This is a genomic window from Paenibacillus sp. 1182 (genome assembly GCF_017833915.1).
GTDB classification, from domain to species: domain Bacteria; phylum Bacillota; class Bacilli; order Paenibacillales; family Paenibacillaceae; genus Paenibacillus; species Paenibacillus polymyxa_D.
This window is the reverse complement of sequence record NZ_JAFICR010000016.1, coordinates 1-57,671: the sequence shown is the minus strand read 5'-3', so window position 1 is coordinate 57,671 and position 57,671 is coordinate 1. Positions and strand designations below refer to the sequence as shown.

Annotated in this window: 50 protein-coding genes and 1 pseudogene (1 of these 51 running past the window's edge); 7 read left to right on the top strand and 44 right to left on the bottom strand. The window is 41.2% G+C overall.

What is annotated here, in order from left to right:
* From JOD82_RS24960 to JOD82_RS24920, 10 genes are all read right to left on the bottom strand, one after another.
* Window positions 1-263 carry the 5' portion of a hypothetical protein gene (locus JOD82_RS24960; protein WP_040103232.1) on the bottom strand. Its footprint begins 109 nt before the window's first position, so 263 of the gene's 372 nt are visible here — the first part of the coding sequence; it begins with the start codon at window positions 261-263; its stop codon lies off the left edge, out of view.
* 170 nt (window positions 264-433) lie between these two features.
* Window positions 434-2,212, bottom strand: coding sequence for an ATP-dependent nuclease (locus JOD82_RS24955; protein ID WP_137078961.1), 1,779 nt, complete (start codon window positions 2,210-2,212; stop codon window positions 434-436).
* Between the two features lie 361 nt (window positions 2,213-2,573).
* Window positions 2,574-3,575 (bottom strand): hypothetical protein, encoded by a 1,002-nt coding sequence (locus JOD82_RS24950; RefSeq protein WP_137078962.1) that lies wholly within the window; start codon window positions 3,573-3,575, stop codon window positions 2,574-2,576.
* 226 nt (window positions 3,576-3,801) lie between these two features.
* Window positions 3,802-4,881 (bottom strand): hypothetical protein, encoded by a 1,080-nt coding sequence (locus JOD82_RS24945; protein WP_209950153.1) that lies wholly within the window; start codon window positions 4,879-4,881, stop codon window positions 3,802-3,804.
* Window positions 4,882-5,079: 198 nt separating this feature from the next.
* A complete protein-coding gene (locus tag JOD82_RS29390) occupies window positions 5,080-5,274 on the bottom strand; it encodes a tyrosine-type recombinase/integrase (RefSeq protein WP_245249139.1) in 195 nt (64 codons plus the stop codon).
* On the bottom strand, window positions 5,271-5,417 hold the full coding sequence (locus JOD82_RS29385) for a hypothetical protein (RefSeq protein WP_230585172.1): 147 nt from the start codon (window positions 5,415-5,417) through the stop codon (window positions 5,271-5,273). The genes JOD82_RS29390 and JOD82_RS29385 overlap by 4 nt, the downstream gene beginning before the upstream one ends.
* A gap of 194 nt (window positions 5,418-5,611) precedes the next feature.
* On the bottom strand, window positions 5,612-5,992 hold the full coding sequence (locus JOD82_RS24935; protein WP_209950152.1) for an immunity 22 family protein: 381 nt from the start codon (window positions 5,990-5,992) through the stop codon (window positions 5,612-5,614).
* A gap of 152 nt (window positions 5,993-6,144) precedes the next feature.
* Window positions 6,145-8,208 (bottom strand): methyl-accepting chemotaxis protein, encoded by a 2,064-nt coding sequence (locus tag JOD82_RS24930; protein WP_209950151.1) that lies wholly within the window; start codon window positions 8,206-8,208, stop codon window positions 6,145-6,147.
* A gap of 284 nt (window positions 8,209-8,492) precedes the next feature.
* Window positions 8,493-9,032 carry a CueP family metal-binding protein gene (locus JOD82_RS24925; RefSeq protein WP_165149793.1) on the bottom strand — a complete coding sequence of 180 codons (540 nt, stop codon included), beginning with the start codon at window positions 9,030-9,032 and terminating at the stop codon, window positions 8,493-8,495.
* A gap of 228 nt (window positions 9,033-9,260) precedes the next feature.
* Window positions 9,261-11,648 carry a polyprenyl synthetase family protein gene (locus JOD82_RS24920; RefSeq protein WP_209950150.1) on the bottom strand — a complete coding sequence of 796 codons (2,388 nt, stop codon included), beginning with the start codon at window positions 11,646-11,648 and terminating at the stop codon, window positions 9,261-9,263.
* A 177-nt stretch (window positions 11,649-11,825) separates the two neighbouring features.
* Between JOD82_RS24920 and JOD82_RS24915 the strand changes: the two genes are divergently transcribed.
* A complete protein-coding gene (locus tag JOD82_RS24915) occupies window positions 11,826-12,395 on the top strand; it encodes a TerD family protein (protein WP_069010531.1) in 570 nt (189 codons plus the stop codon).
* A 43-nt stretch (window positions 12,396-12,438) separates the two neighbouring features.
* Here the strand turns inward: JOD82_RS24915 and JOD82_RS24910 are convergent, their stop codons facing one another.
* The 4 genes from JOD82_RS24910 to JOD82_RS24895 all read right to left on the bottom strand — a co-directional run bounded on the left by JOD82_RS24910 (window position 12,439) and on the right by JOD82_RS24895 (window position 16,678).
* Entirely contained in the window at window positions 12,439-13,359 is a 921-nt protein-coding gene (locus JOD82_RS24910) for a hypothetical protein (RefSeq protein WP_209950149.1), read from the bottom strand.
* A gap of 212 nt (window positions 13,360-13,571) precedes the next feature.
* Window positions 13,572-14,513 carry an ADP-ribosylglycohydrolase family protein gene (locus tag JOD82_RS24905; RefSeq protein WP_029515476.1) on the bottom strand — a complete coding sequence of 314 codons (942 nt, stop codon included), beginning with the start codon at window positions 14,511-14,513 and terminating at the stop codon, window positions 13,572-13,574.
* 84 nt (window positions 14,514-14,597) lie between these two features.
* Window positions 14,598-15,683: a hypothetical protein gene (locus JOD82_RS24900; RefSeq protein ID WP_209950148.1), complete on the bottom strand. Its 1,086-nt coding sequence runs from the start codon at window positions 15,681-15,683 to the stop codon at window positions 14,598-14,600.
* On the bottom strand, window positions 15,683-16,678 hold the full coding sequence (locus JOD82_RS24895) for a hypothetical protein (protein WP_209950147.1): 996 nt from the start codon (window positions 16,676-16,678) through the stop codon (window positions 15,683-15,685). Before JOD82_RS24895 ends, JOD82_RS24900 begins: the two co-directional genes overlap by 1 nt.
* A gap of 182 nt (window positions 16,679-16,860) precedes the next feature.
* Here JOD82_RS24895 and JOD82_RS24890 point away from each other — a divergent pair, with 182 nt between their 5' ends.
* Together JOD82_RS24890 and JOD82_RS24885 are read left to right on the top strand one after the other, a co-directional pair.
* On the top strand, window positions 16,861-17,511 hold the full coding sequence (locus tag JOD82_RS24890; RefSeq protein WP_209950146.1) for a hypothetical protein: 651 nt from the start codon (window positions 16,861-16,863) through the stop codon (window positions 17,509-17,511).
* A 35-nt stretch (window positions 17,512-17,546) separates the two neighbouring features.
* Window positions 17,547-18,116, top strand: coding sequence for a DUF1697 domain-containing protein (locus JOD82_RS24885; RefSeq protein ID WP_069010525.1), 570 nt, complete (start codon window positions 17,547-17,549; stop codon window positions 18,114-18,116).
* A gap of 94 nt (window positions 18,117-18,210) precedes the next feature.
* On the opposite strand, the gene JOD82_RS24880 is transcribed toward JOD82_RS24885, so the two are convergent.
* The 3 genes from JOD82_RS24880 to JOD82_RS24870 all read right to left on the bottom strand — a co-directional run bounded on the left by JOD82_RS24880 (window position 18,211) and on the right by JOD82_RS24870 (window position 25,163).
* On the bottom strand, window positions 18,211-21,618 hold the full coding sequence (locus JOD82_RS24880) for an nSTAND3 domain-containing NTPase (protein WP_209950145.1): 3,408 nt from the start codon (window positions 21,616-21,618) through the stop codon (window positions 18,211-18,213).
* Window positions 21,619-21,691: 73 nt separating this feature from the next.
* Window positions 21,692-23,371, bottom strand: a complete 1,680-nt coding sequence (locus JOD82_RS24875; protein ID WP_069010523.1) for a hypothetical protein — start codon at window positions 23,369-23,371, stop codon at window positions 21,692-21,694.
* Between the two features lie 46 nt (window positions 23,372-23,417).
* Window positions 23,418-25,163, bottom strand: a complete 1,746-nt coding sequence (locus JOD82_RS24870) for a methyl-accepting chemotaxis protein (protein WP_209950144.1) — start codon at window positions 25,161-25,163, stop codon at window positions 23,418-23,420.
* Between the two features lie 348 nt (window positions 25,164-25,511).
* Between JOD82_RS24870 and JOD82_RS24865 the strand changes: the two genes are divergently transcribed.
* The gene (locus tag JOD82_RS24865) at window positions 25,512-26,099 is read left to right on the top strand and encodes an RBBP9/YdeN family alpha/beta hydrolase (RefSeq protein WP_245249137.1); all 588 of its coding nucleotides are present in this window, start codon (window positions 25,512-25,514) and stop codon (window positions 26,097-26,099) included.
* Window positions 26,100-26,205: 106 nt separating this feature from the next.
* Here the strand turns inward: JOD82_RS24865 and JOD82_RS24860 are convergent, their stop codons facing one another.
* The 9 genes from JOD82_RS24860 to JOD82_RS24820 form a co-directional block, all read right to left on the bottom strand.
* Window positions 26,206-26,742, bottom strand: a complete 537-nt coding sequence (locus JOD82_RS24860) for an SMI1/KNR4 family protein (protein WP_209950143.1) — start codon at window positions 26,740-26,742, stop codon at window positions 26,206-26,208.
* A gap of 52 nt (window positions 26,743-26,794) precedes the next feature.
* Window positions 26,795-27,229: a hypothetical protein gene (locus JOD82_RS24855; protein ID WP_209950142.1), complete on the bottom strand. Its 435-nt coding sequence runs from the start codon at window positions 27,227-27,229 to the stop codon at window positions 26,795-26,797.
* Between the two features lie 28 nt (window positions 27,230-27,257).
* On the bottom strand, window positions 27,258-27,917 hold the full coding sequence (locus JOD82_RS24850; protein WP_209950141.1) for a DUF2625 domain-containing protein: 660 nt from the start codon (window positions 27,915-27,917) through the stop codon (window positions 27,258-27,260).
* A gap of 35 nt (window positions 27,918-27,952) precedes the next feature.
* Window positions 27,953-28,471 (bottom strand): hypothetical protein, encoded by a 519-nt coding sequence (locus JOD82_RS24845; RefSeq protein WP_209950140.1) that lies wholly within the window; start codon window positions 28,469-28,471, stop codon window positions 27,953-27,955.
* Window positions 28,472-28,501: 30 nt separating this feature from the next.
* Window positions 28,502-29,662, bottom strand: coding sequence for an immunity 26/phosphotriesterase HocA family protein (locus JOD82_RS24840; RefSeq protein WP_209950139.1), 1,161 nt, complete (start codon window positions 29,660-29,662; stop codon window positions 28,502-28,504).
* A gap of 84 nt (window positions 29,663-29,746) precedes the next feature.
* Window positions 29,747-30,754: a phosphotransferase gene (locus tag JOD82_RS24835; protein ID WP_029515486.1), complete on the bottom strand. Its 1,008-nt coding sequence runs from the start codon at window positions 30,752-30,754 to the stop codon at window positions 29,747-29,749.
* Window positions 30,755-30,847: 93 nt separating this feature from the next.
* The gene (locus JOD82_RS24830; protein WP_029515487.1) at window positions 30,848-31,846 is read right to left on the bottom strand and encodes an AraC family transcriptional regulator; all 999 of its coding nucleotides are present in this window, start codon (window positions 31,844-31,846) and stop codon (window positions 30,848-30,850) included.
* 28 nt (window positions 31,847-31,874) lie between these two features.
* On the bottom strand, window positions 31,875-33,068 hold the full coding sequence (locus tag JOD82_RS24825; RefSeq protein WP_165149771.1) for an MFS transporter: 1,194 nt from the start codon (window positions 33,066-33,068) through the stop codon (window positions 31,875-31,877).
* A 14-nt stretch (window positions 33,069-33,082) separates the two neighbouring features.
* Window positions 33,083-35,845, bottom strand: a complete 2,763-nt coding sequence (locus JOD82_RS24820; protein WP_209950138.1) for an alpha-L-rhamnosidase — start codon at window positions 35,843-35,845, stop codon at window positions 33,083-33,085.
* A 260-nt stretch (window positions 35,846-36,105) separates the two neighbouring features.
* Here JOD82_RS24820 and JOD82_RS24815 point away from each other — a divergent pair, with 260 nt between their 5' ends.
* Complete coding sequence (locus JOD82_RS24815; RefSeq protein ID WP_209950137.1) at window positions 36,106-37,110, top strand: hypothetical protein; 1,005 nt, start codon at window positions 36,106-36,108, stop codon at window positions 37,108-37,110.
* A gap of 128 nt (window positions 37,111-37,238) precedes the next feature.
* Here JOD82_RS24815 and JOD82_RS24810 read toward each other — a convergent pair whose 3' ends face one another.
* From JOD82_RS24810 to JOD82_RS24795, 4 genes are all read right to left on the bottom strand, one after another.
* Window positions 37,239-37,640, bottom strand: coding sequence for a hypothetical protein (locus JOD82_RS24810; protein WP_029515491.1), 402 nt, complete (start codon window positions 37,638-37,640; stop codon window positions 37,239-37,241).
* A 22-nt stretch (window positions 37,641-37,662) separates the two neighbouring features.
* Entirely contained in the window at window positions 37,663-37,989 is a 327-nt protein-coding gene (locus JOD82_RS24805; RefSeq protein ID WP_029515492.1) for a hypothetical protein, read from the bottom strand.
* 94 nt (window positions 37,990-38,083) lie between these two features.
* Entirely contained in the window at window positions 38,084-38,938 is an 855-nt protein-coding gene (locus JOD82_RS29380) for a CbrC family protein (RefSeq protein WP_245249136.1), read from the bottom strand.
* Between the two features lie 115 nt (window positions 38,939-39,053).
* A complete protein-coding gene (locus JOD82_RS24795; RefSeq protein ID WP_029515494.1) occupies window positions 39,054-40,256 on the bottom strand; it encodes an MFS transporter in 1,203 nt (400 codons plus the stop codon).
* A 360-nt stretch (window positions 40,257-40,616) separates the two neighbouring features.
* Here JOD82_RS24795 and JOD82_RS24790 point away from each other — a divergent pair, with 360 nt between their 5' ends.
* Window positions 40,617-42,377, top strand: a complete 1,761-nt coding sequence (locus JOD82_RS24790; protein WP_029515495.1) for a methyl-accepting chemotaxis protein — start codon at window positions 40,617-40,619, stop codon at window positions 42,375-42,377.
* A gap of 301 nt (window positions 42,378-42,678) precedes the next feature.
* Window positions 42,679-44,247 (top strand): S-layer homology domain-containing protein, encoded by a 1,569-nt coding sequence (locus JOD82_RS24785; RefSeq protein WP_209950136.1) that lies wholly within the window; start codon window positions 42,679-42,681, stop codon window positions 44,245-44,247.
* 90 nt (window positions 44,248-44,337) lie between these two features.
* Here JOD82_RS24785 and JOD82_RS24780 read toward each other — a convergent pair whose 3' ends face one another.
* The 14 genes and pseudogenes from JOD82_RS24780 to JOD82_RS24715 all read right to left on the bottom strand — a co-directional run bounded on the left by JOD82_RS24780 (window position 44,338) and on the right by JOD82_RS24715 (window position 57,338).
* A complete protein-coding gene (locus JOD82_RS24780) occupies window positions 44,338-45,300 on the bottom strand; it encodes a helix-turn-helix domain-containing protein (RefSeq protein WP_165149763.1) in 963 nt (320 codons plus the stop codon).
* Between the two features lie 130 nt (window positions 45,301-45,430).
* A complete protein-coding gene (locus tag JOD82_RS24775) occupies window positions 45,431-45,826 on the bottom strand; it encodes a hypothetical protein (RefSeq protein ID WP_209950135.1) in 396 nt (131 codons plus the stop codon).
* A gap of 34 nt (window positions 45,827-45,860) precedes the next feature.
* On the bottom strand, window positions 45,861-46,844 hold the full coding sequence (locus JOD82_RS24770) for a sensor domain-containing diguanylate cyclase (protein WP_069010508.1): 984 nt from the start codon (window positions 46,842-46,844) through the stop codon (window positions 45,861-45,863).
* A gap of 24 nt (window positions 46,845-46,868) precedes the next feature.
* Complete coding sequence (locus tag JOD82_RS24765) at window positions 46,869-47,675, bottom strand: alpha/beta fold hydrolase (protein ID WP_069010507.1); 807 nt, start codon at window positions 47,673-47,675, stop codon at window positions 46,869-46,871.
* A gap of 86 nt (window positions 47,676-47,761) precedes the next feature.
* Window positions 47,762-48,112, bottom strand: coding sequence for a hypothetical protein (locus JOD82_RS24760; RefSeq protein ID WP_029515501.1), 351 nt, complete (start codon window positions 48,110-48,112; stop codon window positions 47,762-47,764).
* A 13-nt stretch (window positions 48,113-48,125) separates the two neighbouring features.
* Window positions 48,126-48,289, bottom strand: a pseudogene (locus tag JOD82_RS24755) (methyl-accepting chemotaxis protein); the annotation flags it as partial.
* Window positions 48,290-48,435: 146 nt separating this feature from the next.
* Entirely contained in the window at window positions 48,436-49,893 is a 1,458-nt protein-coding gene (locus JOD82_RS24750; RefSeq protein WP_069010506.1) for a glycoside hydrolase family 1 protein, read from the bottom strand.
* A gap of 30 nt (window positions 49,894-49,923) precedes the next feature.
* On the bottom strand, window positions 49,924-51,837 hold the full coding sequence (locus JOD82_RS24745; RefSeq protein ID WP_209950134.1) for a beta-glucoside-specific PTS transporter subunit IIABC: 1,914 nt from the start codon (window positions 51,835-51,837) through the stop codon (window positions 49,924-49,926).
* A 107-nt stretch (window positions 51,838-51,944) separates the two neighbouring features.
* Window positions 51,945-52,778, bottom strand: coding sequence for a BglG family transcription antiterminator LicT (gene licT / locus JOD82_RS24740; protein WP_029515504.1), 834 nt, complete (start codon window positions 52,776-52,778; stop codon window positions 51,945-51,947).
* Window positions 52,779-53,363: 585 nt separating this feature from the next.
* A complete protein-coding gene (gene moaA / locus JOD82_RS24735; protein ID WP_029515505.1) occupies window positions 53,364-54,380 on the bottom strand; it encodes a GTP 3',8-cyclase MoaA in 1,017 nt (338 codons plus the stop codon).
* A gap of 37 nt (window positions 54,381-54,417) precedes the next feature.
* The gene (locus tag JOD82_RS24730; RefSeq protein ID WP_029515506.1) at window positions 54,418-54,651 is read right to left on the bottom strand and encodes a MoaD/ThiS family protein; all 234 of its coding nucleotides are present in this window, start codon (window positions 54,649-54,651) and stop codon (window positions 54,418-54,420) included.
* On the bottom strand, window positions 54,644-55,087 hold the full coding sequence (locus tag JOD82_RS24725; RefSeq protein WP_209950133.1) for a molybdenum cofactor biosynthesis protein MoaE: 444 nt from the start codon (window positions 55,085-55,087) through the stop codon (window positions 54,644-54,646). Before JOD82_RS24725 ends, JOD82_RS24730 begins: the two co-directional genes overlap by 8 nt.
* Before the next feature lie 84 nt (window positions 55,088-55,171).
* Window positions 55,172-56,191 (bottom strand): ThiF family adenylyltransferase, encoded by a 1,020-nt coding sequence (locus tag JOD82_RS24720; protein ID WP_069010503.1) that lies wholly within the window; start codon window positions 56,189-56,191, stop codon window positions 55,172-55,174.
* Window positions 56,184-57,338 (bottom strand): nitrate/nitrite transporter, encoded by a 1,155-nt coding sequence (locus tag JOD82_RS24715; RefSeq protein WP_029515509.1) that lies wholly within the window; start codon window positions 57,336-57,338, stop codon window positions 56,184-56,186. The genes JOD82_RS24720 and JOD82_RS24715 overlap by 8 nt, the downstream gene beginning before the upstream one ends.
* Between the last annotated feature and the right edge of the window lie 333 nt (window positions 57,339-57,671).

Genomic DNA, 57,671 nt, shown 5'->3' with positions numbered 1-57,671 from the left:
AAAATTTGTTCAATGCTCCCGTAACTACGTTTAAATCCTTTGGCCAACTTCAGTATGTTTTCTTTAGTTGCGGCAAATGATAATACTACTCTTAACTCTTCATCTGTCCAAGGTCTCCCCTTATTTTCTGTACTATACGCTTGTTTTTTCTCATATTCAAAAATCAATAATTTCGTTTTGTGGATTACTTGGTCTGTTGTTAGTTCTTCAATTCCTTCATTAAGTAATTCAATTAATCTATCTTTATATTCTTTCTTTTTCATAGATTTCCCCTCCATGATCTTTTCAATAATTACACATAACGTTTCTGTATTCACGACCCAGCGCACGCTGGGTGTCCGGCGAATGCCGGACCAAGAGCGAATGCTCGCAGCGTGAATATTATGTTATACGACGGAACATTACTTGAATTTACATGAAGTATTTGATTCGATTAATGTTTGGAACATGCTTGTTCTAAAGTTTCAATTCCAACGAATTTCTTTAGAGATGTTGGAAAAATTTCTTCTCCGAATTCTGATGTTTCTTGGAGTTTAGTCCATATGCCTAAACTGCTTTTATCATTTGATTCGTAACCTATCACAGCTTCTAACTTAGGAATGTTGAAATGTATTTTTTCCAAAGAAGCTTCTTTAATTAATCCCCAATTTGTAGTAACCATTTGTCGTTTTGTACTGTCACTTAGAAGTTTGCCTTTAGAATTAAATTCTTCTAAATCCAATATCCTTTTTGTGTATAATTCACTTTTCTTTAAATCTTCAAGTGAATCAAATAAAAGTTCTGAAATGAAATTGTTTTTGAAGTCAAAATCATTTATACAAAAAAAGTCCACTCCAAGATGTTTACATAACTTAACCAAGATTCTGGCTGTAATCTTACCATGATGAGGAATTATAGAAATGTTTTTAAAGTTTAAGTATGTCTCTGAATACATAGAATCTTTAGTTAACAGATATACCTTTTTCTTTATAATTTCTTTGTAGGTCAGTAAATCATTTGGCCCCTCTACTAAAACCACCTTTTGACTGAACACAATTTTATTCAAATTTGGCTCTATCATTTTAATGTAATTATTAAAGTCTGCTACTTGATCCAAAGAGAAACCTTCTAAATCAGCTTCTGAAATATTCTCATCTGGTTTGTTATATTTCAAAATTGTTTCGTGTGCTTCATCATCAAATTCAAAACGAATAAGTCCTCGTGTATCAAAAGCATCTATCATTTTGTCCGAGTGAGTACTATAGATAACTTGATGCCCTTTTTCTGCCAAGTTACAGAGGACAGTTTTGTAAAAGTACTCTTGATGATTTTCATGCAAGAAACTTTCAGGCTCTTCAAATAAAAATAAACATTTATCACTCTTGTTGCTCTCAGCAATTGCTTGAATGATAGCCATAACAAACATAGAAATATATCCATCACCGAAATGATCTATAGAAATAAGGTTTTCGGTATCACCATTTAAACCGATTTTAAAAATCATATCCAAAAAAATATCTTCATAATCAGGCAATTCAAAACCTATAAAAAAATTACTGTCTCTTAGATTTGTTGAATAATTTGACCTTATATCCTCAAGAAAACTGTGTAACTTCGAATCTGCTAGAACCCTATCAGTTGAATCCTTCACTTCTCCTTCAAAAGTTTTCCTTTTTCCTTTCATATTCGCATCTGCTTCAACAATTTTTTTAATATGTTTCGCTAAAAACGAAGTAAGATTTCCCCAGGTAGTCTTCTTTGTTGATAACTCTTTTTTTACATCATGAAAATTCACATAGAAAATCCTAAAATACTTTGCTGCTCCCGAAGCATCAGGATTTTTTGTTAATTGTTCCTTGTCACGAAAAGATCGGACTCCAGCGTGCTCAATTTCATTATCCACTACGCTTATTCTTAATGAATGAAATCCTTTAAGCTCTGCTTGGTTTCCGTCTCCTTTAACTTCTATGCTGCTTTCAATTTCAGTTTCAATAAAAGGACGATTATTGTAATCACGGTTGTGAAAATCGTTAATTGTGAATGTATCCTTATTAACATTTTTCTCTTTTATCCCATATAGAATTGCGTTGAGAAAATTTGTTTTCCCTGAATTGTTATACCCAACGATAGCTACAGGTTTCTTATGATTCTGATCAGGAAAATGTATTGTCTGTCTTGTTCCAAATGATCTATAGTTTTCAACACTAATGCTTTTTATTCTAATATAGCTCATAAATATCCTTCTCCTTATTTATTTGTTCTGTCGTATAACGTTCCTGTATTCATGAACCCCGAAGGGTTGTCTGCTAAAATGCTTCCCTGAAATCCTTCTCGCAGACCAAGGCTCCAAAGGAGCTGCTGCTTGAACACTATGTTAGGCGAGGCTAACGGCATCTTCGAATAAATTCACCAGTTCTTCGTAAGTCTTTTTACTCTTTCTTTGACAAAATTCACTAGTACCTTGATGCAAATCCGATGATAATTTCAATTAGCTTGCGGAGAATACTTTTTATTTGTTTTTTGATCGTTTCTATAAAAACTTCAAAAATTTCTCCTAACGCTCTTTAACAACACGAACTCGAGCGAGTGCGGTTCTAATAATGCCATTCTGACGCCCCATAATGTTCCATGGACATTCTAATTAATTCATTCCAAAAATCTTCCAAATCACTAAATAGACGGTTTGGGTTTACTAATTCAATCAATTGTGAAATATAACTACTAAAGCTCAGTTCATCTGCATTGAAGGACTTCATAAATCTCAATTCATCTATTTCGCTATCAGTAATACCGAGTTTTTTGACTTCTTCTACCGTTTCGAAAACATGACTAACCCAAAGCAGGGAATAGAACGATTTATACATACTCCTCCCTTTGATATTGGATTTTATTAATATTTCCCTGTAAATTTTCCTGATTACGTCGAATATATATGCCGAATCAGGTAATTCATCTATTTCTTTTCTGACATACTTCGAGGTTTGAATATATCCACCCTCTACATCAATTACATTAGAAGGTCGGTATATAGCTCTGTCTCTTACATAACAAAGCTTTTCATAAAGCCCTTTAATACTTTCATTTGGTTTATTTTCATCAGCAAATATAAAGTTGTTATAAAGTATTCTAAATACCTCATCCAATTTTTCACTTTCTTCTCTTAAACAATCACAATATTCTTTAACGTCAGTATGTGTTATCAGTGTTGAAAGGTCTTGTTCAAGTAATTTAAACTCATTCCATACATTTGGTAATTCGGAGGGATCTGATAAATCATTAAAATTGACTCCAAGATTTACAATACCGTTCGAGCATAACCTTTTGGGAACTTTTAAGTTAAAACGCTCATCTAATAACATTAACGAAATAAATAAATGATACACCGAGTAGTAAGTCAAAACTGCCCTACTAATTCTTAATCCCCCAGCACTCTCTACATCTTTAACTGATTCAAGGGCCCTTAATTCTGATAAACCAATAAGACTTTTATGAAATGAAAGTGCAGAACATGAGCACAAATAAACCATATTGGTGATATTAGTTCTATCCAAATAATTGTATTTCCCACTTTGTATATATGTAAGTTCTTCTTTCATTACCTGTCTCCTTATATAACGTTTTGGTCTTCTAAAATCTATCTAACAAATCTTATACCAGCCATCTTCTCATTTTTATAGTTTTTCAAGAGTTTCACCTAACGTTCCTGTATTCACGACCCAGCGTATGCTGGGTGTCCGGCGAGCGCCGGATCCAGGGCGTATGCCCGCAGCGTGAATATTATGTTATAGGATGTTAACGCCTTCTTCGATTCTACTGAAAATTTCATCTTACTTTATAAGATTTATCCAATAAATTAGGAATCGAATTTCTATTCTGTAGATCGAATACTCTTTTAGCTTCTTCAAGTGAATTAGCAAATGGAGTAGTTGCTTCAGCCACATTTGTCTGTTGCGCTACCTTCCTTAATTCTTGGTTCTCTAAAATTTCTTTATCTAATCCTTTATAAATAAAGACATCTTCCGAATAGCTAAAAATTATATAATTAATCACTTTTAATTTTTCCTGAATTGTGAGCTTTTTAAACTGCCTAAAGAAAGTTCTGTATCTCTTCTCTTCATTTTTTATAAAAATCAATACAACGCTATGATCCTTAAATGGCAATACACTTATGTGCATTTCACTTAATAGATACTCTTGAGAACCGCTATAGATATCATTTATAGTGTTACCTTCAAAATCAGCTATTAATGATGCACAATTCTGAAAAGCTATTGGAACAACATAGTCAAGAGATTCGAAATAAGCCAAGTAAAAATGATCATTCCATTTTGATACCGTAGCCTTTTTAGAGTATTCAAATCCCATAACATACTCTTTTAAATCAAGCTCATTAATAGAGTGAATGTATTCCACAAATTCGCCCGGTAACTGCTCAATATTAGGATATAGTGCATTTTCAAGTTCTCTTTTACTAATGTTCTTCAAATAGTTTTTCATAGCCATTTGTGAAAGCATTTTATCATTCGGCTCTTTAAAGTAGTTTTCAGGGTTTTCGTAATTTTTAAAAACTTTGCTATCGCAATCGTTACATATTATTTTAAATGTCCCTGCTTCATTGATCCCTTTAGGTTTATCAAACATAACTGAGTCAATTAAATTGCCTGAATAAAGTAGGCGGCCATCTATTGCAATATTGTCCAAACAAAATCTTGGAACTGAATGGGAATTACAAAAACTACTGCACTCAGTATTACAGATATAACATCTCAATCTTTTAGAATCCGCCCGGCTCTTTTTCATTATTGTTCCTGTTAATTTGTTGAATTCAACTTTTATATTTTTGAATGATTTTATTTCAGATTGTGAGAGTCCTAAAGATCTCATTCTTACTTCTTCATTCATAAGTATTCCTCCATCATTCGAAGTTGCGTTAATTTCCGATAACTACTTATTTACGAACCTCAGAAAAAATGTTCTCTTTGTCATATTCACGAACTTCGTGAATCCTGCACTTTGTTCCTGATTCCCGCACTTTCTGCGTTTCAATCCTTCACCCTGCCCAGCCGATCCAACAAACTTTGAATCCGCCCAATGTCCTGTCTACTCACATGTGTACCGCTCCGTAATTCGTACACTCTGAGGCTCCAGCAGTTCCTGAATATAGCGAAGATCAATCCTATTCTCCAGCAAGTGGGTCGCAAAGGAATGCGTCAGCGAATGAATACTCACCTGTTTGCGAATATCCGCTTCAACCAGCGCTTTTTCAAACACTTTCTGCGCTGATCGTTCTGTCAGGTGGCGGCCTTCCCTCTGCCCTGGAAACAGCCAGTCTTCTGGCTCTCCACCCCTATGTACTGCTCGACCACCGCAAAAGCCGCTTTTGAGAGCAACGCTTGACGATCCTTCTTGCTTCTTCCGATAAAGTAGGTAATCTTCATGCTCGCTTGTCTCCTTAGTATATCAGCCGTTCAAAAAATTGGAAATCTATTTTCACACAAAAAAAGGGACTTAAGATGTAAATTCACCTTAAGGCCCTGATTCTTTCGGATCAAATTATTGATCCTTTAAGTTCAATTTTCATTATCATAATTACTTGGAATGAGACTCCGAAGACAAAAGAATAGTGTAACCGTTAATCTTTTGAATAAGGATATGCGGCTAAAAAGCGTAGTTCCTCGCCATTTTTTTCAGATAAACCGCTTGTATTACAATCATATATAAAGAACAACGAATTATATTTACCATCTACTTTACTCAAATCATGTAATAGTGGAGATAAAAAAGAATCAACATAGGAAACATCTTTTATACCATCATCGGTCCCGTCAACCAGAAAGACTCCTTCAGCAAAATCTTCGTCAAAATCATCTATTTCATGGTCATTTAAAAAACCGCTAAAAACATCCTCATTCTCATCCTCCGGGTATTTGATCTCAAAATATTCAAACAACTCATCTTCTGAGGCAAAGTGACCGTACCAGACGGACACCATATTTTTTTCAAAGCAATTCATATCTTCCCCCCGCTAATATTTCAGTTTATACGTATGGTCTCTGTATCCCGCACCAGCTACCATGCCCTCTACCCCACAACAGCTGTTGAAGCTAAAAAGCCCGCTGAACGCGGGCTTTGCTGTATATTTAGTCAAAATCATGCCTAGCCTTGTTACTCGACCTTGAACTGTTTTAATTCGTCTTGCAGCTTATTGGACAATTGATTCAATTGTTTGGATAGTTCAGCAACCTGTTCGAAGCTCTCCAATTGTTCCTGCGTGCTAGCGCTGACCTCTTCGGTTGAAGCGGAATTCTCTTCGGTGGTGGAAGAGATGATCTCCAGCGCCTGCAAAATCTCATCTTTGTGCTTGTGGACTTTGGAGGTGTTGGTGCTGATCTGGATCATTCGAAATTTCAAATCTTCCAAATCCTTGTTAATGCTAAAGAATACTTGCTTCGTGTCCTCCACCGATCTCGCATTTTCTTCTGCAATTTTCAGACCGTGAACCGTATGCTCAACTGATACGCTGGTTTTTTCTTCAATCACACGGACCTTCTTGTAGATTTCCTGTGTCGCTAGTGCCGTCTGCTCAGCCAGCTTGCGAACCTCCCCGGCAACCACAGCAAACCCTTTACCCTGTTCTCCCGCACGTGCAGCTTCAATGGAAGCATTGAGCGCCAGCAGGTTGGTCTGTGTTGCAATTTGGTTGACCGTATCCACAATGCCTGAAATCTCGTGACGGCTCAGATCGATATCCTGAATAATAGCCGACATCGCCTGTGTGGAATTATGATTTTCTTCCGCCCATCTGGATAGCTGATCTACTACTGCAAGCCCTTGTCCGCTTTGCTCAGCAGAGATTTGCACCATCGATTCGATGGCTTTGGCATCATTGGCAATTTCGTCAATTTGGCCGGATAAGGCTCCGGTTTTTTGTAAAATGTTATCCGTTTCGATGGATTGGTAGTTCGTTGCATTGGCAATCTCATTAATTGCTGTCGCCGTATCGTTCATGGTGATCGCGGTTCTGGAAGAAATGGATTGCAAATCATTTGAAGACTGATTCAAGACTTGAGCTGAGCCACCCACCATTTGGAGCATGCCTTGAATTTTTTGAACCATATTGTAAATTCCTTGAGAAATTTGCCCGATTTCGTTGTTGGAATGCGTATCAAACGGAACGGTCAAATCTCCATTTTCAATCAGCTTGATTTTGGCAAGCAATTTCGGGATTGATCTCAACAGATAGCGGAGCGTTATATAACAAATCACAACCAGCAGAATGGTGGCTGCAGCAAAACCGCCAATCGTAATCCAGGTAAAGGCTTTTAATTCTGCGAGCGCTTCTTGTTCAGAAATAGTTACACCTACGGACCACCCCGTGTCTTTACTGGTTGCATACCCGATATAACGACGTTCCCCATTATCATTAATGAGCTGTACTCCGGACTCACCAGCAATCATCTTCTTTCCGATCTCCCCAAGATCACCTGTGCTTTCGTTAATCTTTTCTTTCAGCACTTTATTTTGATCGGGGTGATACAAAATATCACCTGTTTTGGATGCAAGAATTGAATAGCCTGTGCTTCCAAGCGAATAGCTTTGCATAACGGCAGGGATGTCTTTGAAAGCAATATCGACAGCAGCAAATCCGATTAATTGGTTACTGCTATCTTTGATCGGATAGAAAATGCCCATGAGCACATTACCCGAATTGACGTCCTTATAGGGTTCTGAGTAGTATAAACCGTTTGCTTCAACTGCCGGTTTAAAGTACGGGCGTGTATGGATATCGAAATCCGGTTTGGAAGCAACACCATCATTCTGAAGAAAGAAGCCTTTACCAGATATTCCTGCAATCCAGGCGTCGGCAAAAGATGGCTCTGCCTTTACAATGGCTGCCAAAGTCGCTACTGTTTCCGCAGCATAAGGAGAAGTTTTCACCATTTCTGCCGATGGGGTGGTTTCTAAATATTGCTTAAAAGTGTTGTTCGTTGACATTTGCTGGACAAGTGAGCCCTTTTCCTTAAACAACGCATCGAATTGACTAACGATGGCCTGCGTCTTGGTCTGGAGCATGGCCTCTTGCTGCTTGACAAGTATGCTTCGCGTGCTTGCAAACATGAACGTCCCCAAGATTGCAAAGACGACAACGATAATAACTAACAAGACCATGGCCAATGTGTTCGCGATGCTGGATGATCTGGATACGCGCTTCTTCATATTTTGTGACATGCTGCCATCTCCCCGAGGAATATTGAGCGAAAAGCTCTTAGATAATATGTCGGAAGTTTGCAGCTATTTCAATAGGTTTTTAGTATATACAATTTAAAGTTTCGCTATCTGATTCCTCATAGATTCCCACCTAACCTGTTCCGCAACTCCAGCAAAAGATTAGGGCAGCACAAAGAGCCTCCGTCAGACGTAGGCTCTTTACTAAAAGCTATGTATGAACGCAGGGTTATGTGGACTTAAAGTGTACGAGCGATCAGTAAGCTCAACCCCATTATTCTCTATCATTAGCCTAGCTGCATCGTTGTGATACACGTATCGTTTTTCTCATATGTAGAGAATTCAGTTTCAGCCGTTTTACCTTCATGATTGACGCTAATGCGGTAGGTTTTATCCCTCGGCAGCCATAGATCAATAAAACCATTGGGTTGTGATTTCATGGCAGCATTCTCCATGATGACATTCCCTTCGGAGTCGTGAACGGTCACATTGAATTCTCCGTTTTTTATTTCGCCTTGGCAGCCGGTTAGACTATGAGTTGCACAAGGGTGGGTCTCTTCTACATATGGCGCAATCGAAACAAAAAACTCGTTGTCAGGCAAATTATAAGTTATGGGTTGGGCATTGTCTCCATTAACAATTAACTGACTGGAATTAATGGAAGCGGATTGACCTGTTCCCTTGCCTGCGCTGAAATCATGCACCAATTGCTTGATATCTGTTGTCCCGAGCTTGTCCGCTCCTTCTTTCTGCATATTTCCTGCAATCAGGTACGTGCCCAATGCCGCAACAACCAACCCTGAAGCGACCAAGATTCCTTTTTTCATCTGGAGTTCATCTCCTTGTCCGTTTTTAAACATTATAATGTAGAACGCGCCGTAACGGACAAAATACGGTACTGAAGTCACCAGATATTCACATCTTTGCTTTTTATCCAGACGTATCTGCGTTACATTAGATGATCCCCAAAGAGGGGCAAGGAAGTATGAGCAACTCTACTGTCTCAACGTACAAACACCCCACCACTCCTATGGAGCTATGGGGCACAATTCTTTTTAACGATCCCGGTTCACAATATAATTCATTAGATGCTTCAGAAAAGCGATATTGCGTGGCACCTCTTTTAATGCTTCCATGGCAAGGCAGTAGTGCTCCCACATTTCTTTACTGGCACCTTTGTAACCAAGGATGGACACGAAATTCGAGTTATTGTTATCCGAATCCTGGCCCACAGGTTTTCCAAGTAACAGCGTATCTCCTTCCACATCAAGCAAATCATCTTTAATCTGAAAAGCAATCCCCATATGATAGGCAAATTTCTGCAAAGCAGCAATCTCTGATTCCTCGGCCTGTGCGAGCATGGCTGGCATAACGAGACAAGCCTCGAACGCCACTCCTGTTTTGTAAAAGCACATCATATTCAGCTGTTCCAAGGTCAAAGCCTTTCCTTTGGAATCCAGATCCATCGCCTGCCCCATACACATATCCTCTGCCTTACGAGCCGAGTATTGGATCAAGGCAAGCACAGTCTCAGCATTGAACTGGTTCAGTGACGATTGCTCCCCGATGGCCTTCTGGATCAGATATAGTCCGGTTAATTCCGCAGTAGCGCTATTGTGCACCTGATGTAATGTCTGACGCCCTCTACGGGTAGACGCGTTATCCTGGGAAGGCAAATCATCAAAAATCAGGGAGGCTGTATGCATATATTCCAATGATCTTAGAAGAGGCACGATTGCCGAAGCGTCTAAGCCATATTCATTCACACCCATGACCCAGGTCAATATAGGACGTATCCTTTTCCCATCCCCCTCAAGACTATAATTGGCAGCATCAATAAGATGTTCTTTCATGGCCTCGATCCCAGAAGGCTTGGTAATTTTCAATTGGTTGTTAATTTGGTCACGGACTGTTTTGACCATATTCATAAAGTCTTCTTTTTCCCTTGAATCATTTTTCAGTTGGGTAATCATCTGGTCTCGAAGCAGCTTATCCAAAAAATCTACATCCTCTGCTTTGCCCACTATCTTCTGGATGAGACGATTAAATTCCGGATTTCCGGATGCAAAAATCCCCATTATTTCATTGTACTTTTCTACACCTACCCGTTCTTTATAACGTTTGAGTCCATTTATTGCACGGTCCAGTATCACCTCGCGAGCCATAGCATCCGAGTCATATACGTTATGGATCAAATTCGAAATGACCGCCCAGTATAGTTCGAAGGGATTGATCAAATCCGATCTTTGATGATGATATTTTAAATAATAGGTATAGGGTGTTACCGCACCGTCCCTCATATCGTCGGCCATATCTGCAAAATCATCAGCAAGCTGGTTATAGATACCATAATAGAATGTTCGTTGCTCAAACCCTCCATCCTCAGGAGCACTAATCACGGAACGGACAATCAAACGGGAAGAAGCAGATTTTAAAATAACGGGTATATAAAGCTCTTCATTGGTGTAATTAGCTTGTTTTATATCCTTATCCCGGTCGATATCTTGAGAATGAAAGAAAACATAGGACTGCTCGAAAAAGGTTTGCTGTGTGTCTGGCCGCTGATGTGCCTTAATATACTCAAAAGCATCCGAGAGCTCCGAATGGATATAGCGAATGAACTTCATATGATCGCCGGACCAGTCGCCCAGTTCTGGCACAGATCCGGTAAGAAGCGCGGTACGTATCATATGGGAATATTGTTCTTTCTCTTGAACGGTCAACAGCTGAGAATCGAGCAGATCATCAATAAAAGGATAAGTCAACCCATAGGAATACCCAAGCCTGATGGCTTTATCCAGTCTGCGCGAACGTTCAACAGGTGACACGGCTTCGTCCATTTCTTCCATCACATGCAGAATAACCCCAATGATGATTTTAATCAGTTTGCGCTGGGCATGCTCTGCATCCATTTCCTCAGGAATATGAGAAGCTACAGAGTTAAGCTTGTTGATTAGCCAGATTACAGTGGTTTCGATCCCTTCCTTTTGAGACCACCGATACACCCCGGCTAAATTCATAAACTCCGCTTGATCTCTCCTGTTAGCATGGGTGGGTTGAAGCAAATATCTTTTTACGTCAGCAATGACGCGCTGAATCCGGGTCTGTGTGTCGACAGAATCTAGAGCCTTGCCTAGATCCCTCATGTAAATATAAGAGACACTCCGCTTCAGATAATCATCCAGTTTCCCTGTGTAACTCAGCCATTGAATATATCTGTAGTCATCCCGGGTATCCGGCTTTCTCTTATTCCGCGAAAAGAAGGATAACCATGAAGAAGAATGGATATGATTCCTTTTCCATATATGGATATCTTCTGTAAGAGAGGTCACATAAGTTTTATTCTTGACCTGATTATAGAGTGATGCAAAATACTGAAGCGCCTTCTGTTCAGCCAGCTGATATCCTGTATCGACTTGAAATTTTTCATTCATATGATGCATTACCTCAACTTCTCATTTTGTTAAACATGGTTGCATTTCTCCCTGAGGGAACGAATTTGGATCATGTTTTTATCTTTATACGGAATAAAGTCTGTGAAGTTACGAATAGATTATATCCTTCTATATATATGCTACAATTTCAGAGTAGAACGAAAATAATGATAGGGAGGCATAACGTTGAGTATTAGTCTAGTTAAAGGACAGAAGGTAGACCTAACCAAAAATAATCCATACTTATCCGTGCTAAAAGTAGGCCTTGGATGGGACCCTATGAAGGGTAGAAGCATGGATATTGATGCGTCAGCGCTGCTTCTTAATGAGAACGGCAAGCTGACCCAGACGAAAAATCTAGTATATTTCGGAAACAAAAATAGCCCTTGTGGGGCCGTCGTACATAGTGGTGACAACTTGACAGGACATGGCGACGGTGATGATGAAGTCATTACCGTCTCCCTCCAGCAACTACCACCGGAAGTGCATAGAGTCGTATTTATTGTGAATATATTCCGTTTTTTCAGCTTTGGTAGACGTAAAGATTTCAGTATGGTGAACAATGCTTATATTCGAGTATTGGATGCGTCCCAAGATGAAGAGATTCTCCGATACAACTTGACAGAGGACTATAAAGGGATGTGTAGTATCCGTGTAGGTGAAGTATACCGCTATGGAGGGGAGTGGAAATTCGGTGCTATTGGAGAAGGAAGCACCATTACCTCCCTGAATGAGCTTGTCAAAACGTATGAATAAGCATTTTTGGTGTTAAGGAAAAACCCACGTCTGACGTGGGTTTTTACGCTAACTCTCCTATAGTCACCTGATACAGCAGAGAACCTTCACGGAGCAGCAGGCGGTCTTTTCTGAAATCCTGTTCGTGCGGCTGAAGGAACTCTTGATCGTCATTTAAAAAACGAATGTGTTGTCCTTTGCTCAAGCTGCCTGGCTTCACATTCTTTTTCAAGACATATTGTCCGTTCTTTCCATACCCGCCATCGAACAAAAAGTGATACCCATCTGTAGCCACCCCGGAGCAGCCGGAAATCCTCGGATTCATAAACGTAATATTCGTACGGTCGCTACCGGAAATACGCCCTAACGAAAAGTCTGAATAGTAATAAAACCAGATTTCCTGTTCGCTGACCACGTTCAAAGCATAGCAATCATGAATGTCTGCCGCTTGGTTTTCATATATTTTGTGTCCTTCTTTATTCCAAGCGACAAGGCCGGAGGATCCCACAGGCTCATTCCAACCATAATTTCCAAATATACCTTCATCAAAATAACTGGTCCAGATCGTACCTTCCCCTGTAACCTGAACACTCTGGATACCGTCTCCAAGCAGCAGTTCATTCACAGTACGACCTTCATAATCAATAATTTTACCATTTAAATCATATTGGCCCGATCCATAATAATGACATCGCGCTCCGACGAGCAGTAGATGATGATGTAGAGGCTGTACATAATGATAGTTAAACTGCTGTCCCTCCACATACACTTCTTCAATATGATCGTCTATAATGAGTATCTTGTAAGTACGTCTCTCTTTAAGAGAGGCAGGCGGGAACATCCCCCGCACTCGTTCTGGGACTTTATCAATTAGCAAAATATACACGCGCCCATCAGGGCCAAATTGGGTCGAAACGATCTCAAACCCTTTAGTATAGTTGGAAATATCGACAAATGAATGAAGCTGTTTATTTAGATGCGACAATGTAGTTCCTCCTCTGAAAGATCAGTAAAGTGAAGTATGATTTGTACTGGACTTCATTTTGTCATAACAACATGCTACTGAGGAGGGCGGAAGTATGGCGATATGGATAGTGATCCCAAGAGATGAGGCATCGGCAAAAATATTGGGAACAAAAAAAGCCGGGTTCTGCTCATAATAAAAGCAACCCAGCTTGATCTTTATAGATGTCCCTCTTAAAGTGTCTGGCCCTTGTCGGCCTTCTGCCATAAAGCCTCAGTCAGCTCATCGATCATCTCCTTCATCGCCAGCTTCTCACGCCAGTGATTCGGGATACCGCTTAGCCCGTAATAAGCTCCTGCAATTTGCCCATACACCGCCCCGGTCGTATCGGCGTCATCCCCCAGATTTACGGCCAGCAGTGCCCCCTCTTCAAACGAAGTCGAATGGTGAAATGCCCACAGCGCAGCCTCAAGGGAACGAATGACATAGCCGGTTCCCTGTATTTCGGGCGGCTCCTTATCCTTGTAAGATCCCTGAATGATTTCTTCAATGGCTGCCGAATAAGCTGGCTGTTCCTGCCGCCGCCACTTATAGCAGATGTCGGCTGATAACATGGATTCTTTGTCCGCTCCCCGCAGACCTGCCACAAGGATTGAAGCAAGCACAGCACAGGCCTCCACACTTTCGACTGCTCCATGGGTGGTTCGCGAGCTCAGTTCGGCGTACATCACGGCCTCTTCCGGACGGTTCGCATAGGCCATGGCAACAGGTGCAAGCCTCATGATCGAGCCATTACCAGCAGTCATGGGGTCAACGGACCCACTGTACGGCTCTCCAGTGGCCTCGAAGCGATGCAATGCTGCTCTCGTCGCACCGCCGATATCAAAGCACGTTCCCGTGCTGCTCATATATCCCAGGTGATACCAATTGGTGTAGCGACGCATTTGGTCCGCTGGATCAAAGCTATCTTTTTGCACCATACTCTCGGCTAAACAAAGTGCCATAGACGTATCGTCGGTCCACTGCCCCGGCTTTAACCCAAAGACACCGCCGCCCACGATATCCGTTACAGGTTCAAATGTACCTGGACTGCTGAATTCCACAGTGGTTCCCAAAGCATCACCCACGGCCAGTCCAGCGAGACTTCCATAAAAACGATCCTTGATCAGTGCCATTTTGATGTACACTCCTTTAATAATTGTTATAGCTAATGCATATATTTCCATATCACTGGAAGGAAGAAAATCCGGTAACGCCATTTATTCGTAGCTTAAGGCTGTACAACCGCTATCCGGTTTTAATTCAATGAAAATTCCTGCCTCTTGATGGTAAATGAGTGGAAATCGCTCCGTATCTACATCTTCACGCACACCTCTTGAAAGCCGCCATACCTGAAGCGGGACTCCTTTCCCCCATAAGAATAATCGGTCGCCAGAAACGACCATATCCGCTTGGGGATATGGATAAATCCCGTCTTCTTCAGGCTTACAATTTAGTGGCGGGATCGCAGCAAGCACGCGTCGGTACCCGGGCTGAGTCATATCGAATAGGACAACCGCCGGTTCCACTCCTTCCTCTCCCCAATCTTCCTCCTCCAGTAAATCGGCATCCATCTGTCCCCAAACCGCCAATCTATCAGGTCCTGTCCAGCACACTGGCCCATCCCAATCTATGGTTTGCCAAAGATGGCGAACTGACGGACCATTCTCCGATTCCCATGAGTTCAGCAGCCAATTAGATAAGGACCAAGTTCGGACTACTCCTAATGGAGCCCATACCCATCCCGTATCCGCAATCCACTTTCCCTCTGGAGAAGTCAGGAGCCTCCCATGAAAATAATCTAGATAATGCTCATCTTTATTTTCGCTGTTATAAACTGGGGTAGGTCTTGCTGTCAAAAGCCTCCCCGTTTCTACATCCGTCAGATCCAGCCGATTCCATTCCGTCCCATGAACAAGGATACATGCACCGTCTTGATGTACAAAGGCCAGGGGAAACATACTTTTATCGTAGTGGTATTCGTCCCGTGATAATTGCATTTTTTCTTGAGCATGGACTAAATCATACACGGCCGCATGTCGGCCAAATCGATTGGAGATCGCCACGTACTTGCCGTCAGGACTGGTCACCATTTGGACAGGTTGCAGGGGATTAAAATCAGGAATACAAATATGTGTGCATAATTCTGCACTGCCAGAGCGAAGCTCTAGCCTCCACAGTTCTGCCTGTGTGTTCAATGCCAGCAAGGTTATGCTTCCGTGAGAGCCACCTTTTACAGGATGAATGGCCGTAAGACGTCCGATAGTCTGTGGTAAATCGGGTAAAGAAACGTGAGAGAATGGCATCATTTAACCCCTTTTAATCTGGATAAATAATAATTTATACCCGTATTTGTGAAGCTGGATTTATCAATAAAAAATCTGAGTTCAAGCAATGCAGACAATACTTTTATAAAAACTCCCGTTTTTTTCTTGCAAAAACATTTAAAATATGTAATTTCGCTAGGATTACTTTTGAGAACAAAATAGGAATAATTCATCAAGATCATAGTGGAGATGAACTGCTCTGTTGGAGATTGATGCTCATTGATACAGTCGATCAGCACCTCTAATACCCTATTTTTATTAGAGTTATAGGCTTGTATAAACATCGTTGCTTCTGCAAACGGCTTGTTGAAATCGTCATACGGAAAATCATATACATCATGACTGCCTAGGATGAAGCTGACCAACTGACCTTGCAAAATTTTTATTTTTCCTAGCGCTGCCCGGGTATCCATATCCATCTCATTTTTGTTAATATGCTCATGCAACATGTCAATTAGAATATGCATATCATACTGTTGTGCGTCTTCCATCCTGTACATCATCTTATTATTTTCAATCGTTAGACGATCATAAATGTCATCCCCTAAACCCAGTTCAAATAAGAGATGGTGAAGAAAAAATAGCCTGTCCTGAGTAAGCGAGAATTCATTCCCTCTCTCTGCTAGATGTGAAACTTGATATTGATAATAAAAACAACATAAGTTTTTTCGGCTATAAACAGCATCTTTATGTATATCAAAAACGTTAAAAATGAGCGAAAGCAATCGAATCAGACGTTCAGCATCTGCTACGCTTAGAATGGGATGATTCATTTTTGTAAATAGCGACCTGTCAAATAAATCATGCCATCGCACTAGAGAAACATAATTCTGCTCGTTTATATTCAGGGTTAGTATTCTTAGATTTTGCTCTTGATCAGGATAAGAATAAAATAGATATTCATGACTTAATTCAGAAATACGCTCATTAAAATAGGCCCTTAATTTGTAATCGTATATTTTAGAAAATGACATTTCTCTCCTCCTTGCAACATTATTTTCGAACTCCTATATTGTAAAATTAATCTGGATCGACTGGCAAGGCGGTATAAATACAGAAACATATGTTCTTCATTTCTATATTATGATATCTTTATGCTAGGAATGAAACGTTATGACGAAGGTCATAGCCTACGATTAGAAAGGAATGAACACCTATGAAACAGCTAAGCGAAGCTCTGACCCGGTTTGTACAACAACAAAACCTGTATAATGCAACCTACGGGCTGTTCCAAGACCACGACATCCAGCCCCGGACGGAGAACCTGACAGATTGCTGGGACAACCGCATACCTATATCCCCTGAGCTTGAGTACCTATATAGCCATTATGAAATGATCAATGCTAAGGCAGCGGGAACACACAAATTAAAAAATGCAGCCGTTGAAATCGGGGATGCTGCTGTTCTCTTTTTTGTCGCACCAGAACATTTATATCGCCAACAGCTGGGCTATCGCTTCATTACATCTGGAGAGCTTGTTCATGAGTCATCTTCGTGGCCCTCCCACCATGTTGTAATTGCCACGTTTAATGATGATCCAGTCATTGTCGATACTAGCGCACCTGCTTCCCCTGTATATGCTGCAATTGAAGGTGGCGCAGCGCAGCAAGTTGCTGACTCTTTAGCTAACTTCTTTACGGCTTTTTCCATCCTGATTGAAGGTGCCTGTACCTTTAAGGGAGAATTGATAGATGAAGATACATACGAAACCAAAGTAGCATATATCGAGCACGTAAAACCATTGCTACATCATTTGTTGGGCGAAAACCAAACCACGTATTTGCTGAATTACCTATCCCTTTGTTAGAATTCCTTTTTGTTTAAAGAGAGGTGGAGCTTTTTATGATCTATATCGCATTACTGCGGGGCATCAATGTTGGCGGCAATAACAAAATCGAGATGAAGAAGCTCAAGCAAACGTTTGAACATGCAGGTATGGGGCATGTGACGACTTACATTAATTCTGGAAACATTATTTTTTCCAGTCAGGAGCGGCCCAACCAGGAGCTATCGCTCATACTGGAACAGGCGATTCTGGAGGATTTTAGCTTACCCATCCGCGTCATCGTCCGTAATATGAAGGAGATTCAGAGCATTATGGAGGCACTGCCGAATGAATGGGCTAATGATACACAGATGAAAAGTGATGTAATGTTTCTGTGGGATGAAATTAACGATATTTCCGTTCTGGACAACCTTCCTTTAAAACCGGGAATTGGACATGTCATCTATACGACCGGAGCCATTCTGTTTTCTGTCAGCAAAGAACAAGTCACAAAAAGCGGGTTAACGAAATTAGTCGGCACCAAGCTGTATCAGCAAATGACGGTACGGAATGTGAACACAGCACGGCAGATTTATAAGCTGATGCAAATGGCTGAACAGGAAGAGTTGCAGGCTTTGGACGCATGACTGTAGTCTTGTTTAAATAGGGCTAGACAAAATAGTGATTAAACAGCCAACATCTTATTACAAAGGTGCTGGCTGTTTAAATAAAGAAAACTCATCAAAAATATTGTTCGATGAAATTATCAATCTTAGTTAGATCATCCTTTATAATTTGTTCAACTGAAGAAGTGTTAAGCAATGGAGCCAACTTTTCTGGGTGCGCTATGCAATATTCATAATCAATTGCACATTCTGTCTCATACTTATTTGTGGCGATCTTCTGAAATAAATCATAAGACAAATCAGAAGTCACTTCATTAAACTCTACTTCTAACATTTCTAAAAACCTAAGTAAAGTCCAATTTTTAATTGTACTCGATACTTCTTTTTTATCGTTCATCTCTTGAAGTGTATAGACAGAAGATAAACCAAATGCCAATTGTTCTGTACCATTCAGTTCCTTTATGTGCTCAATAAAAGATTGAATGCTTTCCAAAAAATAATTTTTACTTTCATCCGCAAAAAACTCAACAAGAATACAAAATACATTATAAATATAAGTATGAAATTCGGACTCGTTAATAATCCAGTCAATCAAGCTCAAAATTTTGACTTTATTATATGAATGGTCATTAATATTCTTACATAATAGATAAACTTGAATCTCAGAGGCTATTAAATACAACCATCCATTATTATGCCCCAAGTAGCTACTTTCTTTAATCAAGTTCCATTCTTCATTTGATATATTGAGCCATTGTTTCAAATTATCCCGATTAAAATACATTTCATTATGTTCCTGCGCTGCAACTGCAATCTTGGTAAGAATTTCATATTCGGAACAATCAATTGAACTAAACATGTTGTCGAAGAAATTGCGAATCTGATTCTCTATTCTATTACCTCGTTTATATTCATCAACAATTTTCGCGAGAAAAAGCGGATCAGTAGAATAATATGTTCCTTTCCATTTAGATTTTCCCATGAACAAATCTTCTTGAACTCGATCCATGATAGTAATTTCACAGCTTACTATTCCAGCTAAATTAATTAAAGAATCCCAACTATCTTGATCATCCCTATGTATATAGGGAAGCAACTCCTCCATAAAATCCCTTTCACTTGTTTCTTCTACAAAGATATCATCATCTTCATGAAATTCGACTTGGCTTTTATTAGGATTACGATTTGTAGTCTCTTCAAAGTTAGAATGAATTCTATTCCACTTTACTGAATATCCGTCCCAATTTAGAGTTTTCTCCAATATTCTCATGGCCTTAAGGGATTCTTTTTTAACCTGTACGTTATATAATTGGATCGCTTCAGGAGCGTCTCCGAATAACAAATTCTCGATCTCAATTTCCAAATAATCGGATGCATAAAAGTCATAATCATCCCCAATAAGCCAAATAATTTTATCAGAAATTTCATTGTAGTTTTCCTGGAGATAGCAGTCAAAGTCTTGACCATATATATCTCTGAATTCATAAAAGACGATGTAAAATTTCAAAAAATTTATTTTAGAGCGATAGCCATCTAATAACTCTTTCATAGCAGGGATTTCGAACCCTTGCTTTAATAACTTATTGACAATCTTAGGAACGCCATACTTCTCTTCATCGGAAAGTGCATGACGGTCATCTTTTAACAAACTATTAATAAAAAACGCCTTTAACTTTTCTATTACATCCCTTAATTTTTGAGAGTTATATTGTTCATTCAAATCTAATATTTGTCTTAATTTAAGATTGTAACTGTTGGTATAATCTGAAGAGAAATAAAAGTCTGTAAATCTATCATCTGTACAGTATTCCTCGATTCCATTGGAGTAGATAAAATCTAAACGTTCGTAGTCTTTAGCGATTCTATCAATAATTCCTGGAATAATTGTCTGCTCAAACTCCATATTATTATGTTCATCAATTAAATTTAGTAAAAGTAAATTGTGAGCGAAAAACAAAATAGGATTCATTAAATTAACACTCTTAATAAGATTCAGCCCATACAGTGACAAATTTTTCGATATTAAATGCCTCCAAAATTCCATCATGCTATGATTGTTAAATCCTATAATTGTTTTTTTTGCTTCAAAGTCAATACCTGTCAATGTTCTGATAAAATTCATATCTCTAACGAAACAAAAAGAGGCGGACAATTGATCTAAAGCATCATCAAAACTTTGCCACTCTTCCCAAGGAAGACTTTCTTGTAAGTTCCCGTAGCATTTTCTTAAAATATTTAATTCAACCGGATATCCAAAGATCGCCATACATACACCAAGATAAACTGCACTTTTTGAAGTCTCATGAAGGTGATTATACATTCTCTCATAAATTTCATTGGGATTCTTCAATGTTTCCAACAGTATTTTTCCCGGATACATACCATCATGCTTTATTTTAGAAAGAAGATGGATCGCATCATTAATAAATCGGGGATTATAATTATCGTGATTAATAATTTTGTCAGAAACTATTACAATGCTGTGCAAAAGACTGTACTGTAAGTTTGACTTTTTTAGAATACTCCAACATATCCTCATCTTGTCTGAGCTTTCTAAGCTAGTTGAAGATAACTCAACACTCATATTTTGAATTATTACCTTTAACTCATGTAATAATTTCATACCTTCAAAAAGAATATTTTTTCTCGAAATCAATACAATTTTATGATTATTTCCACTAATAATGCTCTTAAGCATTCGATAAATTTTAGATTCACCATTTTGGATCTGATTATTGACGTAATTTACACCTAAAAAGTCATCTACTATAAATAATTGCTTTTTATCTGAGCGATAAAATTTATACACATCTTCAATAGTATCTGTAAAAAAAAGATCAAGCTCCTCATTTTGCATCAAATAATGGAACGCTATATTAAAACCTAGCATCGTTTTCCCAATTCCCGGTTCACCATATACCAATAAACAATTATGTGAATCCATAATATCAAGTGATTCATGATAAGCTTTCGTTTTTATGTAGTACTCAACGTTATTTTTCATTTCATTTAAGTGAAATTGATTAAAATTATTGGGTCCACGCAAAATAATATTTTCTAAAATATGTTCAAAAACTACTGTACTAGGCGTCCATAAATTATTGTACTTTAATTGAATAATAGAAAACTTTGGGTCAGCAAGATACTCATTTAGTTCTATTCTACCAATTATATCTTCATCAGAATGGATGTATCCTTTAAATAAATCCATTATTCCCCTTTGTTGTTCTTTATTCAATCCAACTGATGTTACTAAAATATATCGACTCGGCTTCAAATTACGCAACTTTAATACTTCTTTTTTCAAACTTCCTTTCAAAATGTTAAAATCATTTTTATAGCATTTTGCTTGAATAATAGTATTATCACTGTACCTATACCCATCAATGCCTCCATCCCTACCTTTAGGATATCTGCGAAATACATTGGGTTCTAAATTTTCTCGAACTCGAACAATATCTATTGCCAACGCCTCAAATTCAACGTCATCTAATAATGCGTGAAAATCATAATTGTTTTTCATAATCTCCCATCTTTCTAAGACTGATATATTCATCTTTGAATCCTATGAATGTGTTATACTTCATGCTTTTAATTTAATACAGTAATCTGTGATCATTCTCAGTAGCTGTGAATAATTCCTTCATTTTATCTGCTAACAATTTATTTGGAGGATAATTGCAACACACTTTTTCAAGATCCTCCATACTAAGTGGAATTATGTTTCTTCCATTTACAAACTGATGCTCAATCTCTTTTAATGAAATCTGCGTATAACCTGCCATACTAAAAACAATACATGTTTTAATCCCTTTAGAATCCATTACAGGAACCAAATTTCTGATATCTGAAACCTTAATTTTTTCTTTTCTATTTTTACATTCAACAGAGATTAGAGCCCCTAAATTCCAAAGAAACGAATCAAGAGACACGTTACAAAAATAAAGATCAACTTCCTCTCTCTCTTCCTTAATGCGGTGACCCATAAGTTTCAAGCCATACACACTGCGTAGAAAATAACTTGCCACCTCTTCAAATAGTAACCCTTTCTCATAACCACTCTTTAAATTTTTAGCTTCATCTAGTAAATCACCAAACTCTTTCATGCTAAATTCTAATTTTTCAAACCGTTCATTAACTTCTTTCCAAAAAAATGTTTCTAAAAAGTTATAAATGATCGGCAAAAAAGCATATCTATTTTTCATAAGGAAGATAATATTTTTGGAGATTCCTTCTTCTTCGCTACCAGTTAGATAAGATCTTAACTGATCTATTCCTTTCTGCACTACTTTCAAGAATTCAGTTTTGTCTGGTAAAATCACTTCAGCTTTATAAAAGTAACATATGTTTTGTTTTACTTTCTCCATAAAACTTTCGTACACTATCTCTAGTTTTTGTATAGGATACTTTTTAATCGGTAATGTTGCCAATCCGTATAATAAAACATATTGCCAATCATAGAATAATTCTGCTGGTTCAAACTGTACTCCATAAGCATATACAGGATTTTTAAGAATCATTTCTACATCTTTAACCGTCCATTGGTTAATATATTGGCTATCTATATAAGATAGGTTCTTGTAGCCATCTTCATTAAGAGGGATAAGTAGTCCTCCTTCGACTAGAAGACTTACATGATCAGATTCTGGATTTCCAATCATCGTTGTTATCCTTCTTCCTTTAATACTTTCCCCCAAGACAAATGAACGGGTAAAACATTGATAGCCTTTTAAAAAAGGCTTTTCTTTTACTATCCATAAATTAATTATGTCATTTACAAAGTCCGATTCATAATTTTTGTATCCCTCAATCCCATAAAAAAATGAAATTGATAAATCGTCTTCTTCTAATTCTTTTATTCCTCCGTAAGGGGCTTTTAAAACCTCGTTGTTAAAAAGCTCATTAACATAAAGGAGAAAGAAGAGATTCTGAGATATTACATTATGCGGCTCCTTTATTTCCCTATCAAGTGAATCTAAGAAGTTTTCGTTTTCTGTAGCTTCGTGAAAAATTTTTTTTATTTCTCTTTTCCATACTTCATTATATAATTCCACTTCTTCTCTATGCCCAACATTCAAAAATATTGTTGGACCAGGCTTCTTATCCTTCCACTTTTTTTCAATATTTAATACCCTAACCTTGAAATCAGAAAATGGATGTTTTAAACTATCTATTATTTCAATCTCATAGCCTAATCCTTCCTCTTCATCCTCAAAAATAATGTAACTCTTTATAACTACCGACAATACACTTACCTCTTCAAAATTAGTTCCCATATTTTTCTTCTCCCTTCATTTAAATACCAACACCGTATGGTCCTCATTAAATTTTAAAGCCTGCAACCAGTTCATTCAGTCGAGCTGCACTTTCCTTCACCTGATCAGACTGGTATGCCACTTCACGAGATTTTTCCGTTGAAGACACCATATTCTCAGCAATGTGTTGGGTAGATATGGCGGACTGTTCGCTGGCGGTAGCAATCTCATGGATCGCTCTCACCATGGTTTGGATGGTTTCATTTACCTGCTTAGAGGTGGCGTTCAAATCATTGACTGTGTTCGTGTGCTCAACAGCATCATTGTAATATTGCCCTGCTGTATCCTCAAGCAGCTGATAATCCTTGCCTACCTGGGCTTGCAGGAAGTGCAGCAATTCTTCTGCATTGGTAGTCAGATTTTCTACAGACTGCACAACCTCTTGAGTAACACTCTGAATTTGGTCTACCGCGTGTTTGGAGCCGTCTGCCAACTTACGAATCTCGTTAGCTACAACCGCAAACCCTCGACCTGACTCACCGGCACGAGCTGCTTCAATGGATGCATTTAGGGCCAGCAAATTGGTCTGTGCCGTAATTTCCAAGATAGACTGAGAAAGTATACGAATCTGGTCTACTGCCTTGGCTCGCTCTAACGCTTCCGTCATCTTTTCATTAGCTTTTTGGTAAATTTCTTTGGCCGCTTTATTGGATTGACTAGCCGCCTGCTTCAATGTTTCAGCTTTTACACTCGTATCATAGGCAGACTGAGCTCTTTCTTGAGTTTTGACCGAGATATACTCTGCTGCCCGCTGCATTTCTTCCGCAGAATGGTTCATATTTTCGGTGTATGCCGAAGTCTCTTCCATAGCTGCTGACAGCTGTTCGACCGTGGCTGATACATCGCGAATCCGCTCATTGAGATCTGTCATATTATGATTCGTCTGATCACTCAGTTGGTTAATTTGATGTGACTCATTGATCACCCCTGTGATGACCATTGAGGTTGAATCTGTCATTTGCTGAATGGCACGAGCTATAACAGCGATCTCATTATTTCCTTTGAGCAAGGCAGGATCAAGTGCTGTCGTTAAATTTCCTTGGGTAATCTCTTCACAGTATTTCGTAATGGTGCTCATCCGGGAACGGATATTTCGAATGGCTGCAAAGGAGATTGTGATCAGAACAGCCAACACGAGAGCAAGAACTGTGATTAAAACAATTGTGCGCATTTTGATCTCGTTTTGCGTATTTTGATATAGGTTGGCGGATTGCTCATTGTTATAATCTGAAATCGTAGTCAGCATCGTAACAATGGCCGTACTAGATTTATTGATCCGGCCTCTCTCTTCTGTGTCATAGGTTCCAGTATTCTTTTTGACGGCCATGATCTGTTCGATGTCCTGAAAATACGTGTCTATACTCCTCTGTAGTTCCTCAAACAATTTCTGTTCCTTAGTATCCAATGTCCTTTGTGAAAATTCATTTAGCCCAGTTGTAACGCTATTTTTTCCTTTCTGCACCTGCTTATACTGTTTATCTGTATACTCCTTATTGTCGAGTATTTTTGTATAATTGGCTCGCATGTTATAAAAGTCACTTTTGACCTCAAGAATATTCGTCTGGTGTTGAAAGCGATCTGTATACAAAATACCTTGACCCTCTTTAGCTTGATACATACCGATAACTCCTACCAACGATACAATGAGCAAACCCACTAAGCTGATCATAATCATGGAGATCATCGTTGTCGTGATCTCTAAATCTCTAAAACCTTTTCCTTTTTTAGTCCTGTCCGATAGTTGGTTACTCATTCAAACCCCTCCAGCTCGTCTATGGATAATAGTTCACGCTGCTCTCAACTTTCACGAGTACTCTGGTCTTCCTCTTGATGCTGCCCTCCATACAACAAAATAAAGCAGATCACAAAACGTGATGCTATATATATCGGTAGAAAGCGCTTAAATTTATTAGCCAAATTACAGTACTGCAAAAATAATGAATATTATAATAGGCAAATTCATACATAGGCTTGCTACATGAATCAACAATTTTAGGTACTCATAAGCATTGGATGTTTGGTAAACTAGAGAGGGATTTTTACATGAAGTGGGACACATATGCAAACTAAGATCTAAACACTGGATGATGGGGGAGAACGTATGGTGACAAATCTACAAAATCAAAAACAAGTATATATAATCCACGGATACACAGCTTCGCCAACAGATCATTGGTTTCCTTGGTTACAAGACAAATTACAGGAAGACGGGGTTTCGGTAAATATACTAGATATGCCCAACTCGCAAGCCCCCAAACTTAATGAGTGGATTGAGCATCTATTGCAAAATATTAAAGCTTTACATAAAGACACCTATTTTATTGGTCATAGCTTGGGTTGTGTATCCATATTAAGGTACCTGCAGCAAGTCAATATCCCGGAACCACTAGGTGGTGCCGTTTTCGTTTCCGGTTTTACTGATCCATTGCCAAGCCTGCCGTCATTAGATGAATTTACAAATGACCATTTGGATCATCAGCAGATCATGGATTCGCTAAAAGCGCGTGTAGTTATAGCTTCAAAGGACGACGCGATTGTCCCCTTTGCACTTAGTAAGAAACTAGCGGAAGATATCCAGGCTGATTTTCACGAATTAGATCATGGAGGACACTTTTTACAAAGTGACGGCTTTACCACCTTACCGATCGTCTCTCAAGTTTTAATGGAAATGATAAATGAAAATAAGTAGCGTTAAAAACCCGCAAAATAGACCTGGCAAAAAGGGTCCAGCTTGCGGGTTTTACATTTTCTACTGGATGAATTAGGGGGAATAAAGCGTATGTTTAGTCAAGATATCAATACAATGCCCATTTTTCCGTACACAGCTCTATAAATGAATGGGCAACCTGTTCACATTCGTCATATCCCAAACTACCAGAATGAGCAAAAAGAATGGGATATTCATTGTTTCTTTTTTCCTCTCTCATATCAAACATATAGTGGTTACCGCATCCATCCATCGCAAACGACACGGCACCCGGCATATACTCTGGCAGCTCGTAGGCGAGGTTCATTTCTCTCAAATCTTCAGTATTGAAAAACTGGAAATAACGTTCTCCATTCTGAAATTCACCGCCATTAGAATATTTCAGCAATTCTATGTAACTATCAGGAAATTGTCCTTGGGGCAAATGCCAGCTAACAGGATCTAGCGGTTTATATTGATCATAAAATGGAGACGATTTCGGAAAAGGGTTCACTTGTCTTTGTTGGATTTCGTGAATTTCCTGCTTCGATAGCTTGATGTTCCATGTGCTCAAAAAATTCGCGATTTGTTCACCAGTTGCTTCCGGACATTTTATAAATTGATGTTCAAAGTGAATACTCCACATAATAACCACCCTCCTACCTTCACGTCTCTAAAAGTTGTTGTTGCTATCTTTTTCAACCTTCTCCATCTTTTTCAACCCATTCAGCCACACTCTCATGAGGTTGAAGGTTCTCACGTTTATAGTAAAAAACGGTCTTGAGCTCGTAATCCAAGCTTTCCGCAGCAATGAAAAATCGGGTACCAAACGTTTGATCCTCCATACAAATCACAGGCCCCTCAAGAAATCCGTAAGAGACAGTTTTTAACATTTCCAATTCCTTGTCATTAGCCAGTCTAAAGCATTCAATTGAAAATACACCACCCGGACAGGAAAGAAACGAGACCTCGTAAAATGTAATCTCTATGTTGTGATAATAGCTAAAGTCAAAGCTCCCTGCTAGTACCAGCTTGGGGCGACTTGTATAATCATAAATGTAGTAATGGTCAATGTTATTTTGAGAAAGTATTTCATTCAGCTGCATCAGTTTGGATTGAATGGAATGATTCATGATCTTATGTCCCCCTCCCCACTCGCGGCTATTCCCGATCCGTCACCGCCTGCCACGCTTCTGTTAGTGCTATAGGTGATTTGTGGCTGGTCTCTCCGCCACCTTCCTGAGTCCATAGCGGCGGATAATAAGCAAATACCTCTCCTGGCTGAAGTTGCTCCATATCCGACTGCCAACCATTCCAGCGGAATGTCTGGTAGAACAAGCCCAAATCTCCCTCAGCCAACCAGCTCAAGAAACCGGAATAGGCCAGCTCAGTGGATTCCCACTCCAATGCATCCGGTGCAAAATAGTAGATATGGCCGCTACGTCCAAACTTCCCTGTATCCAATCCAAAGAAGCCACCTGCTGCATCATAGGCCACAATCAGCATTCCCCCAAGTGCAGCAACGCTCACTGGCTCTTGCAGCCCGTTCCACGAAGCCAAACTGCCGTAAATTTCAGGCCCACCTGCACCCAGTAAGGTGATCCATCCGTGGTCAAATATGATCCCTCCTGTTTCATAGGCAACCGTTCCCAAGTACGATTTGGTGCTCACTTGCAAACGGTAGAGCGAATCTCCCCTAACAGATTCCGATTCTGCCGGTACAATGCGAAATGGATTATTCCCTTCTTGCAGAATGTTTCTGACCTCTTCCCATGCATGGTTGTCCTGATCCACCAGCTCATCAACCGTTAACGTATGCATATCCATTCTCCTTCCTGTATTCCGATATCTATCTTTCAACCTTTGAACTGATTTTCGAAAACCTGCGTTTGCTCTAAAATCACCCACTGATTCAGCTCGTCGTAGCCTTGGACAATCGCCGTGATCTCATGCCTCGGATACATCCACTCGGATGGGGCCTTTTCCGCATATGAATGGGTGTCTGCCAATCCGACTGCATTGTGCTGGAAAATATGAATTAGTGTTCCGTGTGGAAAAAAGGCTTCAATATATCCAGTTACCTTAGTCCCAACCGGCAGTGCGGTTTTGACTTGATGCCATTCCTTGTTGGAGGTGTGAAGATTGCTGGACCAGATTTCTTCAAACTCTTTTTTTGTAATTTTCGTATAATAGGGCTCTGTATCATCAATCGCTTTCTCTGCTAACAAGAAATGATATTGCTCGTGCTTACGATTAGAAGCAATAAAAGTACCGTCATCCTGGATCACAATTTGCCGATAGGCTACGCCGTCTGAGTCTATTTCAAAATACCAGGTTCCCATGCCTGGTTCCGGACAATCTTTAAGATATTTCATTCGTACCTCCTAAAAGGATGTATAACCGTGTCATTTCATCTTTCTTTTTCCGCTATAAGTCCTTGTCAAATATGCGAGATATTCCGAACGCGTCAGTCCTCCTGTTTGGCGATTGAACTCATCGTACGAAATGTCTTCCGGGAATCCGAATTCGGCCAGTGCTTTTCGGCGCTCTTCCCGATACAACGGGTTATCCAGCGTGTGGTGCCACTCCCGCTCTTCCCAAGGACCAAAACAGTCTGCAATGACACCTGAATATACACCGTTATTTAACAATTCGCGCGAAGACTTGAACACTGTCTTTTCTTCCGGTTTGGAAATTGTGCCCGTTCCCCAGGACAGTCTATATATTCTTTCTTTACTGCTATCTATGCTACTGCCGTAACCAATCGGAAACACAATATCCTCTTCCGCCAACGCTTTATGCCCTATCCGCTCGTAGGACCCTCGCATAAAGGAATCATCCATGACAATCCAGGTTGTATCAGATAACGGGGCGGCCGTGATGGATTCCAAAGTTATTGAACGGTCACGACTTGTACACAAATACGGACGTACGAACAAAGGCATTGTCATGACACTATTCCATATGCTCTCCTTTGCAAACAACTGATCCTTTTGCATTTGGCGCAAATCTCCGACGACCAGTACATAGCCATCTGTAAAAAGGTCTATTTCCACGCGGAAGATGTCTCCCGGAATGGTTTTATAACGCAGGTTTTTCATATGCTTCAATCGTTCCACCTTACGATCATAGTCGTTAGGCACAAGCGACGGGTAACGTTGAAGCCAATCGATGATCTCTTCTTTACTATGTAAATGCTCACATCCAGTGATGGGCAATCTCACGCCAGTTTTGCTATTCACAGCAGTAACATAACTAATATTACGATCTCTTCGAATGCCTGCTGAAAAGGACACACCTTCTGCTGTGATGCTCGAAACACTTGTATAATTCAGTTTTTTCTCTTTGCCACGAGCCGTTTTAGGCAGAACAAATGCCCGATCACGAGTAAAAATCTCTACATCAGCTTCTCCATAAGCATCCTCTTTGGAAGAAATTCGCTTGCGAATAACATCTCCATCCATACAAATAAAATATCCTTCTTTAATTTCTACTACGTCCCAATGTTCTTCCAGCGTCTCCAGCCCAAAATAGGGTCGTAACGCGTTCGTTAACCAACTATTCATCTGCTCCTCCTGTTCCGAGTACAATTCAGTAGACTTCATTTCTGTTATTCCAGAAATTATAACATAACACGGCATGTAGCTCGTTTATTCATACATTATTCTAGCTTGGACTAACTCCTCCTGAATCCAGCTACTGCTGGTAGACAGTTGGAGCAAGTCGGCCGTGATCTGTTTGATCTGTTCTTGCAGCACGTGTGGCTGATCTGTTCCTTCCAGAAAGCGACTCATAAAATGAAGAAAAACGTCTACCTTCCTAAGCAGCATTAACACAGGCAAAGCGTCAACCTCGGATTGGCTTAAACGAACCTGACGGCTGAAGCCCCGGCAAAAATCACGAACAGCTGTCGTTTCCTCCGGTTGTCCCAAAAATCCTGATAAAATGACCGCCGGATCCATGACCCGAACGTCCAGCGTACAAAATTCAAAATCAAGCAGTACAGCCACCTGACTAGGGTCAGAATCCTTTACCAACAAATTGGAAGCGTTCAAATCTCCATGTACAAGCTGATGCGGCAACTCTTCCAATGCATGAAGTGAATCTATAATCTCTTCATATACTTTTCCTATCAAACGCAGCTCCTCATGGAAATCTTTTAGAGGCTCCGGCGGGTTTAAACAAAAGCCTTGGATTACTTCCCGGTTACATAATGGATAGGATTGCTGCAAAGCATAATACGGCCGATAGACTGGAGTCATATCAAGATTGAGTGTTTCAAGTGCAGCAGATAATTCGCCAGCAGCCTCGCCAAAAGAATAGGCAAAGCTAGGATCCTGCTCCGATGGGGATGTGCCTTCTATGTATTCGAACAGACACACATATTTTCCACTATCCTTCTCAACCTGTGCAAGTGTCTCTCCCGTAATCGTTCGGATTGGCATTGGAACCCTGAATGATAGAGAATGCCTGCTCAGTTCCTGCAAAACCGCATGCTCAAATTCTATTTTGTTCCGATCCCTGTGTGTATCGTAGATGCGCAGTACCCCACTTCGCCCACCGCTCTTAACAAAATACGTCGTATTATTCCAACCTCCGGTTCGTCTCTGTAGTGTCCCGTCCCACTCCGGCCAGTGCCGTCTTAATACCGCTTCCAAAATGTATCCTCCCTATTAAACATCCGCTTATGAATTTGCCGATATTATAACAAATATAGACGCCCATTAGAATTGGACGTCCTTGTGTATCCTTCATTTCCTCATTTGTTTGTTTCGGATATTCTGCGGGGTGGCACCATACGCTGTTTTAAATTTTTTATAGAAAAAACTCATGCTGTTATATCCGACCTGCTTAAAGATCATTTCGAATGGCAGGTTGGTATTGACTACCAAAGAATAGGCCGCATTAAGTTTAATGTTGGCAATAAGCTGCGTGTAAGTAAGACCGGTTACTTTTTTCAACTTATTACTTAAATACGTACTATTGTAATTAAAATGAGTAGATAATTGCTGGAGGCTTAAATGCTGATAATGCTCTTCCATGTAATTCAGAATAGAAGTAATATTACTTTCCTGCTGGTTTAAGTGAATATTATGCTCGCTTTCCAATACACGGACCAATTCCCCAAATACAATGGACAAATAAGCCTTGACCAGCTCCATTGAATCCTCTTGCCTGGAAAAATATTCGATCAAGATTCTACGCAATATATATTGAAGGTTTTCATTATGCTGTGACTCAAAAATAATAAAGTGATTATGATGCTGATGCTGGAGGACTGAATTGGCAAGAAACTCGCCGATCAAACTTTTTTTCTTAGATAGCCGCTGTAGAAATAGGGATGAAATCGTTTCTCTTTGCAGGAGGATATTAATCAGTATATCGTTTTCTCCCAAAGGTGCGATGCTGTGCGGTACATCCTTATCGAGGACACACACTTGGCCTTCACAAAGCTCAATTTCTTTACCCGCTATGATTTGGTTGCACTTACCTGAGTAAACATAGTTTAACTCAATAAATTCATGCATGTGCTCCAGCATCGGAGCAAACCTGTTGTGCTTGCTAATATAAATATCATGTTCTCCGAAGAAAAATAAAGCAGGCATTCGATACATATTCTGATTTATATCAAAAAATCGCTCATTTTCCGATTCTTTGGAGAGATCATTAATCACTTGATTGTTTTGCTGTTGTAAAAGTTCAATTTCAGTTTTACTTCTCAGCAACTGATCCAACTCATGAAGGTTCATAAACACAGACTCCTCCTTCAGACTCCCATTAACTGTGAACTGCCGTCTGTGTTTTGCTTCCCTTTCCTCTAATAGCGATTCCCAGACAGAGGAGCGCAGCAATCATAAATACAATCGCAGAGACGAGAAAGGAAAATGAGGCAGTTTCATTCCCAGACAACACCCCAACTAACTTGATAACATAAGGCGAAGCAAACGCTCCCAAATTGGAGCCTACCATTGCAATCGAAATAGATATCGTCTCACTGCCTTTAGGTACGATTTTAGTTAGTATCGTAAAAATATAAGGAATAAACAGCGCAAAGCTAAAGCCAATGATCAGCATGGCAACCGTAACCATGGTCACATTCTGAGCAAACCACAGCAGGACAAAACCTGTCGCTGTTAATAAACTGGAGATAAAAGGTGCGTAATTTCTGAACCATTTATATATTCTACCGAACAAGAAGCCTGCAATCATAGTTGACAAGGAGAACAGCGTCAAAGCGGTCCCTAAAAACCCTGCGTTAGGCATACTCTTTTCAGCAATCATAATACCTGTTTTGGTATACACAATCATGATAAAGGTCATAAACAGGAAAAGTGCAGCCCCTAATCCAAGTACAGGTAGGGACATTCCCCCACTCTTTTGGCCCGTTCCTGTCGTGCTCACTGTAGGCTCCTCACGCTCTGGTTCAGGAATGATAAAAAAGAACAACAGTGCGATAGGAATAGTGATCGCATAGCACAAAAAAGCAAACGGCCAGTCGATTAGGGCAAGCTGTCCTGCCACAAAGGTAGCCAAGCTGCTTCCGAGCCCTTGTACAGCGCTTTGAAAACCTACCAATTGAGCACGTTCGTCCCCTTCAAAAAAATCACTAATTAAACTGACAGCCAGCGAATTGAACATCCCCAGACCTGCACCTAGCACCAAACGCAACACGAGAATCCATGTAATGTTCGTAGTGAGCATAGGAAGTATTCCGCCGATGACCACGAGCAAAAGTCCTAGCAGGATTGTATTTTTTTTACCCAAGCGGGAAGAGATCGGGCCACTCAACAGCACAAACAGCATCATCGAGAAAGATGGGATTGTAACTATGCTTTCAATCAGTGAACTGGAGACTCCCGGTAATTGGTTCAGCATCATCGGGATGATAGCTGAAATAGCACTCGCTGATGTCAGGACTAAGGAAATGGACAACAATGCTGTTTTAAACCATATTTTGTTTTTAATATTCATCAAGCTTCTCACCTCTAGTCTATGTTATTTAGCCTCTGGTTGTATTTGTACTGGAACGTATACTGTCCAGATCCGACGGTAAACGTCAATTCATGATCTCCACTCAGTTCGAAAATCGCCTGTTCTCCGGGAGAACCTGATTTCCCGGCCAGCTCTTGTGGCACATTACCAGGCGGATACTGAATCGACGGGTATTGCTTAGTAATGGTCTGTTGTAATGCATCTGGCTCTAGAACGCCCGGAAGCGTAATCTCAGCTGTCGTATTATGTGGTACGTGAACCGTCATCCGCATTTCTTCATTCACGATTTCCCAATGGACAGCAACCTCACCATAAGGTGTCTCCAGCTTGCCATGGGCCGAAGTAAGATTAACAGGCGGTTTGGGTGCTAACCGTGACTTTTTGTAGCCCGCTTCAAGCACATCGATACCGGCAATATTTTGGTACATAAAGTCTCCAACTGAACCGTACGAATAGTGATTGAACGAGTTCATATCGGTGCTCCAGAACGAGCCGTCCACTTTGATACTGTCCCAATGCTCCCACATGGTCGTTGCTCCCCGTTCAACCTGATAGAGCCAAGAAGGATAATCTTTCTGAAATAAAATTTTATAAGCTATATCTGTATAGCCATTGTCGGATAAAACCAGGCATAGATAGGGTGTGCCTACAAAGCCAGTATCCAGATGCATATCATTTTTTTCTATCAGCCGTACGAGCTCCTGAACCACTTGCTTTTTATATTTTTCTGGTACCAATCCGAAGTGCAAAGCCACAACCTGTGCAGTCTGGGTATTAGAAGTCAGTTTGCCAGCGTCATCAAAATAACGGTTCGCAAAAGCGCTTCTAATCCCCTCATGCAAGCTTTGATAAGTGTTGTAATCGGTATAGCGATTCAGCAGTTTGGCGGTCTGCGCCAAGATATGAGTCGAATACGCAAAGTATGCAGTCGCTACCAACGTTCCATCGGTCGCTCCAAAATAGCTTCCTTCCTCGCTATCCAGCGCCAGCCAGTCTCCCAGCTGCAAACCAGTATCCCACAAATGTTCCTCGGTCCCCTGGGCACGAATATAATCGACCCATGCTTTCATACTGTCATACTGCTGAGCTAGAATTTGCTTATCCCCATAACATTGATAGATCGTCCACGGACATATAACTGCTGCATCTCCCCATGCGGCTGTCGTTTGGTCCATATTGTCTGCAAAGGTTCCTTTGAGGACATCCGGCACGACAAAAGGCACAGCCCCATTCTCCAGCTGGTTGTAAGCCAAATCTTTCAGCCACTTTCGAAAGAAGGAAGCACTATTCATATTGAAGCTGGCCGTTCTGGCAAAAATCTGTGCATCGCCGGTCCAGCCTAATCGCTCATCACGCTGCGGGCAATCGGTCGGCACATCCAGGAAGTTCCCTTTTTGTCCCCATACAATATTGTGCTGGAGTTGGTTCAGCTTTGGATCGGATGTCTCGAACAAGCCAATTGTCGCCATGTCTGAATGCAAAACAACGCCTGTAAAATCTTCAATGGCTACGCCAGCCGGAAAGCCCTCAAGCTTCACATACTGGAAGCCTTGAAAAGTGAAATGCGGCCTAAATATCTCCGTCCCCTTGCCGCTGCAAATGTACGTAATCTGCTGCGCTGCATCACGAATATTATCTCGGTAAAAGTTCCCTTGCTGATCCAGTACTTCACCATGAACCAGATTCAGAACCGTACCTTCGGGGGCTTCCACTTTAAATTCCAGCCAGCCTACCATATTTTGACCCAAGTTAAGTACTAGTTCGCCTTTAGGAGTCCAAATCAGTTCAACAGGCTTTAATCGGTTCATTACACGGACAGGCTCGTTCTCCTGAGCAACCAGATGACTTAACGGAAACGGGGCGACCTGCATCATTTTCCGTTCGTTCAAGAAGCGATGTTCGGCTGCCTGCTGCTCCAGTCGAGCATCATAGATTTCGCCGTTATAAATATCTGACATCAAAATGGCACAGCTCGTTTCCTCCCAGGAAGAATCAGAGCAAATGAGTTCTGAACGGCCATCTTCATAGCTAATCTTCATTTGAAATAGCAAAGCATTTGTGTTCCCGTAGGTATCCTTGCGCTTTTGCCAGCCTAGATAGCCGCTGTACCAGCCTTCTCCCACCGTGGCTGTGATGCGGTTATGTTGTTCTCGAACGGTAGAAGTCACATCATAGGCTTGCACCTGAACACGATCGTTATAATCTGTCCATCCCGGGGTAAAGTAGGCATCGCCTACTCTTTGTCCATTGAGCTCCAGCTCATACAGACCAAGGCTTGTGGCATAAATGACTGCTTTTTTCACTTTTCCCTCAACTGAAAAACACTTGGAAGCAGCAAAAGGGGCTCTTGTCTGAAACTTTTCATGGATGCTTCGCTCCTGCACTGTAATCCATTGTGCCTTCCAGTCCTGCTCATGGAGCAGCCCCATTTCCCAAAAGCCAATCTCACTCCATTCCGATTCCTCGGGTTCGGTGTCACCCGCTCCCTGAGCCCATACTTTTACCCGGTAATAATATCTTTGTCCTGATTCGAGTGGAGGACCTTCATAGGGAAACAAAATGGATTGTTCCGAATAGGAAAAATGATTCCAGAGCAGCGGTTCAAAAGCGGGATTTATGGCTACCTGCAATTGGAAGCGTTTTTGGAAAACGTATATGTTGTCAGATTCAATTTGCCAACTTAATCGAGGCTTTAGACAACCCAGTCCAATCGGATTGTTTACATGTTCACATATAAGCGCTTTCACTTTTAGCATCTTATGTCCTCCCTGAGATCTTCTTTTGTGTTTCTATACTCAAATTAAAACGCTTCCATTAGTTGTGCGCAATGTTGTATCCCTGCATGTTGTATGCTTGATTTACAGGTGTTGAATGTCCATCCCTCATATCGAATCTTAAAATGGGTCTATTAGAAAAATATGTACGTGTGACAGCGCAGTACTCAAAAGGAAAACTCTTGTTTTTTGTACATATGGATTGTAGTATTAAGCCGATCAGTGAAAGGAGAATTACAGTAATGGAAACGAACTACAAAAAGCTGCTGGATCAGATGATGGCACCCTATGATAAAATGCTGCAGAGTCTAATAAGTGATCACGCCGATTTTTCGAAGGTTGACTATTTGGAGCAACACAGTGAGGAATATGGAAAAAGTGATGCCAATTATACCCATCGCTTGAAGGTGCTTTTGGCTTTGTATAATCGTGAGGATCGAGATTCCCCGCATTACGAACCGATTGTGAGAAGGCTGCTCGTTAATGAGATTATAGATAGGGAAACGAACAGTTTTCAGGGGATTGGCGATGCTCTATACTATGCCGTTTTTTTACTGCAAAAGTATGAGCGTGAACAGGACCAAATTTTGTTCCAGCAGGCCAAGAAAGCCAATTTCGATACATACGCCGGGTTTGATCCTGAGTTGATTTTGGAAACATATTTATTCAGCAAAGATACAGCTGATCTTGAAGATTGCATCAATATCGCGAGTGAACTCGGGGAAGATGTATACCTATCATTATTTATTGATTTGTGGATCAGAGAGCAGACGGATTGGGACAAAGAAAATTTGCGGACACTCGTTTATCATGAGAGATGGCGCAACCATCCAGAAGGTGAAATTGAAGCCCTCAAAAAGCTGGCTGAAATGGAGAAAATAGAAGAAAATTCTAGTAACTACTGTTCTACTGCATCCAGCTTGGCAGAAAAGCTCATTGAAACAGGACGATGGGATGAAGCTTGGGAAACGATGGCAACCATCATTCCGCTTATTACTAAGGAAAAAGAATGGTTCCTGTACGGACTTGGCCGCAATATAATTACAGCCTGTATCCACATCATCATGCATTTTGGAGCAAAAAGCCGACAGGCTACTTCGTTATGGCAAACGATAAAAGGGGTTCTTCAACCTGCCGCTAACAATATGGGGACCATTCAATATCAGCTTGCTGTATCTGTCAGCAAATTTATGGGTGATACCAAATTGGAGCAAAAGTTACTCCGGATTCGGAAGCAACGTCAATAATCCAGTTGCCATAAGGAGCCTGTCGCATGCAATGTAAAGAACGAGGCATTTGACCCAGCAGCTCGCTTTCCAGTTGCCCCTCGAAGCGAGGGGCAGCGAAAATACGGATTGCAGTGCATTGCCTTCCTCTACAGATTTCCGGTCACGATAATACCATCTGCTTGCTTCAAATGCGCTCTGACCCATGCTGTAAAGGAATCGATAAATATGCGTAATTCTGGCTCCTTGGCAGGCCAAGCATCCAATTCTGTTAATATTTCATGCCATACCGACGCCTGAATCGGATTATCCCAGCAGGCATCAAAAGCCTCATACGTTTCCCCCGTGTCAGGATCGACAAGTGGGTATTTGGACTTTAACACAGACAGCACGATATCAAAGTCATCTGCGTAGATGAAGATCATCTCCTCCAGCTTTGGCTCATCTGTATCCCCATAGCGCAGCGGTTCAAAAGTATATCCAATATTGGCTCTTGGACCACTATAGCGATAGATTAGTGTCTGAATCTCTGTTTTTCCTTTCTTAGTCACTCTCTCTTACTCCTCTCTTCGGCTACAACTCGAACCAATCCGCAGCGCATTTCTCTTCTTCCAGTGCCCTACACATTCCTTCCCTCAACCCCATCGCATCTCCGCCGCCGATATGAAATAGACAATAGATATAAGGTTCATCATCTTCTAACCCTTCAATATTTCTTGCCTCTTCCACTGAAATCTGAAGCGCTTCAGGCCAATCAGAATTATTCTGAAGCAGAACAAAACCATCCTCATCCCTTTGCATCCGATATCCGTCAATCCTAGGCAATGCTTCAGCTAAGCGTTCCATTAGTGCTTTAATATCCTTAACATCTGCGACCTTAATTCCATACTCCCACCCCATCTGCATTCCTCCAATTTTATGAACTCCTCCTTAATTAGAACTACCCCTAAATTGGGTTTCACCTTCTCATTCACCTCAGGAAATTCACTTGGATTCAGTCATAGTCCGCATATAAGAGGTATTCCTTACAATGCCTGCACTGAAATAAATAACCCCGAAACGATCCGTCACGTTCCATGCTTTCTCGTATTCGACTCTTAGCCTCTTTTTCATTATACAAAGCCAGAATAAGCATAACCATCAGTTTGACATCATTTTCTATTTCTCTACTGACAAGTTCCTTCCAGCCAACAAAATCTATAAAAACACAGTAGTCATCACAGTGATCCAGCCACGCGGCGGTCTGCCATGCCTCATAACCGGGAGTCCGATGCAGTAGCTCATCCAGCTTTGGTTCCTCCAATTGTGCACAGCAAGCAGGGTCATGAAATGTTCCCTGTAGCATGCTCGCAGCGCTACCATTCGCAATACACCAAGGACAGATCGCCTCATAAGATAATGCTGTATAAAAGGGACCCGCGTACCAGATATCGGTCTGCCGTCCACAACAGGAACACGTTTTCAAAAAGCCTGATTTAAGGATCTGAGTGCGTACAGGGTCTTGATGATAAGTAAACACAGGGAGATCGGAAGTTTTCTTGCGCTTGGCTACTTTGATTAAAGGCTTAATCACCGGCAGTCGAATCGGGCTATTAATCATCTCTTGAATACTCCACTGTTTCTTCAAATCTGCTTTATTTTTCCGGTTCATGACGGACATAAAAACCTCTAGCGCCTCTTCGTATTGATGCAGGTGAAGATACAACTCTGTCAAAATTCTGGCAGCCTGCTCGCTTTCTAAGCCCTCAAGCTCTTCCTTCAATTGGTACATGGCTTGTACAGCCTCGGGACTGGGTGCGTACAAACTATATCTTTTGTTTAGTGCCACCCATTTTTGCTGGATTTCCATAAGCCCCCCACTTCCTTCTGATTTTCCTGAAATTTCTTATAACTTATTATAATAGATATAGGCTTCCGGTGAGTATACCCCGGAAGCCTATGGATTCATCTAACCAATCTTTTATTTATTTTGCCTTATGAGGAACAGGCTCACTATTCCCGTTTCTTTTTCTCACTACCCACATAATAACAGCCATAACAGCTACCAAGACTGCTATAAGCGTAAAGGGAATATATTTGTCCACTCGATACAAGGTGGTCGTCAAAATAGGAGCAATGATCGCGGAAATTCCCTGTACCGCAGCTACCAGCCCCGCTGCTCCCCCTTGCTGCTCTTGACTGACTGAAAGCGAAGCACCTGCCATAAAACCGGGCATCAGTAAGCCTGTGCCTATGCCAAACATAAAGAACGCTGCATAGTAAACGACCAAGCTGGCTGAAATCAGAAATAATGCCATTCCAGCAATCAGGAATAGAGAACCAAGTAAAATCATCGGCTTAGGCTGCCATTTAAGCCATTTCATCTGGATGATCTGCACAATCAGCATCGCTGCCCCGGAGAACATAAGTCCAAAGGACACGACTCTTGCTGTTTCTTCGGATGTAAGACCTAACTGATCTTGAAAATAAAAACCACCTATAACCTGAATAGTCACAATACTTATCATCGTAACCAAGCCTGCAAACAAATACATTCTTAGACCTGGCTGGAGGGGGTTAATTCGAGCGGGTTTTTGCTGAATAACGGGCTGGGCCGCCGGAATCGCCAGCAGAGACACCACGAATGCAACAGCGGCAATGACAATTCCAAAATATAAGGGCCATAACAGCCCTATTAAAGTAAAGGCACCTGCAATCGCGGGACCAAATACCAGCCCAAGCCCATTCGCCGCACTAATAATAGCCATACCACTTCCACGCTCTTCTCCTTCCGTTACATCTCCCATATAAGCTTGGGACGATGACAACACCGCCGGGATAAAGCCACCAATTAAGCCGCGTGTAACAATCAGCAGGACTAACAGCAGCCCCCCACTGAGCCAACCATTTAATCCTGCAAAAAGAGTAAGTGTAAACAACAGGCAGCTTACACACATCCCTATGAAACCAAGCAGAATCACCGGCTTGCGTCCCTTTGCATCACTTAGATTTCCCCATACTGGAGCCATTAAGGCCATCGTTATAGAACCAAGCGATATAATTAATCCGGAATGGCTTTCTCTTAAGCCTAATTCACGAATAAGGGGCGGCATAATTGGAGCAATGAGCATGAGCCCTAGCATAGCCACAAATACACTGAAAAAGATGCTCCCTTTTATTCTATTCATCCTCGCACACTCCTCTGTTAAAGATTCTCTCTATGCAGAAGTATACGGAGCATACCAAAACGCTACTGCCTATAGACGGATAAATTTGCGGTTAAACGGATTTAATTTTGCGTATAAAACAGCAGCCAGTCTTCAGACAGTAAAAAATGGCCTGCATTCTATGGCCCAATGGGCGTCGTTAATTATAGAGTCGCTCTTTCGTTGTGAAATGAACTACATCGGTCTCTTCATCGCTGACTGGATGGAAGGGCTTCATTTCCTGGCATGTTATTACGATATATGATGTACAGTCTTTTGCCTTTAGTAATTAGCGTAGCTGTGGGTTGAGTCTGTATATCGATGTCTAAGGGGGAAATCTCAGTGAAAACAAAAATAGGATCAATCATGAAGGTAAGATCGTTAAGAACGAAGTTAACCATAATGTGCTTGATTATTTTAATTGTACCCACATTCGTGATTGGAATCAGTTCTTATGTTGTTTCCAAGAATGAAATGAATGAATCAGGCAAAGTAGCACTTAAGAATAGTGTGCAAATGGTAATTGGTATGATTAGTTTCCTCAATGGGCAAGTCGAAGCCGGTAATTTAACATTGGAAGAAGCACAGGAAAAACTGCGCATCGAGCTGCTCGGTGTAAAAGATGCTAATAACAAAAGACCGGTAAAGATTAAATATACTGTAGGTAAAACAGGTTATCCGTGGGCAGTCAACCAAGATGCCGTTTCAGTGATGAACCCTTCAAATGAAGGCCAGGATTTAATAAATGCCGTATCGGAAGACGGTGTGCATGTGGGAAAAGAGTTTGTAGAAGCCGGTACAAACGGCGGTGGATTCGTCACTTATAAATGGGCTTTACCTGGTACAGATCAAGTGGAGACGAAAATTTCGTACGTTGAAAGGGATCCTTATTGGGGATGGATCATCGGTTCTGGAGCATATTTTAACGAATTTAACAGCGGGGCGACCAAGGTCCTTTATATTGTCCTGATTATTACGACTATTGCAGTTATTCTGGGAGCAATTATCGTAAGCTTTGTTTCGGGACGTTTTACGAAGCCTATTATCATGATTGCAAAGCGGCTTAACTCAGTTGCGGACGGTGATTTAACGGTCGAAGAAGTCAAAATGAATTCAAAAGATGAGGTTGGCGAGCTGGCACAGGATTTCAATCATATGATTAAAAATATTAGATATTTGATCGGTGAAGTAAACCTGTCCACAAAGCAGGTAGCAGCTTCCTCGAAAGAATTAACCCTTGGTGCAGAGCATACTGGGCAGGCAACCGAGCATATCACCATCGCGATTCAAGAATCGGCGGCCGGTGCGAAGGAGCAGCAACTGATGCTCCAGAAGACAACCAGCTCGCTTGAAGAAATTTCAATAGGCATGCAGCGGATCACGGATAGCTCCTTGACTATTGCTGAATCGTCTGCAGACGCGATGGAAATGGCGAGCCTTGGCGGTACTGCTGTACAACATACGGTGAAGCAAATGGACTTGATTAACCATTCCGTCAATGAAACCGATGCGGTTATGAGGATGCTGGATGAACGTACTCAACAGATCGACACGATGCTGCATGCCATTACGGATATCGCACAGCAGACCAATCTGCTTGCCTTAAATGCTTCGATTGAGGCTGCCCGTGCAGGCGAAGAAGGCCGCGGTTTCTCCGTAGTTGCTTCAGAGGTAAGAAAACTGGCCGAACAATCGAACCAGTCTTCTGGGCAGATTTCTGAGTTGATTCAGAATATGCGCAAAGATATGGAGCATTCGCTTCGGACCATGGAACGCGTAAAACAGGATGTCGACTCCGGCATTAAAATTGCTAATGAGACGGAGCAGCAGTTTAACAAAATTGTGACGTCCACCAATCATATCGCACAGCAAACGGAAGAGCTCGCGAGCATCACGGAGCAAATAACCGCAAGTGTCCAGGAAATTTCAGCAAGCGGAGAAAACGTATCGAGTCTGGCGCTTCAAGCGGCGGACAACTCGCAGAATATTGCAGCGTCTGCAGAGGAGCAGCTAGCTTCGATGCAGCAGATCACCAGCCTGGCAACGACCTTGTCGGATATGTCACAGAAATTACAGGATCTGACGGTCAAATTTAAATACTAACGGAATAATTCTTTCCAAAATATCACGCTAAACTGTCATTCATATTATGAGGTCAACCAGTTTTTTCTGGTTGACCCTTTTCGCATTTGCTCTGAGAAATTACGGAAAAGCTCGCAAATCGTGATCCCCTTCTAGCGATGTGAATTGAGCACGCGGTTTTTGTCGATTTGGTTCAGAATTGGTTCAGAGGCATTTAGTATAGTAAATCAGTAATGTAAGAAAGAAAATTATATTAGTAGGTTAGTCATCATGGAGGATTTAGTCAGTTCATCGTGACACCGGAATTTTATGGAGGAAGTTTATGCGTAAAATCAAGTCTTTTTGTTTATCTTATCTTGCTGTTATCGTCTTATTTGGAACCTGGACATGGAGTTTTTCCGAGAGTACTGTGTATGCAACCTCCTCACCAGCACCTAGTGTAACGGATGCGGTGTATGCTACTGAAACCACGGTAACGAGTTGGACAAATCCTTCTAAACAAGGTCAATCCGTAACGTTTAGCATCAAAACCATCTCAACCCCACAAATTACGAAAGATTTAACCGGCTCGGTTATCCTTATGGACGGTACGGATATATTAGATACGCTGACGATGAGACCAAATGGCATTGCGAATGGATATGCCACTGCGACCTACACCACAAGCGATTTAAGTGTGGGAAGTCACCCAATTACTGCTATATATAGTGGGGATGCTCGATTTGCCCCCAGTACATCTGAGCCATACATTCAGGTCGTAAATGCATCTGCGCCTACACCTTCACTGAGACCTACAGTAACTACAATATTGAGTTCGCTGAATCCGTCTAATCAAGGTCAGGAAGTAAGGTTTAGCTTGAGGACAACCTCAAACCCACAAACTTCGGGCGATTTAACCGGAACGGTCATCCTTATGGACGGCACGAATATATTAGATACGCTGACGATGGAGCCAGTGGGCATTTCGAATGGCTATGCCAATGCGTACTACACTACAAGCAACTTAAGTGTGGGAAGTCACGCAATTACTGCTATATACAGTGGGGATGCTCGATTCGCGCCGAGCACCTCTGATGCCTATATACAGGTTGTAAATGTAAATGGAAATGCAGGCACGGGTGATATTAGCAATAACGACAGCAGCAGTAGCAATAAAAAAGATAAGAAGGATAACGCGGATAGCAGTGACTCATCTTCTTCAAGTGAAACAACCGCATCTTCATCACCATCGGCTTCTTCAACGGTTTTACCGACTGCGGAAATCATGCCAGTAGAGCAATCCGAGGTTGCGCATGAAAAATATATAACGGGTTATCAGGATGGTACATTCCGACCGGACCAGTCAATTACACGAGCTGAAACCGCCGCGATGATGGCTAGGATTATGAAGTTGGAGACAAAAGAAGGCTCAACGACATACAAAGATGTACCTAGCACGTATTGGGCAAAGGATTCGATTATAGCACTTACGACACAGCACCTTATGAATGGATATGCAGATGGAACATTTCGACCAGAGCAACCCATTACCCGTGCAGAAATGGCAGCAATACTCGCATCCTGGAAGCAGCTTAAAGGAACGCAAACCACAGCGTCTCCTTATACCGATATCGAAAAGCATTGGGCAAGGGATTCCATTGTAGCGTTAGCTAATGCAGGATGGATTACCGGCTATAACGATAACAGCTTCCAACCCAATAAATATATAACACGAGTAGAAACGGTTACCATTTTGAACACGATCTTAAAACGAGGACCCCTGGAAGGAACCATTCAGGCTACATGGAAGGATGTACCAACAGATTACTGGGCATTCAAAAATATTGAAGAAGCGTCTCGTACCCATACTTCAACCATCAATACAGATGGCATTGAAACTTTCGTGAAATAAGCACCAAATAAAAAGTCTGGAATCCTATCTATACAGGGTTCCAGCTTTTTGTTACCTTGATATTTTTTTAAAATGGTCAAAACAGAATTTTTAAAATACTTTCTTCAAAGATGATGGTTTCACTCCGTATTCCCGAAAAAATTGCTCTGAAAATGCACTCACATTACTGTATCCTACAGCCATCGCAGCTTCTGTTACATTGCTTTCCTGGCTTCTAAGCAGCTTCATCGCATAATCAAGACGAATTTGGCGCAAATATTCAAATACAGTCGTTCCAAAACATGCTTTGAATCCTTTTTTTAATTTAAAATCGTTTAATCCAATTCTTTTGGATAATGCGATCAGTGAAGGAGGATCAATCATGCTGGATTCAAGGATTTGCCGAGCCATATGCAACTTTCTGACATCTTCTTTAGATAAGCCTTCGGGCATGGGAGTTAAATCAAATAATTGAATCATAAACCTATTCAAAATCTCTAGTGCCGCTGCTTCCATTAATAAAGGCGATCTATGCACACTTTTCAAATCTTTGATCAAATGTTCAATCATCACTATACTTCTGTGATCCAGCTCAAAACTAAGGTGATGGAACGCAGCACCCTTCAGAATTTGTTTAAATTCAATAGCTACCTGGCGACGAGCCGCCAACTGTGAAGCCGCATAATTAAACAACGAAACAGGAATGCCAAGTGCAAAGGATTGGTATTGTTCGTTAATCGGAGGATGAAAACGTGCTTTGAAATCCTGTAAAAAAATAAGAGCACCCCACCCTATCGGGAGCGTGTAGTCCAGACCAGCTATATTCACATGACGTTGACCCGAAAGTGCAAATTGAAGTTCAATCATTTGTCCTTTGGAAGCAAAGTTCGTCTGGTAAGGCTCGTGATATTGGATATGCGAATACACAATCTCGATACCGCTGTAAGTCGTAACTCTGTAGATATGTCCGTCACCTGCTTCCGGTAACATCATATACGTATGCTCGTTTTGTTTTCTAAACGGAGTTTTTTCCAAATAATGCTGATATATTAATGATAACGAATTTGAATTCACAAGCGTCCACCTCAAAGGTTTTCATTCATTTTGATGATTCAAATGAGAATCGTTATCATTAATATTAGCTGAATTTGAACGATTTGACCAGACTTATTGGAGTATGCTGTGAAGATATCCGGGGAATCTATTAATCCCAATCCATATAAAACGTTGCTTTCAATTTGCCCTTCTCACATGCTGGGCAACTCAAATGAACAGGCACATTGTTTTCAATGTGTTCCTGCTCCATAACACTCGCGCATCTAGGACAAGCATAAGAAATCCTGTACTGGGATGAGTCCGATTTCATCTCTATAAACAATTCATTGCGTATAGTCTTGCAGACTGGGCATACATACAGAGCCTTATAAGCATCATATCTCGTCGAAGGGTCGCCTATGAATTCCTCAATACGTCGTTTAAGGGCAGCAACTTGCACAAACGAAGCAATGGATTCCAAACTCATATATGCAAAACCAAATCCTACAAATACGTTCCCAGTATAAGTACAGGTATCACAGACCAGCTTGTACGCTTCCCCCATTTGTATCCCTCCACATCAATCATTCTTTTTATATCTATCTCTTTACGAGATTTACTGAATGAGTGACCCGGTTTCTCCCGCCACTTTTGGAAGCATACAGAGCTAAATCCGCTTGATGAACAATTGTTTGTTCCGTATCCGCTTGCGTAACCGTTGCCACGCCAATACTCACAGTAATGCTGTATTCTCCCCAATCCCTTGAGGCCGTCATGGAACGATATTTTTCTGCCGTACGAATGGCTTCCTCTTGATCGTTGCCCGGAAGAATAATGACAAACTCCTCGCCACCATAACGAGCGACAATATCCATCTCCCGTGACATGGATTGCAGTAATTCTGCCAGATTCGTAAGCACCAGATCGCCCACCGGATGACCATAAGTATCGTTAATACTTTTGAAACGATCAATATCAATGATAAGCAGCGAAAAAGATATTCCGCTCTCATGAAAGGACGCGAGGCTAGCTAGTAATTGATCTTGGAAATACCTTCTATTTTTGAGGCCAGTTAACGGGTCCGTGGATGCCATCGTTTCAAGCTGGAGATTGATCCTTACTAGCTCCTGCTGTTTGATTTCATATTCTTCGTGCAACCGTTCAAGCTTCTGATTCGCTTCATTCGTGGCCTGATATAATTCCTGAAGCTTGGTTTTGGTCTGCAGGATATCTCTCTCATGTTCAATTCGCTTACGCATCATAAGCACGACACAATCAATAACCGTTTCTCCGTTTCGTTCCTGACGAACCCCGTTCAGAAGTACAGGCACATCCTGTCGATCACTTGTCCGAAACGAAAAGTACATCTCATCGACATGCCCGTACAACTGAATATAGGGATAAAAATAAGTATGAAAAAATAGCTTGTTGGTAACAGACATTGTCATTTCAATCGGCCATCCGAGCAATTGATCGCGTTCATAAAGAAGCATGTCCAATAACGTTTGGTTTACCGATTGAATGATCCCAGCGTCCGAAATTGAAAAGTATCCACAGGGAGCTTTATCTAATTGAATATCCATTAAATGACTGCCTTTCTTTCGATATTACACACTAGCTAAATATTCTTTGATTAAATCGCTCGTTTCTCCTGGTTGGCTTAAATGAGGATAATGCCCCTTTGCTCTCATCTGCTGAAGTCTGCTATTTCTAAGATGGGTGTGTAAATAGTCCCCTACCTCAATCGGAGCAATACTATCATCTGAGCACTGGAGTATAAGTGTAGGAACCGAAGCATGCTGAAGATCAACACGGCAATCTGAAAAAAATGTAACCTCTGCGAATTGCCGTGCAATATGAGGATCTCTTGAACAAAATGCCTTTTCCAATTCTTCGGTTAAGTCCCCTCGCTCGGGATTCTGCATAGCAATGGGCGCCATGTAACTAGCCCAGCCAATAAAGTTCATTTGCATCATATCCAGTAATTCATCAATATCACTCTTATCGAAGCCCCCATAATAAGAAGGCAGGTCATTCACATAGCGTGGAGAAGGACCGAGCATGACAATGCGTTCAAAATATTGAGGGCTGCGGATCGATGCGAGCATTCCGATCATGCTGCTAACGGAGTGTCCGACGAATATGGTATTTCTTAAGTCTAACGCTTCCATAATATCCAGCACATCCTGGGCATACCCTTGCAAGTCACTGTATTTTTGGGAATCATAGTACTTTATTTGAGAATCTCCCGAACCAACATAATCAAATAAGACGATTTGGTAGTTGTCGATAAAGCTAGGGACGATATAACGCCACATATCCTGGTCGCATCCAAAGCCGTGAGCAAACACAATCGTCTGGCTACCTGTGCCTAGCACTTTTATATTATTACGTAGGAGAATATCAACGGTCATTGTGAATCACCTCTCTGAGGTAGTATCTGTTCTATGGCTTCTCTTCCCTATTATATCGGAAAAGTTTCGATTATGGATAATGACTCTCATTCATAAATCCAGCGTTCAATGATCCCTTTTACCTTGTGCACATGTTGCTGTGATAAGGAACAAATAATAACCAATTCGTTTTTCCCATTTGTATCTAACCAATAGTGAACGTCATCCTCTTCATTAACCGTTTCTTGAATGATTCTGATGGATTTATGACTTATTTTTGATTTAGCCGAAAAAATGGGGTTCATATCCATAACTTTCTGACCATTAGAAAAGGATGTGTTGTAATAAGGAATCACCCAGTTCTCCTTATCCTGATCTTGTACTACATTTAGAAATACACGCACCCAATAATCCTCTAGTTCTGTGTAACTCTGTTCATTCAACTCATTCAAATTCATACATGTAACCACCCATCTTATACACTGGTTGTCTGACGGCTTGCAAGGATTGTTCAATACGCCCTGTTGCTTCCTTGGTGCCCGTAGACATTTTGCGGATTTCTGTAGCGACAACCCCAAAACCTGCTCCTGCGTCACCCACCCGAGCAGCTTCAATCCAGCATTTAATCCAAGCAGGTAATATGTATCCACTTCCTCAAATTTTGATATCAGCCCTACCCTCTATTTCGTCATTTTCACCCCATGTATTTAGTGAAGCAGCGCGTACCGATTAAAATTGGCACGCGCTGATGGTATGACTTTTATGAAACAGGTACTAAGATTTAATCCAGCTGCTCTCCATTGGTTTCGATCACATTCTTATACCAATAAAAGCTCTTCTTTCTGGATCTGGCAAGTGTCCCTTTGCCTTCATTATCCTTATCGACGTATATAAACCCATAACGCTTTTTCATTTCTCCGGTTCCCGCACTGACCAGATCAATACATCCCCATGGCGTATACCCTATTAGGTCCACTCCATCAGCAATTGCTTCTTTCATTTGCTCAATGTGTTGCTTCAGGTAATCAATTCGATAATCATCGTGAATGAAGCCATCTTCTTCCACTGTATCTACGGCGCCAAGACCATTTTCAACAACCATTAACGGGATTTCATATCGGTTATAAATATTATTGAGGGACCATCTCAATCCCTGTGGATCGATCTGCCAATCCCAGGCACTTGCTTTTAAATGAGGATTCTTTAAGCCCATAGATAAATTCCCTCCCACCTTCTCCTGGTTAGGATCGGCACTGACACAAGTAGAAGAATAATAGCTGAAAGTATAGAAATCTACGCAGCCTTCTTTTAAGATGTCCTCATCTCCTTCTTGCATTGTGATCTGAATATTATGATCTCTAAAATAGCGTTTGGCAAATCCCGGATAAGCTCCTCTTACTTGGACATCTGAGCATAGGAAATTACTTAAGTTATCCTTTTGTTGAGCCAGCAGAATATCATCAGGATGACATGTAAGTGGGTAGGAACACATATAAGCAATCATACAACCGATTTTAAAGTCCTTGTTGATTTCATGACCCAGCTTTACAGCCTTTGCACTGGCAATAAATTGATGATGCAACGCCTGATACAGAACCTGCTCATCCTTCACTATAGCATGGGCTAGCTCTCCATTCCCCTCCGGCATCATAGCTCCAGCCATGAATGCTCCAAATGACAAGGTTAAAATATTGATTTCATTAAAGGTTAACCAGTATTTTACGACATTTTTGTATCTGTTAAAAAGCACTTCACAATATCTCACATAAAAATCTACGACTCTGCGATCTGACCAACCATTATATTTTTGGGTCAAATGAAACGGTGCTTCATAATGTGAGATTGTAACCAAAGGCTCAATATTGTACTTTTTCAATTCTGCGAATACACGATCATAGAACTGCAAGCCTTGCTCATTCGGCTCTGCATCATCTCCGTTAGGAAATATTCTTGACCACGCAATGGACATCCTAAAGACCTTGAATCCCATCTCTGCAAATAAGCGGATATCCTCTTGATAGCGGTGGAAAAAATCAATAGCCTCGTGACTCGGGTAGTTCACTCCTTCTTCCAGCATAGGTGTAATTCTTCGGGAAGTCGTATGCGTTCCAGCCGTAATCACATCAGCAGTGCTTAAGCCTTTACCTTCTTCATTATATCCACCTTCAAATTGGTTGGCAGCCGTTGCACCTCCCCATAAAAATCCTTGTGGAAATTCCAATGTAGTTGTATTTTTCATTGTTTAATTCCTCCTCAACATTAATTAGGATTAGACTACGACGGTCAATAAGTCCTCTTGATACTCAATTGCCTTTTTCTCTGTTTCAATGACATCCAGGTAATTCGTAGTATTGGCAACGATAACAGGTGTGGTCAAAACATAACCAGCCTCTTTTATAGCTTCCATATCAAACTCCATAAGCAGCTCGCCTTTTTTAACAGCATCCCCCTGTTTTACTTTAGGATAAAAGTGTTTGCCTTTTAATTTGACCGTATCTTTGCCTACATGGATGAGGACCTCAACACCGTGGTCACTTGTAATGCCAATCGCATGACCTGACGAAAATAATGATGTTAATACACCATCTACAGGTGAAACGACCTTACCTTCAGAAGGTTCAATGGCAATCCCTTTACCCAAGGCACCTGTCGAAAAGGCTTCATCTGTTACTTCAGATAAAGACTTCACTTCACCTTTTAATGGACTCATCACCGTCTCTTGTTTTACTAAAACTTCTCCTTTAGCTGCTCCCGAGGTGTTATCTTCCTTTTTAGCTTCTTTCACTTCATCATCTTTAAATCCGCCAAAGAACATAAGCAAGAAGCCTAATACAAAGCTTACCAGGATACCGATAACAGCCCCATAAAATCCGCTGTCTATTCCTGCCGGACTGATATAGCTCGGGATAGCAAAAATACCCAATCCACCAATGATATAACCTTTCGTTCCCATCATTCCTATAATACCGCCGCCTACTGCAGATGCTATGCAGCTTAAAATAAATGGTTTCTTACGTGGTAATGTAATCCCGTAAATCGCTGGTTCTGTCACACCAAAAATCCCGGAGATGACAGCTGGAATGGAAAGTGATCTCAGTTTTACATTTTTGGTTTTAAACAAAATTGCCAGTACGACGCCCGTCTGAGCAAAGGAAGCTCCCAGCGTAGCCGCAAGAATCGGATCGAATTTAAGCACGGCTAAGTTGTTCATAGCGATAGGAACAAGTCCCCAGTGTAATCCAAAGATAACAAACACTTGCCAGAAAGCGCCCATGATTATGCCTTCAATCATTGGACTTAAGTTATACACAAAGAGGGTTGCTGCCCCAAGCAGTTGACCTGCCCAAGTCGAGAGAGGTCCAATCACAATCAATGCTAAGGGTACAATAACTAACAATGTGAAAAACGGAACCAAAAATGTTCTCACTACGCTAGGGATTACCTTTTTAAAGAAATTTTCTATTTTTGAGCCTACATAGGTGGATATGATAATCGGAAGAACTGTTGACGCATAACTCATCAGAATGACCGGAATGCCTAAGAAGGTGATATATACCGGTGACTCAAATATAGTACCGCTAAATAGAGTGTATAGTGGTTTGCCCGAGGCTGTTATCATGCTAAATGTGGGGTACACAAGGGATGCACCTATAGCCATACCTATGAAAATGTTGGCATTGAACTTTTTAGCTGACGTATACCCCAGGAAAATAGGAAAGAAGTAAAATAAACAATCACCTAAAGCATTGAGAATTTGATAGGTACCCGATGTAGTGGTCAGCCAGCCCAAAGCTACAAATAGGGCAGTGAAGCCCTTAATCATACCTGTGGCACTTAAGACACCTAACGTGGGTGTAAATACACCTGAAATAGTATCAATGAATCTATTGAACAAACTCATTTTTTCACCAGATGCTTCTTCTGAATCTCCTGTCTGAAAACCACCCACAGCAGTAACATCAGCATAAACCTCAGGTACATGGTTACCTATAACAACCTGGTATTGCCCGCCACTCTTTACCACAGTGACAACACCATCCATATTTTTCAAAACCTCTGTATTGGCTTTACTTTCATCTTTTAGTTTGAAGCGCAAGCGTGTAATACAATGAGTTAGACTATTCACATTTTCTTTGCCGCCGACATTTCTGATGATGTCTTTTGCTAATGTCTCATACTTCATTGTAATTTCCCCTTTAATTGTATTTATAAAAAAAGGCGAAACCAAAATAGATCAAATTCGATCTAGGTTGGTTTCGCCTGCATTACCAGTAACAATCCAAGAGTTATTCAATTTTGTCTTTGGGTCACACGCTGAATATGAATCGTGATATACAGCTTTTCCTCATCTGACAATACCATATCCAAGTATTTCTCAATCTTCAGCATGCAGCCATAAGCCTTTTTGTACTTTGCTTTCACTTGCCTCCATAAAAAGTCGTCTTCCAGTTCTACTTTTTCTTTTTTATTTAATCGCTGAAAGAAGAATCTTAAATGTGTAATAAATCGCTCATAACTGATCGAGTGTTCATCTATGGTGGTATTATAAGAGTATTTAATAATATTCAAGATGTCGTGTATTTTTTGAGTTTGCTGAGCAACATCTGCTACCTTGTTGTAGGAGCTGTTTACTTGAGCATTGATTAAATGAAGAGCAATATTACCTGCTTCATCTTCTGACAATCGTTTGCCTGTTTCGTCTTCAATAAACTCCAGTGCTTTTAAGCCAACCGCAAATTCTTTAGGATAAAATTTTTTGATCTCCCAAATTAACGGATTTGCATTTTTAAACCCTTCATCAAACATTTTAAATGCATTGTTCATGTGATCCGTAAGCGAAACATATATATAATCGCTCAATTGTACTTCTAATATGCTTTTTCCATATTCAATGATGTCATAGCATAACGAAACATATTCTGATGGAACATCCTCTAACAATAACTTAAATTTCTCTGAAGCATCTTTATGTTTAAGCACAAAGACCTTTTCAATTAGATGCTCTTCTACTTGTTCGCCTGCATTCTTTTTGAATGCAATACCACGACCCATAACAACAAATTCATCTCTTTTTTGATCTTTGGCTATTATGGCGTTGTTATTAAAGATCTTCGTTATGATCATCTAACTGCCCCCCTTATCCCATCAAATTTAAAAAAGGATTTAGATGCTGGGCGAAATTTCAGATAGGTCACAAGATGGTAATAGCCGATCAAATCTTCGTCGTAAATCAAATTCAAATGTATTGATTTACAATTCCGTGTTATGAAAACGCATTCATAATAAGAGACAAAGCCTTACGTTTTCCATCATTGATCTTGAGTGCTCCCAAACCGATCTGATATTCCGTTCTGAAAATGGATATAGTCGGTTAACCACGTCCCATGACATCATTTTTGGGATGTCGATTCGTTGGTCGACGTCATCATCTTTGTTGTTCAGCACTTGTAAGGCTTTATATCACTCACCTTTCTGCGTTATGGCTGGGCAGATTTTCATATCATGCAGGATATCGCAAAGCATGTATTCTAAAAAGAAAAGGCAAAACCCAACACATGGAAATTGAATTCCATGCCTCGGGTTTTGCCTTTTCAGTAACAATCCCAAAATCATAATAACATCGAATTTAAGTTTTGCCAACAAAAATGTTTGCGCTTTCTTTTTCGGAGCAACCACATCAAATACAACACACTATCATGGTATAAAATGTCATCCGCCAATGTAGGACATGTTAATCTTTTTTTTGTTGTTAGCTGTCTGCTCCGTACGTTCATCGGAATACCGGTCTGTACGTTGTTCCCATACTGAAGTAATCACATCGAGTAGTTCCTGGTCATCCGCTTCATTACGAAGCATCTGGCGTAAATCGAATCCGCCTGAAGCAAACAAACATGTATAAAACTTGCCATCGCACGATAAGCGGGCGCGTGTACAAGACGAACAAAATGATTCAGAAACCGAAGTAATAAAACCAATCTGTGCGTCGCTGTCTTTATAACGGTAACGTTTTGCCACTTCTCCAAAGTAATCCCGATCCATCGGCTCCAGCTCGTACGCATTCTTAAGTCGTTCAACAATTTGTTTTTTGGTTAGTACCTTTTTGAAGCTCCATCCGTTGTCATTCCCTACATCCATAAACTCGATAAAGCGAAGGGTTATTCCCTGCTCCTTAAAATAAGCGGCCATCGGCAAAATCTCCGAGTCATTAACGCCTTTTTGAACGACCATATTGACCTTGATTTCAAAGCCGATTTCTCTTGCATATTCGATCTGCTTCAAAATAAAATCAGGCTTAATCCCCCGCCCATTCAATCGCCCAAATAGCTCAGGGTCCAGAGCGTCCAGACTGACATTAAGCCGTCGTAGCCCCGCGTCATAGAGAGGCTTAGCCTGCTGTCCTAGCAGCACACCATTGGTGGTCAAGCCGATATCTTCCACTCCGTCAATGGACAGGATTTGGGAGACCAGGTCGGATAGATTCCTGCGCATTAATGGTTCGCCGCCCGTGAGTCGGATCTTTTTTACACCCAGGGATACAAAGAGCTTCGTTAGCCGGTGTATCTCTTCAAACGACAGACATTCATTTTGAGGAAGAAAGGCGTAATCGTCACCGAATATTTCTTTGGGCATGCAATAGGAACAACGGAAATTGCAGCGGTCTGTAACCGATATACGCAGGTCACGAATTGGCCGCTGCAACGTGTCTTTCAGTGGATAAAAATTCATACGCCCTCTCCTTTCTAGTTGTTTAGCATCGTTATTATTAGCCACCGCTGACTGGGGGAATGAAGGCTGCAATGTCTCCATCCTGTAATACATCCGTAGACAACGCATACTCCTCGTTTATCGCAATTCGCACAGACTCGATCGGCATATCTGGATATTGATCTGTTATCCAATTGGATAAATCGCCTACCGTTTGGCCCGCCAAATCTGCCAATTCTTCTGTTTTTCCCGTCACCTCACGGAGTCCCGCAAAGTAGTACAGCTTAATCATGACTGATCTCCCCCGGCTTTTTCTTTTGATCTCCGACCCACTGCGTTCCATCTTCCCAAATCTCTCGTTTCCAAATAGGAACTATTTCTTTAATTCGTTCGATCGCGTATTCATTTGCCTCATACGCATCCGAACGGTGAGGTGAAGAAACGGCAATGACAACGGCGATATCACCGATTTGAAGCTTGCCAATGCGGTGCGCGATTGCCACTCGCGTCCCTTCCCATTTCTGTTCGATTTCGCGACCAATCTCTGTGAGTTTTTTTTGGGCCATGGGGACATAGGCCTCATAAGCAAGGTATAAGGTCCGTACGCCTTGAGTCCATTCTCGTACGTGCCCTGTAAAAATAGTCACCGCTCCTGCTTCCGGCCTTAGGACATAATCCGCATAACCCTGCGGGATAATGGGCTCCGTCACGATTTCAAATACACTCATCTTTTCCACCTTCCAGCCCCCGGACAATCCACTCTCCGGTGACAGACTCTTTAAATATTTCTGCTTTTTGTATCTATATCTCATTTAACCGAACAGCTGATGATATAGTTTTTGACCGTTGGCAACACTCCGTACACCGTGTATGAGAAGCCTTCCGTTTTTGAATAAAATCATTCGATGCTTAAAAGCATAAAATTCAACGAAATAAGGGGTTCTTTTTACACGATCTGCTATAAGCCTGCCCATTTTTTCTGCATCATCGAGCGTGATCGGACGTTGTGGGTCTGGAAGAACCTGTACCACGTTCCGTCCGCACAGAGCAGCATACGCCGAGCGACGTGATGCTGTCAGTGCAGGAAACGTAGGATGTTCTCCACAGGCTGGACAATCTTGGTTACGGATGCGGGAAATCCCTATGTCCATCTGCGTGTTCTCCCATAGATCAAATAGATGAACCTTGCGACGCATCTTATCACGTCCGCCGCTCAGCCACTTCATGGCTTCTGCACATTGGAGGGCGGCTGTCACCTGGACTGCGGGTGAGATGATTCCAGCCGTATCGCAGGTCTGATTGATCGCAGGCAGCGATGGCAGAAGGCAGCGTAAACAAGCTGACTCGCCCGGCACGAATGGAAAAACAACGCCTGTGCTTCCAACACAGGCTCCATAAATCCATGGAATTCCTGCCTTCAGTGCAGCATCGTTGATCAGCAGACGAGTTTCGAAATTGTCCGTAGCATCCATCAGTAATATACTCTTGCTGGCAAGTTCTAGAACAAGCTCAGCATCTAAATTATCGAGATATGTGTGCAAGCGCACGTCTTCTCGTATGGCTTTCAGCCTTTTTTCGGCTGCCATAACCTTGGGCTGCATTTCCGCGGCGTCCTGCTCCGTGAACAGCTGCTGACGTTGCAGATTCGACATCTCTACGTAATCCCTGTCAACAAGATGGAGCTCCCCAACGCCCGCTCTTACCAGTGTTTCGGCGATGGCAGAACCCAGTGCCCCGCAACCGATAATGGTGACGACAGCAGCGGATAGATTACGCTGCCCTTCGCCACCAATGGGTCTAAATAAGATCTGTCTGGAATAACGCTCATTCATTAGATTGTGTCCCTTGATAATACAGCCATATGACGAGGATCAGGCTAGCCAGCGCCACTTGGGAGAGCAGCATGAATCCAATGGAGTAATGGCCAGTAGCGGCATGAATCGTCGACAACAAGATCGGAGGGAAAAAGCCACCGAGACCGCCCATCATGGATACAATTCCGTTAACTATACCTGCTTGTTTATTAAAATAAAATGGAACTAGCTTGAAGATGACGCCATTCCCTACTCCAGCACATACAGCGATCGCCAAGCAGCCTACTGTATAAAGGGTGATCCCTGGTGAAAAAGCCAAAAGAATCGCAGCGACCGTATAAACAGAGAACGTGCCTACCAGCAGGAACAGAGGCTGAAACCGATCCGCCAGCCAGCCACCGATAGGGCGGAAGAAAGTAGCAATCGCAATAAAGCCAGCTGTACGCATCCCTGCATCCACTTTGGTCAGTTCAAAATTTGATACCAGGAAATTCGGCAAGTACACCGTGAACGCTACAAATGAGCCAAATGTAATAAAATAAAAGAGCGAGAAAAACCAAAGCTTCTCATTTTTATAAACCCCTTTGATCTGCTCCATAATGGGCGTCTTCACTTTAGCTTCATGACGATCCCCAAAGAAGAAATTCAAAACGATAAAAACAAGCAGCAGAATGAGATACAGCTTCACTGTAGGGGCCCAGCCGATTTGGGTAGCCACAATAGGGGCCGAGAAGGTAGTGACGGCTGTTCCCAAGTTTCCTATACCATACATTCCATTTACAAACCCATGCTTTTCCTTTGGATAATACTTCGGCAGCGAAGTCACCCCAACCGAGAACACAGCTCCTCCAATCCCAAGGAACAAGCCACCAATAATTAAATCCGTCATCGTAGAAGCTTCACTGATATAGTAGACGGGAAACAAAAGCAAAATAAAGCTAACGAGAAAAACGATTCTTGCTCCGAAGATGTTGGCATAATAACCAAGCGGGATGCGCAGAATCGAACCAAGCACGACCGGAATCGCCGTGACCATGGCCAATTTTCCGGGCGGAATAGCAATATCCTCCGTAATGAACGGCATAAGCGAAGAAATGATAACCCATACCATGAATCCAAGAATCAAGTTCAATGTTTGTAACGGTAACTGCATTTTTCTAATCATTTAACTCACCTTTTCAACGTTTTTTCTGTCGAATTATTAAATTGAATTTCTGTCCCCATTGTAGCCGCTAGCCGATCTGTTCGAATATAGGGGACTCCCCTTTACCCGACAGGGGACTCCCTGAAAATATAAAAAAGCCGCTTCTATAGGAAGCGGCTTCAGATTGTCGAGAAACCCCGTCATTTTGAGACGTGGGTTTCTTTTTCACATCATAATGCTCTGGTCTCTGGAGAAGCAGGGGGGGTTACCCCTGTTTCTCCAGGCGATCTAGGTGGATCGCCATCTTCTTCATGTTCTGCACGGCTGCCGTCATAAGGGCTTGTTCCCTGACGT

Coding starts and splice junctions, on each gene's coding strand:
- JOD82_RS24955 (WP_137078961.1), bottom strand. CDS start 2,212: ATGAGCTATATTAGAATAAAAAGCATTAGTGTTGAAAACTATAGATCA.
- JOD82_RS24950 (WP_137078962.1), bottom strand. CDS start 3,575: ATGAAAGAAGAACTTACATATATACAAAGTGGGAAATACAATTATTTG.
- JOD82_RS24945 (WP_209950153.1), bottom strand. CDS start 4,881: ATGAATGAAGAAGTAAGAATGAGATCTTTAGGACTCTCACAATCTGAA.
- JOD82_RS29385 (WP_230585172.1), bottom strand. CDS start 5,417: ATGAAGATTACCTACTTTATCGGAAGAAGCAAGAAGGATCGTCAAGCG.
- JOD82_RS24935 (WP_209950152.1), bottom strand. CDS start 5,992: ATGAATTGCTTTGAAAAAAATATGGTGTCCGTCTGGTACGGTCACTTT.
- JOD82_RS24930 (WP_209950151.1), bottom strand. CDS start 8,208: ATGTCACAAAATATGAAGAAGCGCGTATCCAGATCATCCAGCATCGCG.
- JOD82_RS24925 (WP_165149793.1), bottom strand. CDS start 9,032: ATGAAAAAAGGAATCTTGGTCGCTTCAGGGTTGGTTGTTGCGGCATTG.
- JOD82_RS24920 (WP_209950150.1), bottom strand. CDS start 11,648: ATGCATCATATGAATGAAAAATTTCAAGTCGATACAGGATATCAGCTG.
- JOD82_RS24905 (WP_029515476.1), bottom strand. CDS start 14,513: ATGGCACTGATCAAGGATCGTTTTTATGGAAGTCTCGCTGGACTGGCC.
- JOD82_RS24900 (WP_209950148.1), bottom strand. CDS start 15,683: ATGCCATTCTCTCACGTTTCTTTACCCGATTTACCACAGACTATCGGA.
- JOD82_RS24895 (WP_209950147.1), bottom strand. CDS start 16,678: ATGTCATTTTCTAAAATATACGATTACAAATTAAGGGCCTATTTTAAT.
- JOD82_RS24890 (WP_209950146.1), top strand. CDS start 16,861: ATGAAACAGCTAAGCGAAGCTCTGACCCGGTTTGTACAACAACAAAAC.
- JOD82_RS24885 (WP_069010525.1), top strand. CDS start 17,547: ATGATCTATATCGCATTACTGCGGGGCATCAATGTTGGCGGCAATAAC.
- JOD82_RS24880 (WP_209950145.1), bottom strand. CDS start 21,618: ATGAAAAACAATTATGATTTTCACGCATTATTAGATGACGTTGAATTT.
- JOD82_RS24875 (WP_069010523.1), bottom strand. CDS start 23,371: ATGGGAACTAATTTTGAAGAGGTAAGTGTATTGTCGGTAGTTATAAAG.
- JOD82_RS24870 (WP_209950144.1), bottom strand. CDS start 25,163: ATGAGTAACCAACTATCGGACAGGACTAAAAAAGGAAAAGGTTTTAGA.
- JOD82_RS24865 (WP_245249137.1), top strand. CDS start 25,512: ATGGTGACAAATCTACAAAATCAAAAACAAGTATATATAATCCACGGA.
- JOD82_RS24860 (WP_209950143.1), bottom strand. CDS start 26,742: ATGTGGAGTATTCACTTTGAACATCAATTTATAAAATGTCCGGAAGCA.
- JOD82_RS24855 (WP_209950142.1), bottom strand. CDS start 27,229: ATGAATCATTCCATTCAATCCAAACTGATGCAGCTGAATGAAATACTT.
- JOD82_RS24850 (WP_209950141.1), bottom strand. CDS start 27,917: ATGCATACGTTAACGGTTGATGAGCTGGTGGATCAGGACAACCATGCA.
- JOD82_RS24845 (WP_209950140.1), bottom strand. CDS start 28,471: ATGAAATATCTTAAAGATTGTCCGGAACCAGGCATGGGAACCTGGTAT.
- JOD82_RS24840 (WP_209950139.1), bottom strand. CDS start 29,662: ATGAATAGTTGGTTAACGAACGCGTTACGACCCTATTTTGGGCTGGAG.
- JOD82_RS24830 (WP_029515487.1), bottom strand. CDS start 31,846: ATGAACCTTCATGAGTTGGATCAGTTGCTGAGAAGTAAAACTGAAATT.
- JOD82_RS24825 (WP_165149771.1), bottom strand. CDS start 33,068: ATGAATATTAAAAACAAAATATGGTTTAAAACAGCATTGTTGTCCATT.
- JOD82_RS24820 (WP_209950138.1), bottom strand. CDS start 35,845: ATGCTAAAAGTGAAAGCGCTTATATGTGAACATGTAAACAATCCGATT.
- JOD82_RS24815 (WP_209950137.1), top strand. CDS start 36,106: ATGGAAACGAACTACAAAAAGCTGCTGGATCAGATGATGGCACCCTAT.
- JOD82_RS24805 (WP_029515492.1), bottom strand. CDS start 37,989: ATGGGGTGGGAGTATGGAATTAAGGTCGCAGATGTTAAGGATATTAAA.
- JOD82_RS29380 (WP_245249136.1), bottom strand. CDS start 38,938: ATGGAAATCCAGCAAAAATGGGTGGCACTAAACAAAAGATATAGTTTG.
- JOD82_RS24795 (WP_029515494.1), bottom strand. CDS start 40,256: ATGAATAGAATAAAAGGGAGCATCTTTTTCAGTGTATTTGTGGCTATG.
- JOD82_RS24785 (WP_209950136.1), top strand. CDS start 42,679: ATGCGTAAAATCAAGTCTTTTTGTTTATCTTATCTTGCTGTTATCGTC.
- JOD82_RS24775 (WP_209950135.1), bottom strand. CDS start 45,826: ATGGGGGAAGCGTACAAGCTGGTCTGTGATACCTGTACTTATACTGGG.
- JOD82_RS24770 (WP_069010508.1), bottom strand. CDS start 46,844: ATGGATATTCAATTAGATAAAGCTCCCTGTGGATACTTTTCAATTTCG.
- JOD82_RS24765 (WP_069010507.1), bottom strand. CDS start 47,675: ATGACCGTTGATATTCTCCTACGTAATAATATAAAAGTGCTAGGCACA.
- JOD82_RS24760 (WP_029515501.1), bottom strand. CDS start 48,112: ATGAATTTGAATGAGTTGAATGAACAGAGTTACACAGAACTAGAGGAT.
- JOD82_RS24750 (WP_069010506.1), bottom strand. CDS start 49,893: ATGAAAAATACAACTACATTGGAATTTCCACAAGGATTTTTATGGGGA.
- JOD82_RS24745 (WP_209950134.1), bottom strand. CDS start 51,837: ATGAAGTATGAGACATTAGCAAAAGACATCATCAGAAATGTCGGCGGC.
- licT (WP_029515504.1), bottom strand. CDS start 52,778: ATGATCATAACGAAGATCTTTAATAACAACGCCATAATAGCCAAAGAT.
- moaA (WP_029515505.1), bottom strand. CDS start 54,380: ATGAATTTTTATCCACTGAAAGACACGTTGCAGCGGCCAATTCGTGAC.
- JOD82_RS24730 (WP_029515506.1), bottom strand. CDS start 54,651: ATGATTAAGCTGTACTACTTTGCGGGACTCCGTGAGGTGACGGGAAAA.
- JOD82_RS24725 (WP_209950133.1), bottom strand. CDS start 55,087: ATGAGTGTATTTGAAATCGTGACGGAGCCCATTATCCCGCAGGGTTAT.
- JOD82_RS24720 (WP_069010503.1), bottom strand. CDS start 56,191: ATGAATGAGCGTTATTCCAGACAGATCTTATTTAGACCCATTGGTGGC.
- JOD82_RS24715 (WP_029515509.1), bottom strand. CDS start 57,338: ATGATTAGAAAAATGCAGTTACCGTTACAAACATTGAACTTGATTCTT.